Below are 57,671 nucleotides of genomic sequence, written 5' to 3'. Positions count from 1 at the left end.
TCCCAAGCAGTTTGCCATGACTCAATTCGCTCATCCGCCGTTTTGTATGCTGCGGTTAGAACAGGAATACGCCGTGCTGCATCGATCGCCTCCTCCAGGTTTCCTCCCTGAAACGAGTCTTCAGCTAAAGCCAAAAGTGACTGAGAGGCCTGCTCTACCAGGCGATCGCTCTGTGCTGCTAAGGGATGCTCTGACGGCACTAAACGCGCCATTCTAATTGCTTCTGACAGTCCATCAACCGTTTGCTGACCTACACTTTCCTGCGCACAATAGAAACTTACTGCCGCTGCGTCATCCGTCTGGTTTTCTGCTTCTGCTAGTGACTGACACCCAGAAAGGTGTTGAAAGCGCAGCACATTCACTGCCCACCAACCGACTCCAAGCGGTAGAGCCAATAGCAGCAGTCCCAGCGTAACCATACGTATGTACAGTCCTTTCTTCATTGGCTGGAGAATCATTACTTCACCCGATCAATCATGCTTAGCTCGCACCATTTGCTTTCAATCGTCGCACAAGAGCCAGATAGGCCGAATGATAGAGGCAAAAACGATACAAAAGCAACTTGGTATGCCTAGTACCACAGCGGAGAAAAAAGTACCTGATCAAAAAACAAAAGAGCAGACTACGTTTAGCCTGCTCTACCAGTAAAGCCTTTTTTTATAGCAGCTAGAGACAAAATTTTCTCAAAGCATCCAATGATCAAGCCAGAAACAACAGGCGATCTCACGTCTTACCAATCCATCTAAACTCACAGGCACCTATGCTTGCTCAAGCCAATCATAGATTTGATCGAGCTGCTCAAGCGTGACTAAACCATATTGCCAAAGAATCATTGATAACGGTCCTGGATCGAGTTCCCTGTGGCGAAGGGCAATGGCGATCGAGGCAGCCGAAATTGCCAAGTCTTCTTGCAGGAAGCGAATAAAGCGAGAATAGGTTGTCGGTGCCGTCATGGCTCGTCTCCTGATAAGGACACCATTGTGAATGAAGGATCAGTTGACGAATACAGCTAATGGACAGTCTTTAATCTGGCTATATAAATTGTGTTGGACTATGTGGTTTCCGTTAGCTGCATAGCAAGAAAACCAGCCTGCTATTGAGAGTTCGCTAAGGCCTAATAAGCAAGCGCAACTACTACAAGGATCTGCAAAGCTACAGAAACCAGGCACAGCGCTATGCACCACTTCAACTTTTTTACCAAAAACTTAACTAAGACTTTGGGACCTAACCTGAAGGACATTAGCAGGCTGCTTAAAGAGCGTGTAAGAGCGCCAGCACGAAACTTGTAGAAATAACCTTGAAGGAGTAGCGTTGAGAAGCCATTAAGTTTTAGGGCAAGTATCATGCTTATGACGGCTGTACGCCAAGTTGTGATCGAATTTAAAGAAACAGAATCCCCAGCTTTTTGAGGAGTCCAGGGATATAAAACTTCATTGAGTCAATCACATTCAACCAAAATCATACATTCTAGCGGCTAGCACATTTAGAGTTCAGGAGCTAGCACTTAGCGATGGGCATAAAGCCCAGGGGCATAGGCTTCAATCACCCGTCCTGTTTGGGAACACATCACCATCAGATAGTCACAAGTCGAGCATTGGGTCCGGGTTAAGTGTTCTGCCCCAAGGTAATGCCGTTCGGCACGGCTACCACAGTTTGGGCAGTGAATATCCAAAATAGTGTTCATATGAAATGGTTTTAGGTTAAGCGAAGTTTGAATCATTGGCTTGATAGGGCGATCACCACCCTTATATTTTGAATTGTTAACAGCGAACGTATCGAAAACAACTAAAGCGAGCAAAAACGAAGAATGAATGCTGTTGAGCTAATAGTTCTATTATGTCGGTATTCATACTGGCTGACAATCAGACTCTGGTTAGAGAGTTTGATGCTTTGCACGATTACTGGATGGGGATCAGAGTTTTAAGGTTGATTACACACCGGAGCTGCTGAAGCCGCAAGGATTTTCTCTAATGGTAGAAACGATATAAAAGTTCACACTATTTTTCTTTCCTCTAAATTTCACATTTTCATCCTGTTTTTAGTATGCGGCGTTAGAAGTAAACAACATAACAGGAAATACTTACTTCTAGATTGACGTAAAAGTTATTGGCAAAGGTTTTTTGAAGGACTTCTTCTAAAGCTATAGAGTTCTATCCTCTCTAGCCCAAAAGCATTCTAATTTTACAAGGATTGGATTATTAAGATGTTTCTAATCATGCGTCAAACAGAGCTTTAAAAAGTAATACCGCTTTAGTAGGCAATATCGCTACATAACACGTTTGCCAGTTTGAAACGACTTGTCCAGCAAATATGATTCAGAGAAGTCTAGCTTCTTCACCTAATAGCGATTATGAATATCAAAAAAGATTCACTGGCTAACCAGGTTCGAGATACTTATGATCGACTCGAACCAGGTGAAACTGATACTTGGAACCCACTTTTTTCTGAGTTTGAAATCGCCTATCGCTTAAGTCTTTTCTACTGGCTAACACAAGCCTTACTGTTAAGCCCGCTTCCCTTAGAGTCACTCAATGTGCTGGATTTAGGCTGTGGCAATGGGCGCAGTACTCGAATGTATGTTGACTTAGGGCTGCGACCAGAGCAATTGATGGGCGTAGACGTTAGATCTGGCGCGATCGATCTTGCTAGAAAGCTCAATCCTGCAATTCGCTTTGAGACTTATGAAGGCGATCCAACGACCTTTGCTAATCAGGGCTTTAATTGGCTTTCAATAGCAGCCGTTCTGTCAACAATTGAGAGTATGGAAAGGCGTAAACAGTTAGCACAACAGATTTATCAGACGCTTCCACCAGGGGGCTTTTTGTTCTACTTTGACCTCTATCAAAGCTTGAATCTGGTAGGAGGCGAACGTATTCGTCCATTTGAAGTCTTTTCTAACTTCAAAAAACTTTGGTCTAGCCCAGTCAGAAGCTATCAATTTGTGCCCTCCGGGTTTAAAGGGCGGGATTTTATAGAGGCACGGGAGAAGGGAGTTATTAAGCAGGAGTATCGCCTTTCTGTGCTAAATCGTCTTAAGCGAACCATCTTGCCGACACACGAAGTCATTTTGTTTCAACGCTAGGAACGCTTTGACAAACTGAGCCCTCACAACCAAACTGAGTTATGCCTGGACAGAAAGGTATAGATTTGTGTGTCCTGAAAGTCTTTCGTGTGACTAAAACTCTTCGAGCAACCATTCAGAGGCTCGTTCGCCCAGTTCGAGAGGAATGCTGACTGCCTTGCCAAGCCGGGGACGATCGCGCGTCTGCTGAATCAAGGTATGCACTTGCTCCGCGCTACCCCACGCTTGCAGATGGCTTGCGACTTCATCTAAATGTTCTACGTATTCAGTTTCGGTCAAGGGAAAAGAGACCTGCTCCAGATACTTCCACATGACCAAAAAAAAGATCTTGCCTTGAGTACGCCGCAATTGAACGTCATACGAGCGTCCCCACTTGTCGAGCAAGATCTGACGTAAGTCATTTCCGGTCATAGTGCTATTACTAGGTACTTGGACATGAGAAACTACCTTGTGCCACCCCAGCAGTTGCTGTCCCCTTCTATAGAGAAGCTAAGGAGAAGTCTTTAATTGCGTCTGTCTACCGATCGCATAGGCTATCGATCACACAGGCTCATTGCTTGTCTTATTTTTCTTAAGTTTGCAGGCAACTTTAAACACAGCTAACGATGCAAAGGAGTCTTCAGCGCATTGTTAACATTTTGTATAAAACTGACAGCCCCCTACTTAGCTATGATGCTAGCGTCAAGAAATGTAATAATCTTAGTAACTTCCTCAGAAAAGCGACAAGCCTCTCTGTGAGAGGATTATTGCAGTGTTTGGCGAGCGAATGACTGCAAAAGGGGCAGACATCTGAATCCATCGCAGCGTGGAGTGAAGCGGATGGCAACTCTACTAAACGCTCGCCAGCAATTGTCACAGCCCTCCCTTAACAGAACTATACGTAGTCATGACACAAATTTCTGGATCTTCGGATGTGCCCGATCTTGGGCGTCGTCAATTCATGAACCTTTTGACATTTGGTGCGGTGACAGGCACTGCGTTGGGTGCCCTTTATCCAGTAGTAAAATACTTTATCCCTCCATCCAGTGGTGCTGCTGGTGGTGGTGCTACTGCTAAAGATGCACTCGGTAACGATATTTTAGTGAGCGATTTTGTTGCTAGTCATGCGGCTGGAGATCACGTCCTTTCTCAGGGGTTGAAGGGCGATCCAACCTACATTGTGATCAAAGAAGATAAAGCGCTGGCTGACTTTGGCATCAATGCGGTGTGTACGCATCTAGGCTGTGTAGTGCCTTGGAACGCCGCTGAGAACAAGTTTAAGTGCCCTTGCCACGGCTCTCAGTATGACAGCAATGGCAAGGTTGTTCGCGGTCCAGCACCATTGTCGCTACCGTTGGCACATGCAACTGTTGTTGACAACAAAGTAAGTTTTACTCCCTGGACTGAGACTGATTTTCGTACTAGTGAAGACCCTTGGTGGGCTTAAATCTCAATCGTTTGCTGACTGTCCCTTGCTCATGACACGTTCGTTACCAATGAAAAAAAATCCATTAGAGAGATTGATACCTACTGCTGAGCTTTGTCAGTCTGCTGCGCTGACAGTGCTGGCGATCGCAGTGTTTTTGACAGGCAGTTTGATGCTGCCCCAAACTGCGTCAGCCTATCCGATTTTTGCTCAACAGGCGTATGAAAACCCCCGTGAGGCAACTGGGCGCATTGTCTGTGCTAACTGCCATTTAGCAGCAAAGCCAACCGAAGTGGAAGTACCCCAGTCTGTACTGCCCGACTCTGTGTTTGAAGCCGTTGTCAAAATTCCTTATGACATTACGAAGCAGCAGGTTATTGGCGGTGGCGACAAGGGTCCTCTAAACGTAGGCGCGGTGTTGATGCTGCCCGAAGGCTTCAAGATTGCACCGGAAGATCGGATTCCCGAAGAGATGAAGGAGAAGGTGCAAGACCTCTACTTCCAGCCTTACAGCGAAGGGAAAGAGAATATTGTTGTGATTGGTCCGCTGCCCGGTGAGCAGTACCAGGAGATCGTCTTCCCAATCTTGTCTCCTGATCCTAAGACGGATAAATCGCTCCGCTTCGGTAAGTATGCGGTTCACGTAGGCGGTAATCGTGGTCGTGGACAAATTTACCCCAATGGCGAAAAGAGCAACAACGCTGTTTACAATGCGTCTGAAGCGGGCACGATCACCCAGGTGACTAAGCCAGAAGATGGCGGCTATGAGGTCACGATTCAAATGGCGGATGGCAAGACAGTCGTTGACACGATTCCTGCCGGACCAGATCTGGTTGTTTCAGAAGGGCAAGAGGTGAAAGCGGGTGATGCCCTGACTATTAACCCCAATGTAGGCGGCTTTGGTCAAGCAGATACAGAAATCGTGCTGCAAAACCCCGATCGCGTTAAGGGTCTGCTCGCATTCTTCGGTATTGTGGTCCTATCTCAAATCATGCTTGTGCTGAAGAAGAAGCAAGTTGAGCGCGTGCAGGAAGCCGAGATGAACTTCTAACGTTGGCACTGCAATTTCATACCTGAAAGGGACAGGTGATCGCCTGTCCCTTTTTTATGGCTAGTATGCCTCTACAATCGCAACGTCCAAGCATCATGTGTTCGAGTGCGTTAATAGCTCCTCGATCGCACTTGCTGCTTGAAATTGATCCCAGGTCGTGGGAATAAAGGTGATGCGACGAAGGCGCTGACTGACGAGCGGCTGGGCTAGCCTTTCTAACGGCGATAGCTCTAGTTTCTGGTAGCGCTGCTCACTCCTGTCATCTTTAGGCTGATCAGGAAACAGTTCCCAGCGATAAACTTCGTAAATGCGGCGTACTGAGGCATAGTAATTCACACAATATGCCTCAGTGCCAAACACTTTAGTTTGGTAAAACGCTAGCCACTTGGGCGACCAATGACCTTGCTGCTTCAGCTTTTCCGACTGTTCCATCGGAATGCGATACCAATGCTGTTCACGGGCGATCGCTAAATCCGCCTGACTATTTAGCACTGCAATTAGCACTTCACCACGACGAGCCATTCGTTAGGATGAGGAGATACAAGGACGTTAACAGAATTTGGTCAGCCCAATTTTGGCATGATGAAGGCAGGCAAGTTCTAAACCTTGCTACCAGACCTTGATCCGCTATTCCTGAGAGTACGTTAATATTAATTAACATCAAACGAATAGTGCAAAACTCCGCACCCCTATAAAAGGAGGACAAATCCCGGTGAATAAGCGGTGGAGAAATGTTGGACTGTATACGCTGCTCGCGATCGTAGTTGTCTCTTTGGCAACTGCGTTCTTTGACAAGCAGCCCCCTAGCAGGGAAACCTGGCGCTACAGCCAGTTTATTGAAAAGGTGCAAACGGGCAAGATCGAAAAAGTTCGGATTAGCGCCGATCGCAGTATTGCGGTAGTTCAGGATGGCAACAATCGTATCGTAGTCAATTTGCCCAATGATCCTGAGTTGATCAACATTCTGACTTCAAACAAGGTTGATATTTCTGTCTTGCCGCAGAACGATGACGGTTTTTGGCTCAAAGCTTTGAGTAGCCTGTTCTTCCCAGTCTTGTTGCTAGTGGGTCTGTTTTTCTTGCTGCGCCGTGCCCAGAGTGGTCCTGGTAATCAAGCAATGAACTTTGGCAAGTCAAAAGCCAGAGTGCAAATGGAGCCACAAACACAAGTGACGTTTGGCGACGTTGCAGGGATTGATCAGGCGAAGCTGGAACTCAGCGAAGTAGTAGACTTTTTGAAGAACGCCGATCGCTTTACGGCAGTGGGTGCCAAGATTCCTAAAGGTGTTCTGCTAGTGGGTCCTCCCGGAACAGGTAAAACCCTTCTAGCACGTGCTGTCGCGGGTGAAGCAGGCGTACCGTTCTTCTCCATCTCTGGTTCTGAGTTTGTCGAAATGTTTGTGGGTGTGGGTGCGTCTCGCGTCCGTGACCTGTTTGAACAAGCGAAGACTAACGCACCCTGTATCGTCTTTATTGATGAAATTGACGCAGTGGGTCGTCAACGGGGCGCTGGACTAGGTGGTGGTAATGATGAGCGGGAGCAAACCCTTAACCAGTTGCTGACCGAGATGGATGGCTTTGAGGGCAATACCGGCATCATCATCATTGCGGCAACAAACCGTCCTGATGTGCTGGATGCAGCCTTGCTGCGTCCGGGTCGCTTTGACCGTCAAGTTGTGGTTGATCGCCCCGATTATGCAGGTCGCCTCGAAATTCTCAACGTCCATGCACGTGGCAAAACCTTGTCCAAAGATGTGGATCTGGAAAAAATTGCCCGTCGGACTCCTGGTTTTACTGGGGCTGATTTATCGAACTTGCTGAACGAAGCGGCAATTCTGGCAGCTCGTCGCAACTTGACCGAAATTTCGATGGATGAAGTGAACGATGCGATCGATCGCGTCCTTGCTGGTCCAGAGAAGAAGGATCGGGTCATGAGCGAAAAGCGTAAAGAGTTAGTGGCATACCATGAAGCGGGTCATGCGTTAGTTGGCGCACTGATGCCTGACTACGACCCAGTACAAAAAATTAGCATCATCCCACGTGGTCGTGCTGGTGGTCTTACCTGGTTTACGCCTAGCGAAGACCGAATGGATTCAGGGTTGTATTCGCGTTCTTACCTGCAAAACCAGATGGCAGTTGCCCTTGGTGGTCGCCTGGCAGAAGAGCTCATCTATGGCGAAGAAGAAGTAACCACAGGCGCATCGAATGACCTCCAGCAGGTGGCTCGAGTGGCTCGTCAAATGGTTACACGGTTCGGGATGAGCGATCGCCTCGGTCCTGTAGCGCTGGGTCGTCAACAGGGCAATATGTTCCTAGGACGCGACATTGCTGCTGAACGGGACTTCTCAGAAGAGACAGCAGCAGCGATCGACGATGAAGTACGGAACTTGGTCGAGCAGGCATACCGTCGCTGTAAAGCGGTTTTAGTTGCTAATCGCCATGTGCTGGATCAGTTAGCAGCCATGCTGATTGAGAAGGAAACAGTGGATTCTGATGAACTTCAGGAACTACTTGCTAACAGCGATGTAAAAATGGCTTCGATCGCCTAACTAACTGTTACTAGGTCTCTGCACGCTTAATCAACGGGTTTAAGGTGGTTCTAGTTCGCTAGAGCCACCTTAATTTTATGTCTTTGCCTCTAAGAGAGCGGGTCAGATATTAGGACAAGCAACCAGCGCTTTCTAAAAAAGTCTCAGATCTTTAGATTGCGGCAAGACCTTTTACACTCCGCTCTTTGATGTTTGTGCCAGTGGTGCTGGCAACCCATCAATGCTGCTGCTGTTTTTCTGCTGCTGATAGTCTTTCAAACCATCTCTGCCTTTCTTCTCTGCCCATTTCAGTAATGATTGCCGCTGTGCGATCGGTTCATATAACGGTACACCCATACCGCAAGACGTTTGAACGCGATCGATGTCTGCAACGATCAGTTGACGAGTACCCGGAATAGGCGAAAACTTAGCATACAGAAGCTCCCAGTCAGGAGAATTTGGCAAAACAGTACGGCCCTTACCATAGAGCCGCAGAATGACTGGCGGTTCCTGGAACGCACAAAACATTAGCGTAATACGCTCATTCTCTTGTAAATGTGCTGATGTTTCGTTGCCACTTCCAGTTAAATCAAGATAAACAACTTGATTAGGGGAAAGAATCCGAAAGCTGTCTAAACCTTTAGGAGAAACATTGATGTGCCCATCCGCCGCAAGGGGCGCAGTCGCAACAAAAAACATCTGCTGTGCTGCAATGAAGTGCTGAAGATCTTCAGTGATTGAAGCAAAGACTTTAGCCATAAGTACGTGTTAACCATGAGTACAGCAAGCCTAAGCTTGACGAGCCAATGTACCCCTTCCACATCAAGAGCGGTATTGCAGGCACTCCAGGTAAAGGGCGTTGATCTTTTGCTCGCACTGTCATTATGCAATAACGTGATCGCTTACTGTGACGCCATCAGCTCTCGTATGAAATCTATAAGAAAGGGGCGATCGCCCATAAAAGCAATCGCCCCTTTCTATGAGTGTTCGGATTTGGAATGCTGACACCTCAAACCCGATACTTAAATTAGTAGTCGAAGTCGCCGCCGCCCATACCACCAGCGCCGCCAGCAGGAGCGCCATCTTTGGGTTCAGGCTTGTCAACGACAATACATTCGGTAGTCAACACCATGCCTGCGATCGAAGCAGCGTTTTGCAGCGCGGAACGAGTCACTTTAGCAGGGTCAACGATACCTGCTTCAAAGAGGTCAACGAATTCATTTGTCGCGGCGTTGTAGCCCACGTTGAAATCCTTCTCTTTGACGCGCTCAGCAATGACAGCACCATTCTGACCTGCGTTTTCAGCAATCCGCTTCAGGGGAGCCGCCAAAGCACGAGCAACGATCGATGCACCAATCAGCTCTTCGCCCTTAAGGTTGCTGTTTGCCCAGGTTTCCAGTTCAGGAGACAGGTGCGCCAGCGTAGTACCACCACCAGGAACGATGCCTTCTTCAACAGCAGCTTTAGTTGCGTTAATCGCATCTTCCAACCGCAATTTGCGGTCCTTCATTTCAGTTTCAGTTGCTGCACCAACCTTGATGACGGCAACGCCACCAGCCAGTTTTGCCAAGCGCTCTTGTAGCTTCTCTTTGTCGTAGGAGGACTCAGTTTCCTCAATTTGACGACGGATTTGCTCAACACGAGTCTTGACAGCTTTCTCGTTACCTTCAGCGACGATCGTGGTGGTGTCTTTGGTGAGGGTGATGCGACGAGCCTTACCCAACGATTCAAGCTTAGTGGTGTCTAGCTTCAGACCTGCATCTTCAGTGATCATCTGACCACCAGTGAGCACAGCAATGTCTTCTAGCATTGCCTTACGGCGATCGCCAAAGCCAGGAGCCTTGACAGCAGCAACATTCAGTACACCACGTAAACGGTTGACCACCAGGGTTGCCAGCGCTTCTTTCTCAATGTCTTCAGCGATGATGACCAGAGGACGACCAGAACGAGCAACTTGCTCTAGAACGGGCACCAGATCTTGCACCAGCGTGATTTTCTTATCGGTGATCAGGATGAAAGGCTCATCCAGAACAGCTTCCATGCGCTCGGTGTCGGTAGCAAAGTAAGGCGAGATATAGCCTTTGTCAAAGCGCATCCCTTCAGTGACTTCCAGTTCGGTTGTCATGGACTTGCCTTCTTCAAGGGAGATAACACCCTCTTTGCCAACCTTATCCATGGCATCGGCAATCATCCGACCCACTTCATCATCGTTACCAGCAGAAATTGCACCGACTTGAGCGATCGCCTTAGAATCTTCCACAGGACGAGCGTGCTCAGCAATACGATCTACCAGGAAGTTAGTTGCCTTATCGATGCCGCGCTTAAGTGAAATCGCGTTTGCACCCGCTGCCACGTTCCGCAGACCTTCTTTCACAATGGCATGAGCCAATACGGTTGCAGTGGTTGTACCATCACCCGCTGCATCATTGGTCTTGGAAGCTGCCTGACGAATCAACGCAACACCTGTGTTTTCCACATGGTCTTCGAGTTCGATTTCTTTGGCGATCGTGACACCGTCGTTCACAATTTGGGGAGCGCCAAACTTCTTCTCTAGTACAACGTTCCGACCCTTAGGACCGAGGGTGACAGCCACTGCTTCAGCCAAAATGTCCATGCCTTTTTCAAGAGCACGACGAGCATTTTCGTTGTAAATGATGCGCTTAGCCATAGTTTCCAGTAGTTATAAGGGTTGAGTAATGAGTTTTGAGTTGAATCGCTTACCAGCTTTGAATCTCAAGCTTCAAGTTTTGGTTATCACGGTCATGGAATAACTCAAAACTCAAAACTGAGAACTCTTAACTCCTAAGAGACGATCGCCAGAATGTCTTTTTCAGACAACAGGACATATTCCTCAGCGCCAAGCTTGATATCGGTGCCTGCATACTTGGAATAAAGCACCTTGTCGCCGATTTTCACTTCTGGTTCTTGGCGGGCACCATCGTCACTGCGCTTGCCAGGACCAACGGCAACGATTTCGCCAATCTGAGGCTTTTCTTTCGCAGCATCAGGTAGAAGAATTCCACCAGCGGTCTTCTCCTCAGAGGCGCTTACTTTCACAAAAACACGATCACCCAGCGGCTTTACAGTAGAGACGCTCAGAGTTACGGCTGCCATACAAAATTCTCCAAACTAGCAGGTTAAGCTGAACAACAAAATTCAGTTGCGTTAGCACTTAGGGAGGAGTTAGCACTCTCACCCCCTGAGTGCTAATCTACCGAAGGTTAGATACAATTGCAACTTTTTTGTCTGTACGGGTATCCGAACTGAGCGAAGTTTCTCGCTTCTGCTTCTACCAGAGAACGCCTTAAAACAGCTGAGAGAGGCTATCCTCAAGGACAACCTCTCTCAGGGCAAATCGATCTGCCGCACAAAATTTTAATCGTCCTTCTTACCCTTCTTTTTACCTTTGCCTTTATCGTGAGCGTCACTATCGTTAGACAACTGGGTTACACCCAGCTCATTCAGAGTTGGCTGTACTTGAGGAGATGGTGTCACTTGAGCTGGTACTGGCGTTGGACTACTGGCAGGTGGAGCAGGTGCAACAAGGCGCTGTACCACTAGCGGAATGGCTGTAGTGCCAGCCAGGGAAACGGCACCGATCACACCTTGAAGGAGTGTGACTTTAAATCCCGTCTTTGGTGGCTCAGGGGACGATCCAGAATTGGTCATAAGTAACTAGCGTCGCTTTAAACGTTTCCATCTAAGTGAAAATGCATCCCTACGGCAACCGTAACGCTACTTTTTTTATCAATACTTAAAGATACTAAAAGCTAATAACCAGAAAATTGGCTACAGATGGCAGGTATAGCTAAACCGTCTTGTGCTGAGAAAGCCCTTGTCTTGCCTGAAAAAAGCAGGAAGTTACTACTTGCCGACTTCTGGGCAAACTGAGCGGAACCTGCCTGCCAGTATGGCTAGCTCCATCGGTTATTTCTTAAATAAATAGATTGGGGTTCCTAAATTGTTTTGTCACACGGTGCCAAACGAGTTCTACCATCATCTCTCACCACCAACGCTTGTAGAGGGATGTCTACAAACACTACACCTGGAGGCAACGCTTCAGGAATTGCAGCGCTACAGCTTTTACATGGAGTTGGGCTGCTTAGGCATTGAACTGGCTCAGACGTTTGAGCAACATCCATTGTTACCAGGAGCGGTACTGGTGGAGCAGGGGCAGTTTAGGGGCATGATTTCCCGCCATCGCCTGCTGGAGTATTTGATTCGTCCTAGCGGCATTGAACTCTTTCTCAAGAAACCGCTTCGGGTCTTGTACAGCTATGCTCGTAGCGATTTATTACTGCTGTCAGGGACAACACCGATCGTGGTGGCAGCACAGCAGGCATTGCGACGATCGCCAGAGCTACAAGGAGAACCGATCGTCGTCCAGGCAGATCCCCAAACGTATTACTTGCTGGATATTCACACGCTCAATATTGCCTACTGGCAGATCCGTGGCATTGAGACACAGGTGCGGTACGAGCGGACACAAGCGCAAATGATTCAGAGCGACAAGATGGCAAGCCTAGGGAGACTGGTAGATGGCATTGCTCATGAGATTCTTGACCCAGTAAGCTTTATTTGGGGCAATCTCAGCCACGTTTCTACCTACAGTGACAGCCTTTTACAACTGCTGACTGCTTACGAAACAAATCTGGGGCAGTTGCCTACCGCGCTGGCGCAGTTGCGAGACGACTTGGAGCTTGACTACCTTCGACAGGATTTGCCACAGACGATCGCTAGCATTCGTACAGGCGCAGAGCGCTTATCAAAGTTGGCAAGCAGCTTGCAAAACTTTTGCCACATTGATGAGGTTTACCCTAAGCCTGCCAACCTGCATGAACTGCTTGATAGCATTTTGCTGCTGCTCAAAAGCCGCCTCACTAGCGATATTCAAGTCGTCAAGCACTATGGACATTTGCCACCCGTCGTCTGCTTTGCCGGACAGCTTCACCAGGTTTTCATGAATATCCTTAGTAATGCGGTGGATGCACTGATTGATCAAGCAGTGAGCCAGCAGCTAGAGCAAGACTTAAGAGCAAGTCATCAGAGCCTCATACTTCCGCCCACTGCCGTGAAGCCGACGATCACAATCACGACCGAAATTCGATCGCAGGCGATAGTGGGTGCTCCCACATTGCGCTGGGTTGCCATTTGCATTGCAGACAATGGTCCTGGCATCGCGACTGCGGATCAAACGCGTATTTTGGAGTCGTTTTCGGTGAAGAAGCGGGCAGAGAAGGAAACGAGTCTAGCTGTAAGCTACCAAATTATTACAGCTAAGCATGGCGGCAAATTTAACCTGCGATCATGCCCAGCAGCTGACAGAACTGACGCTCATGCTTCAGCGACCTTAACAGAGCAGCCTTTAGCCACCGGAACAGAGTTTGAGCTATTACTGCCCCTGGTTTAATTCACGAAAACAAAAACTGTAGCTTAAGATACTTTTTATTATCTTCATATCTGCTTCAGATTTCTAGGGAATAATACAGATAGATCCAAACGCACTTAAAGCGGAGGCTGACAATGCAAGAACTTCAAGGCACGGTTCCGGTTTTCAAAACATCTCAGGAGATCGATCGGGCGGTGCGTCACTATCAAGCAAGCGATTTGCAAGGTGTTGAGTTGTTTCGTCAGTGGTTGGCAATTCGCAATGCTTCGTTAGAGCAAGAGGGTGCTGAACTGGCAGGCGATCGTGTTCCAGGTGACGCAAGCTACTAGAAACGAGCCGTTAACAACCTGTAAATTCAAATCTCTGTAAGGACAATAGACCTGCGGCATGGCTACGCTAACGCAACGCCATGCCGATAACATGACAAAACTGACTTTACTGAACTGTGTTCCTAAGCGTTAGGCCGCCCGGCGGAACGGCAACGAAATGGTGAAACGAGCACCTTCATTGGGGCTAGATTCTAGCGTGACCGTGCCGCCGTGTAATTCTGCCAGCTTACGTGTAATGACGAGTCCTAAACCACTTCCCTGGTGTTGTCGAGCCAGGGAACTATCAATTTGGGAAAAGGGCAAAAAGAGTTTCTGCTGATTAACGGCATCAATACCAATGCCAGTGTCCCAGACCAAAAAGTGAATCATATCGATGGTTGTATCATCGCTCGACTCGGCTGGCTCAGTTGCTGTCAAAGTATGGGCGCAGTTTGGTAGCGATTGCCGATAGACTTTCAAGCCGACAGTGCCCTCTTGTGTAAACTTGATGGCATTAACCAAGAGGTTCAGCAACATTTGCTTGAGCCGTCTGGGATCAACAACAATCCAGTCAATACTTGGATCAAGATCAATGTCTAGCTTGAGTCCTTGATTCAGCGCACGTTCACGGATCAAGCCCATCAGACCTTCACAGACGTCTGCAACTAGGATGGCTTGCACGTCTAGCTCCAGGCGATCGGCTTCAAGGCGTGATAAATCTAAAATGTCGTTAATCAAATCTAGTAAGTGCTGCCCACTCTCGTGAATGCGCTCCACATAATCCTGTTGTTTTGCGTTGAGCGTCCCAAAAAAGCCTTGCAGTAAGACGTTTGAGAAGCCTAAAACCGCTGTTAGTGGAGTGCGAAGCTCATGGCTAGTGGTGGCAATAAATTCTTGTTTGACGCGTGTGGTTTCGGTTAACTGTTGGTTTTGTTGTTCCAAAAGTTGCCACTGCTGCTTTAGTTCCGTTACGTCACGACTGACCCCCACTACGCGCTGGACTGCTCCTGATGGCGCTGTGATGGGGGTGTAAACGGTTTCAAAGATGCGGCGACCTTGTGGCAAGAGCAGTTCGTAGTCAACAAAGGCTTTTTCGCCTGTCTCAAAGGTGCGCTGAAGGGTGGAGTCAATGAATGCGGCTGCGTCACCAAAGAGCTCCTGATTTGTTTTGCCCACGATCGCCTCGGTCGCCAGCGCAAGCATCGTGCTACCCGCAGGGTTGATCGACAGGCAGCGGAAACTAGCGTCGTACTCTACAAAGACATCGGTTGATGTTGCTAAAAACGAGCGAAAGTAGTCTGCACTAACGCGCAAGTCGTGCTTTTGGTAGTGGAGGTCAGCTTGGCGAAGCGCGATTGCACACTGGCTGGCAACTTGCTCGATCAGCGTAATTTCATCTGGTGTAAACGAGCGATCGGGATGACGACAAACTGTGAGAATGCCGAGTAGCCCCTGGTCATCTCGAATGGGGCTAGTGTATTCCGCCAAGAATCGTGCCGTTAAGGATGATGCCGTTGAGGATGGTGGAGTCACGCGGAATGGTGTTGCAGCCGCTTGCTTAGATCCTGCCGTTGAAGACGCAGTTTCGGTGTCTCTAGCGATCGTCGGGCTGCGATCGGTGGGCGGCTTAAGCGTCTGAGACCATATAGTTGGCAGATATTGCCATGAAAACGATTCCCCTAGCAGGGCTGGTAAGGATGCACCGTTGCCAATACTCTCATAGCGAATAGTCAAGTAAGCCTGGTCAGTACTGATTAAACCAGCCGCACAGCGATCAAGATCGAGTATCTGCGTAAGTCCTTCCACCGCTGCTTGTAGTACCTGGTCAGCGTCGAGATGCTGGCGTAGTGTCTCGGTCAAATGATGCACCAGTTGCTCAAACTTAAGCGCCTGTGCTAGCGATCGCGTCCGTTCGCTCACTCGGTCTTCAAGGTCATGGGCACGCTGCTGAAGCGATTGCAGTAGCTGGTTTTGTTCAGCTGCGATCGCCATCTGAGTCGCTACCACTTGCAGCAATCGTTGTTCCTCAATCGTCCAGAGGCGAGGCGCGCGACAATGTACTGCTAGCAGACCCCAGAGGGTACGCTTTTGAGGCTCTAGTGCTGCATCCATGCTGACGATCGCAGCAACCATCATGCCCCGAACGTGAGCATTTTCTAGCACTTCCTTGTGGCAGTCGGACAGATCTTCGTCGAGGATATCGGTGGCTGCCCACAACCGTCCATCACGGTATGCATCCAGATAAGTCGAGGGCACACAGTCAGCCGCAAACGTTTGTCCCTGCATCAACGGGTAGTGGGGGGCAACCGCTTCTACCAAACAAACGCCGCTCTGGTCAGGAAAAAATTGATACGCAAGAACGCGATCGACCACAAGGGTTTGCCGCAGTCGTTCTACAGCGTCTTGCATCACGTCTTGCAAGCCAGTTGTTGCCCGCAACTGCAACGAGATATCTGCCAGCAGCGCCTCTCGCTCACGATAGCGCCACACCTCTTGCTCTCTCAGGCGACGATCGGTGACGTTGGTAATAAAGCAAAGAATAACTCCTTCGCTTGTTTCATCATTGGGTGTCAAGGAGAGGTTAACTTCAGTCCAAACTATGCTGCCATCACACTGCTGATAGCGTTTTCGAAAAACTTGCTGACGTTGACCGTGCTCAATCATTTGCTGAAGTAACTGTACTTCAGCCACAAAATCGTCAGGGTGAGAAATGGCACGATGATCGAGGCGGCGCAGTTGTGCTTCTGTATAGCCAACTAGCTTACAAAAAGCTGGATTGGCATGGGTAATGCCCCCATCTAAACCAAGCTGAAGTATGCCGATCGGCGCTTGGTGCCATAGAGCTTCAGAGGAGATGGTCTCATGTAACACAGACTAATTGTATTGAGGAGAGTTGAGCCGACGATACGTGTAGCAAAGCCTGTAACGTTGTGATCCGCATTGAGATTGCAATCAGAATACTCTTAGGCTCCGGTGTCACTCTTGTTATTGTTCCCCTAAGAGCGCTTGAGTAGAGGGGACTTCAGATAAAGATTTGTTGTGCTATTTCAAAAGCTAGCGATCAATCAAGTGTTTAAGGGTAAACGCTTAACGTCAACCGCAGCCAGAGCTAGCATTCCAGCTAACACTAGGCAGAGATCGAGCTTTCATCTTGTACGTCGGCTCTTGAACGAGCGTTCTCCAAAGCATTCTCAGGAGCCAAGTAAAAGCACTCGTAAACCTCTCAAGCCATCAGGGTAAGAGCTTTTAGTATGGCGATGCGAAGGCAATACCGAACCCCTGAGTGAAAAATCTGGCTTTGTTTAATCTGTGTTCTTTAAAGCCAGTTTGACAGCAGATTGAAAATGATGCGAAAGAAAGCTGTCACCGCGATCGCACTTAATCCAGCTACCACAGCTATGGCTATAACGGTCGTCAATACACTGCCGCCTAGCAAGACAACCACACGATGCAGTGGCGGCAAAAACAGTACGATCGGGAGCGTGAGACCCACTACAATCAGCAAATCTAGCCGCTCAATAATGCGACGACTTTGCAAAAAGACTAGTCCGGCTAGCAACACTACCCAAAAACCAGCACCGATTAGCACGGTGCCAGAAAGACTCAACAGGGCGATCGCCAGCAGCCCCCCTTCAAAGCCAGTAAAGGCAGCGGCACCCAACAATTCCACCGTTGAGAACGGCGCAATCGCAGCACGTTGGTGCACAGGTTTTGCCGACTGAACAGCGACCGGGGGGGCAGTTTGCCCAGGGGTAGGCTGAGGCGCCTGCGGCGGTGAGACGGGCTGCGGTAGCGTGGTAGCAGGTATCGGTGTTGGTTGAGGTGTCGGTGAGGGCGTTCGCTTTGAGGGCTGCGATCGTACAGTACCCGACGCTGCTTTCAACGCCACTAATACGTCTGCTGCCGACTGAAATCGCTGGCTGGGAGTTTGCAGCAGCATTCGATCGAACACATCAGCTAAAGACGTAGGGACATTAGGCGCATCATTACGCCACTTCCAGGTATTGCTATAGGAATCAAACAGATCATTGGGCTGCTTACCCGTCAACAGCATCAGGCAAGTGATAGCGAGGGCATAGAGGTCGCTAGAGGGATACACTTCACCACCCGACATCTGTTCTGGCGGCGCAAAGCCCAACGAATAAATACCAGTTGACTTAGCCGTTGCTGCGCCTTTGGCAGCCTGCTTCACTGCACCAAAATCCAACAGGTAAAAGCGTCCATTGCGATGACGCATGATGTTGGACGGCTTGATATCACGATGGATAGAGCCGTTTTCGTGGACAAAGGTTAAAACATCAAGCATTTCCTTCAGCATGGCTACCACATCGTCTGTGGAGAGCGTGCCTTTCTGTACAAGTTCCTCTTCCATCGTCTCCCCGTCAATGTATTCCTGTACGAGGTAGAAAAACTTGTCTTGCTTACCGGCTTGAGGGCTGGAAGCCGTCAGCTCAAAAAAGGCAAACAGGTCAGGAATCAGTGGATGCGTGTTGCCTAGCTGCTCCAGCACCTCTGCCTCGCGCTCAAACAACTGTTGCGCGACGACCAGTTGAGCAGGGCTAAGTTGACCAGAGGGCAAAAACTGTTTAACAACGCACTGGCGCATAGCAGGCGTGTAGCGATCGCGCGCTAAAAAAGCTGCCCCAAAGCCACCCTGCCCCAATAATCTCAGCGGCAGATATCGCCCAATAAGAATCAACTCCATGCCGCACGTGGTGCAATATTTTTGCGGCACTGCTTTGAGTGTGACTTGATGATCTAAGTCAGCGAAAGCATTGACGGGACGTGGACAGCCTGGACGAGTGCAGTAAAGATCCATAAGAAATGGGCTGTGAGGCGATCGCTAAGGCTAGCTTAATCAATTTCCGGCACGACTAAACGGCTGCTTGAACTGGAAATGGCAGGCTTTAACAGTTCGGTATGTTCCGGTTGGTAGGGCTGCAAATTGGCATAGCCAGCAAACTTTGGCAAAATCTCCCGGCAGAAGGCTTCGGCTGCCTTCGATCGATAGCGGTTGGGATTAATAATGACCGACAACATCCGTTTCACTACCACATCATCGATTCTGGCACGGTGCAACACACCCATTTGCAGCTCTTTTTCGATCGCCGAAATCGACACAAACGCTGCGCCTAGACCCGATTGCACGGCATTTTTGATTGCCTCGATCGAATTTAACTCCATCTCAATTTTGAGGCGACGCGTTTCAATACCACAGCGAGCTAGTACCTGATCAATAACTTTGCGAATCGTTGACTGTGAATCTAACGCAATGAACTGGAGCTTGTATAAATCGTCTTTTTGAATCGTTCCCGCTTTTGCTAGCGGATGCAAGACGGGCAAAATCAGTGCTAGTTCGTCCTCAGCATAGGGAATAATTTCTAGAGAGTCTTGCAATTCAGGCGAAATTTCGCCACCAATGATCGCAAGATCGATTTGTCCATTCGCCACACTCCAGGAGGTACGACGGGTTGAATGCACATGTAGCTGCACAGCAACATCAGGGTACTGCTGCCGAAAAACGCCAATCATACGAGGTAATAGATACGTGCCAGTCGTTTGACTCGCTCCAATAATCAACGTGCCGCCCTGAAGGTTTTGCAAATCTTCGATCGCGCGACAGGTTTCTTGACAGAGCGTGAGAATCTTTTCGCCATAGCTCAAAAGGAGATGCCCCGCTTCTGTAAGCTGTGCTCGCCTACCACCACGGTCAAATAAGGGCACATCCAACTGGCGCTCTAGGTTTTGGACTTGTAAACTAACGGCAGGCTGAGAGACGTATAAACTATCGGCAGCGCGCTTAAAACTTCCCTCAGCGGCGATCGCTTTGAGAATGCGTAGTTGATCCAGAGTAAATGGAAGGTCAGACATACTGCTAAACCTGAGAGATGGGAGGAGCCGGAGTGTTCATCTACTGGCTAAACAGCCTTTCACTCACCAGAAGCAAGAAGCTGCTAAACCAGAAACCCTAACACAGCCGCCTGCATAGTCCCTAGCAGTACGTTGTGCCATGTATCGTATTGAAACGTAAATTAAAGAACTATGAAACGGGAGGTTATTCAGGACTTTCTGAATTTACCAGGAATTGCAGGCGTTGCCCTAATGGATGGGCGCTCTCGTCCTTATTTCTGCGGAATCGATCAAGCCCTGAACTTTCAACAAAAAGAAGCTCTCGCTCAAGGTATCTTGCAAGTCGTTGAAACCATTCCTGATAGCTTTGACGTGTTTGAGTTTCAATTTGCTGAACATCAGGTGCGGCTTTATAGGCTCGATCGTGGCATGGTGCTGCTGGTGTTAACCCATCAGAGGTTAATCTGTGCAGACTATTTAAGCATGATCACCCAGCTTAAGACTGTGCTGAAGGAAGATATACCAAATGCGATCGCGACCTTTCGGTTGCTTGCAGGTAACGTCACCCTTACAGGTCTGCACTATCGCAGGCAGAGTGCTGCCCCAGCCACAACTCCTAACACAACAACAGCTCTCCAGTCAGAGAAGCCACAGGCAACTAGGGCTACACCGCTTGCAGACATACCACTGGTAGAAGAGACACCACTGGCAAACAGTAGTCCCGCACCGTTTCTGCCAGAACCTAGCCCTCCCAATGCTAAAACATCTGACGCTGCCACGTTGTTTGAGGCGATCGCCGCGCTCAACCACCTCAGCCAATTCACAACCCAATACCTTGGCACACACGTGATTGCAAACTACTGGAAGGCTACGCGTCCATCATCAGATTGGCTAGCCACTGTGCAGGTCGATCGCACTGCCCAGTTTACAGTCACGGGAGCACCACCGCAGGCAACCACTACACCCCTCACTGCACCAGAGCGCCAGTGGCTGCAAGAGTGGGTTACCGCTTTCGTCAAACGTTGTTCTCAAGTAATGCGCGATTTTCCTGCGATCGTTGAACAAAAAGCCCTCAACAACCAGCAAAAAGCACTCCTACTGAAGCCATTTAACGATTCCACAAAAGGGTAAAGAGTGCGGGGACGGCAGCGAGGGGAGCCAAGGGGCAGCAGGCAGCTGCAAGAGGAAAATTTTGAGTGTTGAATTCAGATTTAGTGTTCTTATCCCTTAGCCTTCAACCCCCCAACCTTATCTCTTACCCCCCACGCCTACGCCTCTCTCCCTATACTTCACCTTTTACTTTCTCCTCTAAAAATCATGGCTAAAACTGTCAGACTGGAACCGATCGCGCAGGAAACCTCTGTTGAAACCAACGGCAATCTGCTGTCAGTCCTTTTAAATAAAGATTTGGATGTTTTGAAAGAATGTGGTGGTCGGGGTATGTGCGCCACCTGCCACATCTACGTGCAAGAGGGCATGGAATCTCTGTCGTCGATTAGCCGCCGTGAACAACGTACGCTAGAGGTCATTACAACCTGCAAGCCCAACTCCCGCTTAGCCTGTCAAGCCAGAGTTCTGCAAAATGGTGTTGTAGTTGAACTACCACCCGGTATGTATATCAACTCCATCAAGGATATCGAAGCACTCATTGGCAGACGTGCCGATCAGGATTTGTTGCATCCTCTAACTGGGAAAGTGCTGGTCGAAGCGGGCAAGCTGATTACCCGATCGACGCTGAAGCAAATCGAAGATACTACCAGCTTCAATGTCGGTAGCTATTTCTCGCACACTAGCGATTTTTAGCCCCGTTACTTCGGTAGCGATCGCGCTTTCACTGGCGCAACCATGCAATCTCCGTTGCCATAAATGCAGTCGATCGCAGTCCAGATGTAAAGACGCAAATAAGCTACCGAAGGATGCCAAGTGCAAGCATGAAAACTGTCAGCGTCTTAACAGCAGTGTTTGCCATCAGCATTCTATCCCTGGCAGGCTGCCAAACAATTCGTGAACAGCGCTTGGGAATGACGAAAAAATGTCCCAACTGCAACCTTCGGGGAGCAAATCTAACAGGCTTTGGACTAGAGAACGCCGACTTGAAGGGGGCAGATCTGAGAGAGGCGAATCTGCACGGGGTCGTTTTGGATAATGCTGACCTAAGCGGTGCAAACCTCCAGAGAGCGGATTTAGGCGGTGCCTGGTTGGAGCACGCAAACTTGCAGGGAGCCAACGTGGATGGTGCCAATCTAGAGCAGGCAAAACTTGCGGATGCCAACCTCCAGGGTGCTAGCTTCAGGAATGCCAAACTAACAGGTGCAGTAAGCTCAAGGCAGACGAACTGGTGTCGAGCAATCATGCCAAGTGGAGCGCGATCGACTGAACCATGCGTCACCGCAGCGGCTACCCCACCATCCGTACAGCCATCTAAATTGCCCACACCCGCCAACCTGCCAGCCTGCCAGCTACCGCCAGCACTCACTGCTACTTCGGTGCCTAGTTCTGCCACCCGGACTAGCCCTGCGTTGTGGAGGCAAGCCACGCTCAACCGAACGTTACATCATTTTGATTACAAAACTGACCGAAATGCTAGAGGGGTTGTTGGCTCAGTTATCTCACTTGCTCTTAGCCCCAACGGTAAGCTGCTTGTCAGCAGCAGCGCCGAGCAAATTGACAATGACCCAAGTGCGAACCTGACCAGATTATGGAATTGGCAGACTAAGAAGGTTGTCTGTACGCTCCGAGGCTGGGCGGCGGAGCAGCCCTTTAGTCCAAATGGGCAGACACTGGCGGTTAGACTCAGCGATCCATCGCAAAAGGGTGAACAAATCCAGTTTTGGGATCTCCGCTCTGGACAGTTGCAGCAACGTTTTCCGGGCACCCATCGCCTTAAAGGTATTAGTCCTGATAGCAAGATACTGATCATGCAAGCTGATCGCGTCGGACCGAAGGTGCCAGTGCAACTCTGGGCTTTAGCCTCTGGCACATTGCAGCACACGCTGTTGGCGCATACCCAGGACATTGAAGCGATCGCCTTCACTCCTGATGGTCGAAGCCTTGCCACTGGTAGCTATGACGGTACGATTCGTCTGTGGAACCTCAAAACGGGAGCCGCCATCCGCACGTTTGATGCTCGATCCAAAGTTTGGTCGATCGCCATTAGCCCCGATGGCAAAACGTTAGTCAGCGGTCATGGTGATTTTGCCCGTACTTGGAACTTAAAAACAGGTCAGCTTACACACAGCTTGAAAGGGCAGGCAACTGACTATGTCCGCTCTGTAGCCATTAGCCCAGACAGTCAAACGATCGCTACTGGTACTCACGGAGAAATAAAGCTATGGCGCCTACGGGATGGAGCACTCGTTAACACACTTAACAACACGCCTGCTGAGCGAGGTCGTCTTTGTGCCAGCGAAGTGTGGTCGTTGAAGTTTAGCCCCGATGGGCAAACTCTTGCTAGCAGTAATTGCGAAATGATTAATCTCTGGAACTACAAATAAAGACGCAGTGAGCAGTTTTTTACAGTGTTCAATTAGCTGCAAAAAGCGGTTGATCGCTGCAAGTGTAAAGCGTTATCACTTCTAGGTTGCTTAAACCAGCCTTTCTATGAAGGTGAGGTTAAGTAGGTTGCTTAAAGGGAACACTATTTGTACCGAGATAGTTTAAGAACTTAGATCGCCGACCAATTCAACTTAGAAAGGATGACAATTAATGCCATATTCACTATTGGCTAAACCTTTGAGTAAACGTGCCTTGGCTGCAATCAGTCTCGCTCTCCTAACGGCAATGCCTTCCGCAGCCTATGCGTTTGCGCCAAACCCTCAAGCAAGCACCTTGGGCAAAATGTCTGCGAAGCAAAATGCTGATAGCCAGCAATGGTTAATGGCAGATGGTGACGATGACGACGACGATGATGACGATGACGATGACAAGAAAAATCGCAATCGCAATCGGGGACGCGATCGCGATGACGATGATAAAAAACGTGTCGTTCGGATTGACCTGAATCGGGCAAAAAACCTTGCTCGCCAAGCCGCAGAATCAGCAAACGGTGGCATTCGCTATTACCGTGCTGAAGCCTCCATGCATGGACCCGCTCAAAATTGTCCGTATGTTGATAACGGCGACTCTTGGACTTTTACCTTTACAGGTAATAGTGTTGGTTCACAAACCAAAACAATCCAAAGTGTGGTGACAGTTTACAAAAACACTAGCCGGATTGTGACAGCGTACAACGGTCCCGTTCGCACAGCGACAGTGCAACAAACTCAGGTGACAAACTTTTCATCAAGCCAGCGGACGGTGCTAGTTGATCTGCTGCGCGGAAACTGTACCTGTAACAATCTTTTGACCAGTGCGACCCGAACTGAAATTGTGAGACAATCTCGCTCTCTACCACCTAGTATTCAAAAGCAACTGCTGCGCGGTAAAGGTTTACCTCCCGGTATTGCCAAGAAATTGGTGCGGTTGCCGAAGCAAGTGAACACATACGTCAACTTGCCAGCGAACTATGATCTAGTAGTTATTGGTTCTAATGTGTTGCTGCTTGATCAAGTGAATTACGTTGTCGTAGATTATATCTCTAACGTAATTTTGTAAGTCGATCGCCTTGTTGATGATTCAGTTTCCTGCATGTTTCTCAATCGTTTAAACGCTTACAAGGGGTGCATCTACCCCTCAACATGATCGCCCCTTGCTGTTGATTCGGTTGAGTTAACATCACCTGACAGCAACCACTGGTTTCTAAAAAATAATTGCTGTCTGAAAGCTTCACGCTGTAGGTCTTGCACTTGAAATTAATTGAACGGCTGTAAATGCTCTTTACAGCCGTTTTCGCTTGCATAACTGCATTGACCACCCTATCCAAAGCCATAGCGAACTCAGACGTTTAGGAAGGATTGTTCATTAATAGCCCAGCGCCTATAATTGCGGTTCAGGCGATCGCGGTAGAACTGGTTGAAGTACTTGTGGCAGTGCTGCGGCTCCATCAGATTGGTAACATCGTGACGCGAACGCTTACGCCTGGTTGATCGAGCGATGGCTTTGAGCCAGGAGAATTGACAATGCGCCCACCGCAGCCCTCCCAGCCTTTAACCCAATTATGGCAAGCCTATAGTAATACCACCCTCCTGCATTACTTACTTCTGTTTGGTTGTGGCTGGGCAACTGTTTTACTAATCAATTACTTCTATGGCACGATCGCCCTTTTTACCGCTGCGGGCATCTTTGCTGCACTCTTGAATTATCCAGTGGATTGGCTGTCGCGCTCTATGCCTAGAGGGTTGGCGATTGCCATTACCTTTCTTGGGGCAATCGCTTTACTGCTGGGGTTAATCATGCTAGTCGGGTTGGAAGTGGTGAACCAGGGGCAGGGGTTGCTGACTCAGCTCAAAGATACTTTGAACCAGCCAAACTTCCTGCCATTCCGGGACTTCCTCAACCAACTGGATATCAGCAGGTTCATTGGCACGCTGCAAACAGGTTTAGCCTCCGGACTAGGCGTAGTACAAACCATCTTTTCCAGCGTTTTTACCGGTATTTTTGGGGCAGTGATTAGCCTGTATATGCTGATTCATGGTGAAAAGCTATGGCAACTATTTCTTAGGCTGGCACCTATTGCGTCTCGTGATCGCTTTGCTCAGACGTTCCGACACAGTTTCCTTGGCTTTTTGCGTGGACAACTGCTGCTAATGCTGTTCTTAGCAAGCGCTACTTTTATTCTTTTTTCGCTTTTGGGCATTAACTATGCCCTTATTCTGGCGGTAATCATCGGCATACTAGATGCGATTCCTGGTATTGGAGCCACGCTCGGCGTACTGGTTGTGACCCTGCTAGTCTTCGCCTCTCAAGGAGGCGCGATCGCCCTTAAAGCGGTAATCACCTGCGTCATCCTTCAACAAATTCAGGATAATTTTGTGCATCCCAAAGTGATGGGAGATGCCCTGGAATTAAATCCGGTGCTGCTGTTTTTGGCTCTCTTTGTGGGCGAACGGGTAGCTGGCTTGCTAGGAATTTTTCTTGCCATCCCGATCGCGGGTATGATTGCCGCTTGGATGCGATCGAACAAGGAACCTGCGCTATTGCCAGAAGAAGACCCAGAGGAGTTTCTAGGTCAACTAGACAAGCTTGATTAAGCTGACTTGAATGCGACAGGATGGGCGTGCGATCGTTAATCTTGTGATCCAACGCCACGAAACGTCCTATAGCAGTCCTAATAGTTGTGAGATTGAGAGGCTTTGTGAGAAAGGATTTCAGGGGAATCCTTTCTCACAATTCAAATAGGATCGCTATATCTGGCTAGCTTCTTCAACGGACTCCCAAAGCATGAAGCAGGAACAGCTTAAACTGGCGTAAAGCTAGCGGTGACTGTTTTCAAGCGGTCTAGGGTGAAGTCTCGCTCTAAATAGGACAATAAAGCACCTGCTTTCGGTCCACGTTCTTTGCCCAGAAAAGACAAATAAACAGCTTTAAAGGCAAGGGGTTGCTGCATCTCCAATTCTCTTGCCGTTGCAAATAATGCTGTTTGTAGCGCCTCAGCATCCCAGGCTGGAACATTAGCTAAGGTGTGGATTAGCTGTTTGAGATAAGCCACCTGTTCTTGAGTCAGGTCTTTTACCTTTTCAGGAACCTTGTCAAGATAAATCACCAGTTTTTCTTCTTCATCAGCATAGTCTGCTAACCATTTTTGAGCCACTGCAATTCTTTGATTGGCAATCTGCCAGTCATATTCATTAAGGAGCTGTGTACTACGTGCTGTAATCTCTTTTTGCAGATCAAGGTGCGGCACTTGAAGCAAAGAAATTAGCGTACTTAGCTCGACTGGATGGTAGGGCTGAATGACTCCATCTAACTGAGCATATAACAATGGTTTTAGCTCCTCGGGCAAGGCAGTTGCTTGTTGCAGCTCTGGCGACAAAGCCTGATGTTTCTCAATTAAAGTGTCATAGTCTCGAAAGAGCCGAGTTGTGGTCTCATAATTGGGAGCAAAGTTGATGACCGTTTTCGGCTGCGTTCGCAGTATCAAAAAGCGAAGTAATTCAGGCGGAAGTAAGGCAGCAATTTCTTTAGCACTTGAGCCAACGCCCTTCGATGAACTCATCTTTGTTCCATTGACCAAAATGAATTCGTAGGGTGAATGAAACGGTGGCTGCTTACGTAATACTTTGCGGCAGATTGCATTCGCAACATCTCTAGAGCCGCCCTTTTGGGAGTGGTCTTTTCCAGCAAGCTCAATATTGATGCCTAAAAGATCCCACTTGGCGACCCACTCCACTTTCCAGGGTAATTTGCCATTGCCATCAAACGGAGAAACCCATCCTGAGTGACCACAACCTTTTACCCAATCAGTTGCATCAGGCTTACAGGTATAGAAAACTTCCGAACCGTTGTAATCAGAGACGACAGTTGTTGCAATCTTGCCGCAATTTTCACAAATGGTTTGAAAAGGATACCAGTCGTCCGATCGCCGTGCTTTGCTAACTTCTAGATAAGCTTCTCTTACAAGTTGAGCATTTTTGAGAAAGATATCAATGTAAGTATTTAGGCGACCAGAGCGATACAGATCACGTAAATAGTAAACCTCTGGTTTAACGCCTAAATACTCGAAAACTTCTAGAAACTCACCCATAAAGTATTTCGCGTAATCGCTAGCACTATCCTCTGGTGAGGGCACATTGCAGAGAGGGAAACCCAAATACGGTTCAAATTTTTGGCGATCGAGATAATGAGGCACCGTATCAAGCGCATCATAATCATCCACACCGTAGAGAAACTTAGGCGATTTCCCAGCATATTTTAAGGCTCGGTAAATCACATCATGGATCACAACCCCTCGTAACGATCCAACATGAACCCTTCCAGAGGGAGTTTTTGAATCGTTGACAACCTGGTTTTCTTGTGCATCCGCAGCAATTTTGTCAGCCCAAAACATGAATTAACCTTTGTCTCTACAATCCTTTTACATTTTACGAGAATATCTTGCGTAGTTGATGTAGAAAGCTGCTTGAGGCTCCTTACAAACACACGAAACCCTCCTGCTCAAAATTGCCAGCGTTTAGGCGAGAGTCTTCTAGAGTTTTAAACATCCAAGCAACCACCATCTTCCCTGAACCTCGTATCCTGGTTAAAGATGCATAGCGGTCTGAGATAGCGATGGCAGAGATTAAACCTATTCATGTGATTGGCGGCGGCTTAGCGGGGACTGAAGCCGCGTGGCAAATTGCCCAGGCAGGTATCCCGGTCGTTCTATACGAAATGCGACCACAACGGTTAAGTCCGGCACACCATTCAGAGCATCTGGCAGAACTGGTATGCAGCAACTCCTTTGGGGCACAGTCGAGTGATCGCGCCTCTGGTTTGCTTCATGAGGAACTGCGGCGTTTGGGTTCGATCGTGATTGGTAAAGCCGATGAACACTCAGTGCCAGCAGGTGGTGCGCTGGCGGTCGATCGTGCCATTTTTAGCAAGAATTTGACTGAAACGCTTGCTCAGCATCCTCTAATTGATCTGCGACGTGAAGAAGTGCAGGCAATTCCCACTGAGGGCATTAGCGTCTTGACGACAGGACCTTTAACTAGTCCGGCTCTAACAGGGGATCTACGCCGCTTTACAGGCATGGAGTACATGAGCTTCTTTGATGCCGCTAGCCCGATCGTCGTGGGCGAGTCGATCGATTTTGAGGTGGCGTTCCTTGCGTCTCGGTACGATCGAGGTGAAGCCGCCTATCTCAACTGCCCCATGAACCGTGACCAGTATCTTCACTTTCGGCAAGAGCTCTGTCAGGCAGAGCAGGCAGAGCTAAAAGACTTTGAACAAGAAACAGCGAAGTTTTTTGAAGGCTGTTTGCCGATCGAAGAAATGGCGAGACGTGGCGAAGATACCATGCGCTACGGTCCACTGAAACCTGTGGGCTTGTTTGATGCACGGCAGGGAGACTTTCGGGAGCCTGAAAATAAGACGAAGCGTCCCTATGCAGTCGTCCAACTGCGGCAAGAAGATCGGGCAGGACAACTGTGGAATATGGTGGGCTTTCAGACAAACCTGCGCTGGGGTGAGCAAAAGCGTGTGTTCCAACTGATTCCGGGCTTAGAGAGTGCCGAATTTGTTCGTATGGGTGTGATGCACCGCAATACCTTTGTCAACGCGCCGGAGTTACTTCATGCGACGTTGCAATTTAAGCAGCGCGAAACCTTGCTCGCCGCAGGTCAATTGGTCGGCACTGAAGGTTACACAGCAGCAGCAGCGGGCGGCTGGCTGGCTGGCACGAATGCAGCGCGGGTCGCGTTAGGACAAGCGCCGATCGCCCTACCTGTAACCACCATGATGGGTGCCTTGTTCGACTTCATTAGTTCGGCATCGCCCAAGCATTTTCAACCCATGCCGCCTAACTTTGGGATTCTGCCAGAACTGCCCAAACGCATTCGCAACAAGCAAGAACGGTATGGCATGTACCGCGATCGCTCCTTTAACGATCTTGCTACATGGATGAATCAGCTTCGTGTAGCAGCATAAAGTTGTTGGTTTTTAGTTGTTGGTCGTTAGACAAAATCCAGTCTCAAGCTAACAACTAACAACTAACAACCATTCAGACTTTCGCTTCTAGAGACTTGAGATACTCTGTATTCACACCCGATTCACGCATAAGGGCAATTTTGCCGGTGCGAGCAATTTCGCGAATGCCAAATTTGTTGAGCACCTGGACGATCGCTACCATCTTGCCCGGATCACCGACTACTTCTAGCGTGACAGAATCTTCGGCGACATCAACCACCCGTGCCCGAAAGATCTGCGCCAGTTCGACAATCTCAGAACGATTGGTGCTGGTAGCGTTGACTTTCATCAGCATCAGTTCGCGCTCGACACAGGGCACTTCAGTAATGTCTTGCACTTTCAGCACGCTGATGAGCTTGTAAAGTTGCTTGGTCAACTGCTCAATGCTGTTATCATCGCCAGGAACAACCATCGTAATGCGCGAAACGCCCATTTGCTCAGCAGGTCCGACAGCTAAACTCTCGATATTAAACCCACGACGGGCAAACAAACCAGCAATGCGGGAGAGAACCCCCGCTTCGTCTTCAACTAGAACCGAGAGAGTATGCTTCATGGACTTGAGATTAGCTTAAGAACGGCGAGTGTGGTGGAAGTCTAACAGTGCAGCAGGGGACGATCGTGCTTGAGTCTCCCATTTTATCGTGAGAGTCTGTATTCCTTAACCATCTCTCAATAAAGAATGAGGAAGCCTTGCAGGATTAAGTCATGTCCTGCGAACGATCAAGAGTAAACGAAAGCATGAAAAAGGCAAGCGGCAATGGTTACTTTAAAGTAATGGTTTGTCCTGTTTCAGCCGATCGCCTTGCTGCATCTGCCACTTTTAGCGTGTATAAACTCGCTTCGGGTGTCACGTAGAGCGGACTACCGTCGATTAAGTAATCCAGCACCATTGCCGTATCTTTAGCGAAGAGTCCCTGACGACTGCCTAGTGCGATCGGTTGGCTTCCCTCTGCCTGCACGAGCGTTCCCTGATCCCCATCAAAGATCAGTGCGCCCTTTTCGCCATGCACCTCCATTTTGCGCTCTGGTTGCCACATAGCTTCACCTTTGGCATAAATGACTTCTGCCAATAGACCCGATTGAAACCGTAGCTGGGCAGTGCAATAACAGGTCGCATAATGGGGATCGCTCAACTCGCTGCGATCGCTAAACTGGGTCTGACAGCTTACAGTTGCCACCTTGCCAAAGAGATCGGTGAAACGATGCAGCCGCGACAGGGCACCCATCAGCGGGAACCCAAAGAGTTCAGGCTGATACGTCCAGCGCTGAGGAGCGGGACGCTCTGGTTTGATGGTGGCGTAGCGGGCGTAAAAGGGAGTGTCGATCGCCGACAGTGAGGCTTTCAGCGCCTGGTGCATATTGCCCAATAGCTCGATATGCTCAATGTGCAGCAGTTTGTTTTGAGCTTTCGACAACGCAATCAACTCCATCGCTTCGGCAACATCCAGCGCTAGGGGATACTCCACAATGACGTGCTTCCCTGCTTCCAACGCGGCTCGGACGATCGCTCCATGATCCCGATTTACTGTAGCGATGATGATCAAGTCTAGAGACGATCGCTCTAGCAGTGCTTGCCAGGATGCGATCGCGTCTGCGCCATAGGTTTGGCTAAATGCCTGCGTGGTTTCGAGGATGTGTCCGGCAACGGCGGCTAGTGTGGCACGCGGTTCTGCCTGGAGTGCCTGTGATCGCAGCTTTGCCGCATAGCCCGTACCAACCAGCCCGACCTGGAGAGGGGTCGAAAAAGACGAGGCGTTTTTTGTCATGGGCTGCACTCTTAATGTACCTGTCATCACAAAACCCTAGCACCACAAAAAATAGTTAAGGATAGAAACCGCCTGCTGTCAGTAGCGCTAAGGCATGAGGCTTCGGCTCGGTGGTACTGAAGTTATCGTTCCATCGCTGTTTGCATCATTATGAGATCGGCGTTACAGGTCTTTATATAAGCTAACTAGATAAAATCTGGTACTTTTATTACGAATACCATTCATCCCACTGATGACGTAACGTTTCTAAACCAATGGTTTTCCCGTAGTATCAAGAGTAAAGCTGATTCAGGAAGCAGACTTTATTCAAATAAAGCTACGGAGCCAGCTTCCAATGAGCTTAGAGTACTGTTTCCATTAATTGAGAGGACCACTGCATGGCAACTTTTAAAGTCACGTTAGTCAACGAGGCTGAAGGGCTGAATACAACGATTGAGGTTCCTGAAGACGAGTATATTCTTGATGCTGCCGAAGAACAGGGGATTGATCTACCCTACTCCTGCCGCGCTGGTGCTTGTTCGACTTGTGCTGGCAAGCTAAAGGAAGGCACGGTTGATCAGTCAGACCAATCGTTCTTAGATGATGATCAGATTGAAGCAGGCTACGTGCTGACGTGCGTTGCTTACCCAACCTCTGATGTCACAATCCTGACCCATCAAGAAGAAGAACTGTACTAACGGTTACGCTGTTGCTGTACTGATGTAAAAACAGGCGGTAAGGAGTTTCTATGGCTCTTTACCGCCTGTTTTTGTTTTTATAACCTTAGGCTCTGGGTAAAGATTTTGGCGTGGCTAAACTTACTGAGAGAAGAGCCAAAACACCACTTTTAATGTTGGTAGAGCAACTATTCTCAGGTCAGCAAGGATGAGTGATGGCTCAAAAGAGCTTGACTAGGAGTAGCAGCTAACTGCTTTTTAGCTACCGTTGTTCTGGTCGCCGCGCCAGAACGTAATGGCATCACTGATGGGTCGCAGTTGAGTGCCGGGATAGTAGAAGCTAAGGATGCGATCGCTCGACCAGCCCAGCTTACCGAGATGATAGGTGCCTGTTTGACTTAGCCCAACGCCATGCCCAAAGCCACCACCAACGAAGCTATAGCCTTGTAAGGTCTTGTTTGCGCCATAGAGCGGTTCGACGTAAAACAAGGTGCTGTTCGGCGCGTACAGGGCGACGAGAATGTTGTCTTTCACCAGTTCAAAGGTGCCTCGATCAGTGGTAATGCGTACGTTTAGCACTCGTCCAGCCGGGGATCGCTTGGTTACTTCAAGACGTTGAATGGTTTTAAAGTTGGCTAGCGGATCTTTTGAGGCGACCAGGTAGCGCCGTATGTCTCGATTAAGATCCTCTAAACGGCTCTCAACCCGCCAGCGAAACAGGTTAGCTCCGGCTTCATTGAAGCCTTTGGTCTGGCTGATGAAGCGGCGAAAATTCTTTTCCTCTGCCAGGTTTTGCCGCGCCAAGTCCCACGGCTGACCTACTGAATCGATGACAGCCCGCAAGTAAGGGCGATCGGCACCTGCCCAAATATCGGTAAAGGGTGCAGTAATGCCGCCCGTTGAGGAAGAGTAGACGGCATCGACCAGCTCGTTCTTGTAGGTGAGGACAGTGCCACGAGTGGCAGCGATCGCGCGATCGGTCGCTGGATGAGCGCCTGTAAGACCGTTATAGACCTGACATTGGGTATCGGCACAAAGCTGATAGCCGTCGATCGCAAAGCGTCGCACATTACGCAGGGCATAGGTACGAGCCAGAATTGCCTGCACCTCTAGCACAGGCTGCACTGCCCAAGCACCAATCTCATGCGGCACCACCCCGCGCAAATAGGTTTCAAGTGGTACCTGATTAACCAGCGTATACGTGCCATACGTATTGGGTTGCAGCCGTAAACTACCAGCGTAGAGAGTGCGTTTTTTGTCACCGCTTGTCTGTAGGACTTGAATCGTGCCTTGTGACGACCCAATCTCAACGCGATCGCGGGTATAGCGGTAGCCATTGACCACTAGCGATGCACGCGGCTGTTGCGGCAACACCTGAGTATCAATGTATGCCGTTTGCATACCCTGTGCTTGAAGACTCTGTAACAGCAGACGACGGAGTAAAGGATTGCTATACGTGTCTCGTTTTGCCCAGACCTGCCAACGTTCCGGTTGGGCAACTTCGACCGGGATGCCCTGCGCCAGCCAGCGCTTAGCGCTCGCTTCGGCACTCTCAAAACTGCGGTGAGTGCTAAGAACAACCCGTTCTTGCAGGTTTGGTTCCGGTAGAGTTTGCTGAACGACATCCAGCTTGGCACTTGTAGCGGTAACAGTTTGAGCCTTGCCCTTGGTTTCAAACCGGAAGGTCAGACGATCGCCTGTGGCTGCCTGCAACATCAGTCCATCAGTTGCTTTACTGCCAAAGCGTTGCACCACACCAATCTGTAACTCGACATCCTTACGAGTGGCGGCGGTGCCGGGTGCTGCTAGCCCAAGCCCAAGCCCGAACATAGATGCGATCGCCAACACGACCCCAAGCGATGGCTGACGAAGTAGTGCTTTGACAGCTACCGTCGCTCGCTGCCTGTAAAGCTGATCCTGAGCATTCTGATCTTGAGCAACGCATTCTATCCGCATAACCGACCCAAAAAAGTAGGGATTGATTGAACTCCATCCTAAGATAGTTCTTCTTAACCCCAATCATCTGCTTCTTTGCAATTGCTTAAACGGTGTGCGATCGTTTAACTAACTGGACTAACCTTTGCCCGATAGAGCAGGCGATCGCCCTGACGATAGCCTGTATAACGCACTTTGACGCGATCGCCGGATTGAGCCACACCTGCCATCAATTGATGCTGCTGGGGATCGTAGGACACCTCAGCGCCAACCGTGGCGATCGGCTCGATATCCCATGCTTGCAGCAATTGATCCAGTGGACGCAGCAATGGCAGCATTTTGACAGCCGGGGCTTGTGGATTTTGCTGCGCGGCATAGGCAGCGGTTGGCAGTTGCAGCAGCAGTGATTCCAAAACTTGCACGCTTGACTGCTGAAACTCCTGCCACAAATCCTGGCGTTGCTGCGCAAGCTGTTGCTGTAAGCGATCGTACTCATGCTGCAAGTCCAACAGGCGTTGATGAAGTACAGCGTGGTCAATTTCGAGTTTTGAGTTTCGACTTTTGAGTTCTGAATGCTGACCGCTGACCGCTGACGCCTGATCACTGACCGCTGACGCCTGACCTTTCGCATCAGCCGCTACAGACAGTAATTCGCTTACAGGTACTTGAAGAACATGGCTCAGTTTCAGCAGCGTCTCGACCCGCAGTTGGGTATCGCTACGTCGTAGCCGCAGAATTTGGTTTTCTGACACACCTGCTGCCTGACTCAGCGCCCTAAAACTAGAAAAACCCACCGACTGCATCAACTCGCGCAAACGGTGGGTAAAATCTGGGGACATAGGGAAAGAAATTCTAAGTTTTAAGTTTTGAATTTTAAGTGGTCAATTCCACTCAAAACTCAAAACTCAAAACTCTTAACCTTCTAAGAGACTTCTCAGCATCCAGGCAGTTTTTTCATGCACCTGCATCCGTTGAGTTAGCAGATCAGCCGTTGGCTCGTCGTTCACCTGATCGACAACTGGAAAGATCGATCGCGCCGTACGGACAACCGATTCTTGACCGGCAACCAATTCGCGGATCATGTCTTCTGCTTTGGGCACGCCTAGCGTTTCGGGAATCGAACTCAACTGCGCGAACTCTGAATAGGTAGCAGGTGCAGGAAAGCCAAGTGCCCGAATTCGTTCAGCAATCAAATCAACAGCCGTAGCCAATTCGGTGTACTGCCCCTCAAACATCAGGTGTAACGTTTGAAACATGGGACCAGTCACGTTCCAATGAAAGTTATGGGTTTTGAGATAAAGGGAGTACGTGTCTGCCAGAAAACGAGACAGACCTTCCGCGATTTCGCCTCTCGCTTTTTCGTCAATGCCGATGTTGATGGGCATTGTTTCGGTTGGGATTGCCATAATGTCCTTTAAGTAAAAGAAATCGTTTCGTTGAACGCAGTGAAAACGTTGAAATGAGCGATTTGTGACGAGTTCTAACAGTAGCTTGTTTAGACAGTAGCTTGTTAAGAACGATCGCCGCTAGTCTGCTGTGGCAAAAAAATACTACCCATTCGTGCAAACTACTCGTAAAAGCAGCCTAAGCCAAATGTCGCTGTAGCACCGCACGCGGAGCACGTCGAATGCGGCAAAGAATCGTTTCTTGCCCCAAACGGCTACAAGCTTCATAGCGATGGCAGCCAGAAAAACCGTAATATTCGCCCTCAACTTCAAGGACATCGATCGGCTCTTGCTGCCCAATGTCTTGAATGGATGTCATCAAAGCACTAACTTTCGCCTGATCATTTTGTCGAAACAAGGGGCGACGAATCTTATCAATAGGTATTGCTTCTACTCTGACCATTGCCGTTCTCTCAAGCTCACCTCTAAATCATACTCATTATGACTACGGATTGCAACCTGGATCGGGAAGGAGTGAGGGGAGAGGAGTGAGTTGTAAGCCTAACCTTTTGCCTTTTGCCTTTAGCCCTATTGGCTCAACCAGGCGATCGCCCGTCGAATCCACTCTTCTGCATCCGCAGTTTTCGAGAGGCTGCTGCTTTGTCCTACTGTTTGTAGTGCCTGGGCGATTTCACTATTGGTGTAGCCCAATGCCAGCAAGGTCATCTCCACATCTTCCTGAATTGAAAGAATTGGTCCCGCAGAAGGAGCGGTGATCATGCCTGCTTGCTGTCGCCATTCTGCTAGCTTTGTTTTTAGCTCTAACGCAAGACGTTCGGCGGTTTTGGTGCCTACGCCTGGAGTGCGAGAGAGGGCACGGGTGTTGCCAACGACGATCGCCTGTATCAAGTCTTGCAACCCCATCGTGTCGAGCAGCGCTAGTGCCAACTGCGGACCAATACCACTGACGCTGACCAGTTGCCGAAACAGATCGCGCTCGGCAGCTGAATCAAAGCCAAACAGTACAATCTGATCCTCCCGCACATGGAGATGCGTAAAAATTTGCACCGTCTCCCCCACGCCAGCCAACTGCTGCAACAGACGCGGCACAATTTGGATGTCATAACCAATTTGACCGACTTCTAACGTTAAGGTGACACGGTTGTTCGCTTTCTGGATATATGCAACAGTGCCTTTGAGGTAGCCGATCATGCAGTTGTTGTGTTCCCAGAGTTCTGGGCGAGATGGTAGTGATAGCGTTTCCTAGTCTACCGAAGTAACAGGGCTTTTCATTCTGGTAGTGCCGCCGTTACGAACCCAGCAAAAATTCGTTGATGGTACTCCAGTCGTTGCGTTGGGAGACTTTTTTTCGCATGACGATCGTATCGGCAAGATACGTTGCATCACGTGCGACACCTGAAAACCTGCCAGAACCCCAGGTGTAGAGCCACGGTAGCCCAAGAAAATAGAAGCCTGGTACGTCTGTAACACCGCGATCATGCCCTGGATAGCCTTTGCCATCAAAGACTGGAATTTCGATCCAGCTAAAGTCGGAATGGTAACCTGTAGACCAAACAACTGCGCCAATATTAGCGGCTTCATAGTCAAGGTCGAGGAGCGCTTGCTCAGGTTCCCAGACAGGTTGATAGGGTGGTTCGATCGGGGCTGAGATGTGATTTTTTTCGATGAAGCTATCAATGCCTTTTTTGATATTTTCGGCAACTGCATCAGCTTGATCGAGGTTTTGCTTCAAATTGTCGGCAAATTCGAGTTTGTTGTTGCGAATGGTTTTGAGCCGACCGTGGAGTTGCATCCCTTCAAGTGCAAATTGGCGCAGATCGATTTCGCGTCCGCCACCGCGACCTGTAACGTAGTGATTGGTATTCGTACGTGCTTTCTCTTTTTGAGGATGTTCGTCGATCGACAGGTCGTAGTACCCCATTTGATCGAGCCAATCCACTACATCTTTGCCACGGTAGCGACGGGGCGAGCGAGGCGCACTGCCCACACATAAATGCACCTGCTTGCCTGCAAGGTGAAGATCTTCAGCGATTTGACAGCCAGATTGCCCCGTGCCAACGACCAAAACTGCCTTGCCGTCGGGCAACGATTCTGGGTTGCGGTATTCGGATGAGTGCAGTTGGACGATCGCTTCAGGCAAACGCTCGGCGATCGAGGGCAGTTTGGGTACGTGATAGCCGCCGACCGCAATAATGACCTGATCGGCTGTGTAGTTGCCGATCGTTGTTTCAATCTCAAACACGCCAGCCTCATTGCGTCGCACCTTTGACACAGCAACGCCTTCCTTTAAAGGTGGATCAAACGAGGCAGCGTAGGCTTCGATGTATTGCACAATTTCATCGCGCTGCATAAACCCGTGTGGGTCATCGCCTGGATAATGGAAGCCAGGGAGTTTGCACTGCCAGTTGGGCGTTACCAGGCAAAAGGAATCCCATCGTTTGGCACGCCACGAATAGCCGATCGTGTTTTTCTCACAAACGAGATGGTCAAAGCCTCTTGCTTTCAGGCAATAGCTCATGGCTAAACCAGCTTGACCGCCACCGACAATAACGACAGCATAGTGCGTTTGCATTTGGTTTCTACTCGCTTGCTGGGTCAGATTACTCGCCAGCGTACGTGTTGCTAGAAGGGGTAGTTTGTATCTCCGAATACGGAAGGTTTAAGTCTGACACTCTAGCGAGGGGTGGCGATCGCAGCGTTCCCAGTCGCTTCTAACTGATGACAACACTCTGTTTAAATCGACAGGTCAACATCAAGTTGTAAAGGTCTCATACCAATTCTCTTCTGACACGCAACAAAGCAAGATCCCCCTGCTACGGCTTCCCACTCATAAGAGGGATTAAGGGGGAGCAGTAGGCAGAGGGAATCTGTAGCAAGCATTTGAATTGAGATAATGTTCCTCCAAAGGTTGGCAGGAAAACGTGGCTCAGTAGAGCGAAGCAGCGTTACGCATTGAGATCAAAGGTCATGAGTTTGAGGTGATCAGGATTTGCAAGGATTTCTTTGGCGAGTAAGTACCCGGTAATCGTCCAAGTCTGGTAGCGCCGTGCTTCCTTGCCAATTAAACGACCATCGGGACCATCGTAGTATTCAGGCCATTGATCTTGTACTAGTCGGCGTTCGGCAATGGCGATCGCGTGGTGCGCCAGTTCACCACGGTTCATTTTTTTTGCCGCTGCCACCAGCATCCATAGCAAAACCGGCCAGCTTCCGCCATTGTGGTAAGACCAGGGACGATTTTTGGGGTCAGCGCCAGTGATCGTGCGCCAGTCAACGTCTTCCAACGCCGGATAGCAAAGCTTCATGGGCATATAGCTGATTAAGTCGCTCCAGCGCAGCTCAATTAGATTCAAAATTTTATGGGATTGTAACTCTGTCGTAAGCGACCCGATAATCGCCATCAAGTTACCCAGCGCAAAGAAGCGACAGTCTAGCTGCGAAGGACCTAAATTGCCCGCTAGATAGCCCCCTGCTTCGGGCACCCATTTTGCCAGCCGATAAAACGGGATTGAGTCGGAGTAAATATTGAACTGGTTGAGCGCTTCTTCACCATATTCTTCGACCTGGTAGCGGTAAATGACGTTCAAGCGGTCTGGGTCAAGCCAGTAATCCTCGCGTAGCTGTCGCAGCAGGAGCGGTAGACGACTACACACTGCCTGAATCATAATTTGATTGTCTGTATTAGGCACCAGTAGCTCGAGACTGGCTCGCAGCGCGGTATAAAACAGAGACTGAATATCGAGCGGATGCCCGTAAAGCCCCATCCGTCGATCGATCATGCTGGCTCCATCCGGCACCAATACCATCGGATACATATCGAAGCGTGTGACCAGACAGAGTTCGAGGCTGACGCGAATGCCTTCTTGAAAATCAGCCCGTTGCACTAGCTCAAAGTCTTGCGTTGCAATGAGGTACGCACGCAAGAGAATAATCCACCATAAACAGGCATCGGCGGGAGCCACTCGACCGATCGCGTGATTGCCGAAGTCTGCCTTGATATATTCTTGCCCGTCAACCATCACAATCTTGAAGCTAGCAGGCATCAACCCACGACTAGGCTTGGAGCAATCAAGCTGCCCAGTTTTAGGCTGCAGCTTGAGGGTCGCTTCCAAAAAATTGCGCACAATGGCGGGCTTGCCTTTGATCAAAAACAGCAGCCCCGAGGAAATAAAGTCGCGGATAAAGCACTGGTCGTAGTTCAGCGATGCTACTTCAGGGTCACTGGCTGCGATCGTGCCGATCGGTTGCCCCTCGTAGTAAATGATCGATTTTTCAAGGGCTTCCCACGCTTGTTCAACGATCGATGGTTCACTCAAGCCTTGATCCCTCTGACAACAACTAAGATCAATATAGATGGCATGAAGGGCGATCGCTGCCGATTATGTTGCAATCCTAGCCAAAATTGTGACAGTCCCCTAGACGGCACGTCAGTATTGCTTGATGCAGTAGAACGATAGCTACACAGACACCTTGTAACGTTTAGGTTATTGGTAAGATATGGCAGATTTCATGCCGATTTGTTCTTTCAAAACGGTAAGTGAAATGTCCTATAACTAGGCTCAGTTAAAGGCAATCTATCCTAAAGGACGAGGAGCTAGCTGTCTTTACAACGAAGTCTGTTGATTGTCATTAAGCCTTGCTCTTGCTATCTGTTGCCAGACAGATCAAACACATTGCCCCTCATGATGTTGCACTTCAAAAAGCTGCACAGACTACTAGGCTTCGTCCGTCGCCATCTTCAAGCGCTGTGTAGCCACTCTCTAGATACATCTTCCAGGAACCCTCTTCTATGAAACCTAATGCTTCTGTGCTGGCTGTAGCAGGTGCCATCTCGTTAGCAGCACTTGCCGGACTAACGGTTGCCTGTTCTCAATCTTCGGTAACAGAGCCACCAGAGCCAATCAGTGCGTCTCCGCTGACCGCACCAGCCAGCCCCTCTCCCAGCCTTTCTCCCAGTCCTTCCCCTGCTTCGACTCCAAAAACAATGATACAGAAGCAAACAACCGAGCCAGCAAATCAGACGGCTAGTGACAACCGGACGAGTGCTGCCAACCGCACCGTTGAGTCTTGCGTAGTCAAAATGGCATTGGTTAATGACCCTGAGCCGCCGCTAAACGTTCGTTCGGCACCCACAACCGAGGGCGATAATGTGGTTGGTCAACTGAAGAACGGGACGCTAGTAACGATCGCATCTGACCAAAACGGCTGGCTCCAAATCAAAACACCATTGAAAGGCTGGATTTCCAAGCGGCAGACAACGAATAGCTGCAACGAAAAAGTAGAGCGTATTAGCCTGAGTGATGCCAACGACCCCGTGCAAGTGGCAGATCGCTTCGTCGGTACAGGCAGCCACCGCTACATTTTCCCCGTTGAGCAGGGTCAAACACTGACAATTAACCGCGATCGTGGACCGTTTCCGATGATTACTGCTCCAGACGGTACTATGCTGTTGGGGCATGAGAAAGACGACAGGCGATCCACCTGGAGCGGACCCCTTACACAGACTGGCGACTACGCGATCGAGCTAGAGTCCAACTTTAAGGGTTATCGCTATGCCTTCTCAATGGAAGTAAAGTAATGGTGACGGTAGCAGGAGCAAGAAGCAGAGGGAGCAAAAGGAGCAAAAGAAACTTTATCCCTCATCCTTTATCCTTCACCCCTCATCGCTTACCCCCGATACTGAATCCGATAAATTCGTCCATTCGCTTCTTCAGTGACCAACAAACTTCCATCGGGGAGGGTTAACAATCCCACAGGTCTACCCCAGGTATCGGGACCCATGGGATTGACTAGAAAGCCAGTCAAGAAGTCTTCGTAATAACCTTGTGGTCGTCCTTGGGCATTAAAAGGTACAAAGGCAATTTTGTAGCCAGTGCCTCGATCGCGGTTCCAGGAACCCCGAAAGGCAACAAAGGCTCCGTTACGGTATCTGGCTGGAAAGGTTTGACCGTTGTAAAACTGTACGCCTAAAGCGGCGGAGTGCGCCTGAAACAGTACATCTGGAGTACGAGTTTGAGCGGCTAGGTCAGGACGAACGCTACGCCCATTTTGGACATGATTTGGATCGAGGCGATCGGGCGTAATGTAAGCATAGGGCCAGCCGTAAAACTGCCCTGCCTGAATACGGGTGAAATAGTCAGGCACCAGGTCATCGCCCAGACCATCGCGCTCATTCACAGTGGTATAGAGTTCGCGTGTTGTGGGATGAAACGCTAGCCCAACAGGGTTCCGCAGACCAGAGGCAAACGTTTGGCGATCGGAACCATCCAAATTCATGACCTGCACGGAAGCTCGTGGTGAAGGTTCTTCATCTGCATTCGACTGAGAGCCGATCGAGACATAGAGCTTTGTGCGATCGGGCGAAACGATAACATTCCGCGTCCAGTGTTGGTTATAGCCACCTCCTGGTAAGTCAGTAATCTTTGTACCAGTCCCAGTAAGCTGCTCTTGTCCTTTGGTATAAGGAAAGCGCAGCACAGAGGCAGTGTTTCCTAAGAAAAAGGCATAGTTGCCAAATGACATTCCAAAGGGAATACTCAAGCCGTTTTGTGAGTCAGCAAAGGTTTTCTGCACCTCGGCTACGCCATCTTGATTAGCATCGCGCAAAAGCTGGATGCGGTTCCGACGCGTTTCTGTCACCAGAACGTCACCCGTAGGCGTTAGCGCCAGCCAACGAGGACGGTCTAAACCTTCCGCAAAAACGCTAACCACAAAGCCAGCTGGAACTTTTAGCGTTGGTGTTGACGGAATAGGAATGACGTTGGGCGATTTAGATGCACTGCTGCTAGCGTAGGGTTGCGGCAGGCTGTCAGGGAGAATTTTGATGGGTTGTGGCGACAAAGCCTCTGTCTTAACTAACTTTGCGGCTGGCGTTGATGCTGCTTGTGTCTGGCTAAGTGCCCCAGAGACCTTAGCAGATGCCGCAGGGTCAGCCGTTGGTGCAGCGCGCGAGGTATCGGCAGTACGACAAGCAACCAGGGCAAGACCTAAAACTGCTAAGAAAGACAAACGATACATGGCGGGTTGAAAGACAAAAACTACCTACCACGCTAGCGAATGTTTTTCCCCTTTGGCACAGCACCGTAAGACGGGAACCAGAACACCTGGAGCGAACTAAGCCTGTAAAACTGTGGTGAATTAAAGAGGGCAATGCCAGCGCGAAGGCACTGATACAAATTCAGCCTGTACAAAGATAGCCGTTGTCTTTTAAACAAGTGACCTTACTAGCCCCTATAGCAAAAGGATGAAGGATGAATAGAAGCCCTTGCCTAAAGGAGGTTTCAAGGTTTAGGTCTGTCCTAATGTTCTCTTCGACTGCTATAGCGATCCTATCTAGATTGTGAGAAAGGATTCCACTTGAATCCTTTCTCACAAAGCCTCTCAATCTCACAACTGATTTAAGACTGCTATACAGCTGTTGTGGGAAGCACGTTACATCGCTTGCTCCCTTCACAGGAAGGCGATGGCTGATCCACTTGAAGCGACATTAAACGAACGGAGTGCAAGAGAAACTCCTGCACTCCGTCTTAACAAAGCGGTGCTAGCGGAAGGCTAGTAGAGCTTTACTGCCTATTACCATTATTGCCATCCAACACTTGACGCACGGTTGGACCGGGTGAATAGCCGTAGCCAAAGGTCGCTTGCTGGCTATCATCCAGAACACGCGGCGTAACGATGACAATAACCTCCCGGCGCTGGTTTGTCCGGTTTGTCCGACGGAAAAGGGCACCGAGAATAGGAATGTCGCCTAAAATTGGCACTTTGGTAACATCGGCTCGGTCTTCATCCTGAATAATGCCTGTCAACAGTAGGGTTTGCCCATCGCGTAGGCGTACCTGCCCAGATTCTAGACGACGTTCGTTCAAGAGATTAATCTCATTAACGCTCCCCTGGAGGTTGACGGCGATAGTTTCACCAATCCGCGAGACCGACGGTGCAATGGAGAGAGAAACAAAGCCATTGTCATCAATACGATCAACCTTGATGGGCAAGATTAGACCTGCACGACCTTTTTCAACGGTAAGATTGGTTTGAGTCGAGTTTTCAGTGGCAGTAGTTTGCTGGGTAATGTTAGTGACCACTTCCTGAGTGACATTGACTGTTGCCGTCTGACCTTCTTGTACTAACAATGTTGGGTCAGTCAGAATCTTGGCATTGCCACTGGAAATTGATGCCTGTAGCTGGAGAAGGAAGTTGCGTGCGAAGTTGAAGGGACTGGCAATACCAGCACCGACTGCCGAGCCGAGTTGAGCTATACCAGTACCAGTATTAAGCCCTGTACCAGCAGGTGCAGTCCGACCGAAGTTAATGACAGCGGTACCTGCATCCAGTACCGCACGCGTGTTATCAATAATTCCGAAGGACGAATTGGCAGAGAACTGGTCGGTGCTGAGTAAATCGACATCCACAACGCGAACGTTAACCGTCACCTGACGACGACGGATATCGAGTTGAGCGAGTTGGGCGATCGCAATGCCAACTTTTTTCGGTTCACCGACTAGCGTGACCTGGTTCGTCCGCTCATCGCCAGAAATTTGCAAGCCGCGCAGCAGTGGTGTGGAATCTTGATATTCCACCCGTTGGTTCTCAATACGAGACTCGGTGGCAGTCTGCGTCTGTGTGATTGCCGAACCACCAGCACCACCTGCCAGGGTGCCAACGGGTGTTGCTACCGCGTTGGTCACCAGGCGATCGCGGCTAACCGCACTTTCAGCACCCAACGTTACCAGAAAATTGATTGCAGTTGTAATAGATGCCTGGTTGAGGCGCACACTCCGTACAACAAGATTACGCGCCGTATTTGGCAGCTTCGGTCCAACAAAAACCGTCCGTCCAACGCGATTTGCTTCCAAGCCGGTAATTTGCAACACGTAGTTAAACACGTTTTGCACTGGCTCATTTTCAACATCTAGCGTTATTCTCGGTCCCTCGCTGGCACCTGCGCCTGCCTGCCCGGCTGCTGCGGGTGCTGGCTGTCCTGCCTGACCCTGGGTTAACAAATCACCCACGAAGGCAAGGTTCAGCCCTGCTGCCCGTGCCAATAACCCCAGCACTTCTCGCGCCGGAGCATCTCGCAAGACAAGACGAGGGACTCGTTCCGCAGACCCTAAATCGATCGTTGTCCCAGACGCATCAACCTGAGCAGTCGCAATATCCCCTGCTGGCGGCGGTACTGCACGTGGGGCAACGCCTACAACACCAGGAGGTACCAATGCCCCAGACGCATCCCGAACTTGAATCTCTGGATTGGGCAACAGCGGAGCCGTTCGGTTGGTAGGAACGGCTGTGGGGCTTGCCGGAATGGGCGCGGGGGCAACAGGCGCTGGAGTAATAGGCGCGGGGGCAACAGGCGCTGGAGTAACAGGTGCCTGACTAATCACAGTTGGCGAGCTTATAGGCACACGATTAGTGGGCGCGGGAGCCAATGCTGCAGGTTTTTCTGGTAAGGGGACAGCGATCGGGGCTGTTGTAGGCGCTAGACCAGCTGCAGACGCTGGTGGCTGCGCGATTACTGAGTACGAGCGAGCAGACGCTGCTGCTGCCCCTGCCCCTGCCGCAATCGGTGTAGGCGCTGCCGCTTGCTGCGTACCAAACGGACTTACACTTAATAAGACACCACCCTTGTCGGGTCGCACTACCTGTCCTACCGGCGCACCTGACTTGCCAACAACAGTAACGCGGACACTAGTGGCACTTAAAGGCGCAACGGTTACAGACGCAATGCCTGGAGCTGGGTTATCCTGACGAAAATTCTTGCCGCTTGTTAGACGGAGCTGACTACTTGGCAGATCTGCCGTCCAGCTATTGCCACGATTCACTGCAAAAACCTGGGGACGGCTACCTGACTGAGTTTGCAGCGTCACATTAACACCAGATGCCGTTCGATTAAGCTGCACACCTGTTACTTGTACCGGTGCGGCTAGTGCGGGCTGAATGGCTATCAGTGCGGCTGCCCCACCCAGCGCAATGCTATTAAATCCTAGAGACTGTTTCACGGTTCCTTCCTCACTCAAATCGTTAGATTGCTTGCACAGATGCTGGGCTTGGGCTGTTGATACTAAAAATGAACTGTCACGAAATCAACTTGGTAACGTGCTGCCTTATTACACTTTTTTCATCAGACTATGACTTTTGTCAGACTATGACGTTCATCACGCTACGGCGAGGGAGCAGGCGCAGGCGCAGCTTTTGGTTTTTCTGCCGCTGTTAAGGGCGACAGAGCTTCTAGCGTGAAGGTTGTGGTCAACTTTGGTTCAGGCTGGCAGTTCGGCAAAAATTGCACTGTGTTACCCCGAACCTCAAACAGTCGATTCACGGTGGTAGGGGCTTGTGTCCCGTCACCCACGACAATCTTCACGTCTTTGAAGACAAGAAACGGCTGTAATCGCTCAATATTGCGGAAAATGGCTTGCGTTTGGTTAACATTGCCTTCAAAGACGACATTTGCAACCTGACGCTTGAGCTTATTGTTTACAAGTGAACCGTAAGCACTGTCAGTAATAACCCCTGACGCTTTTGCATTAGGTGTAAATTCTCTCAATGAAGCTTTCCGTGCCACTTCTACACCACTCCTTCGCAATTCATCAACGTTGTTACGCACCCATGCCGGACAAGCTGCTAATCGATCGCGCTCTAGTCTGGCTACACCAGCGTTCCGCGTTTCAATTTGACGGTTTAAGTCAAGTAGCAGTGTGTTAAGGGTGGCTTCATTAGAGAACAACGTTAAAACATCAGCACCCTGTTTTTTAGCAGCTTCGAGGTTAGCTCTTGCTTCAGCATCTTGCTTAGCGATCGCGGCTGCCTGCTGTACTTGCGCTTCCTGATCCTGCACCTTCTGCTTTAAGACGTTGTATTGTTCCAGCGCAGGCTGCACAAAATTCAAGAACAGATAAGCTGCCAGTGCAAGACCACCGACTGCCAGCAATGTGCCGATGATAACGGGTGTCAGTGCGATGCCAAAAATAACTGGATAACTGGGTTCAGTATCAAGATTTGGATCGTTGGGGATAAAATCACCGCCAGCGGTCATGGTTTAATCACTCCCTTACGTTGCAAATTCTCAATACGGGTCACTAAACCAACTGCGCCTTTACGGTCAAGTTCGCGCAACAAATCAGAGGCAGGTACATCGCTTAAAGCTGTTTCAATCTGAAATGCCACCTGTCTAGGCAATAGCGGCAGTTGTTCGGTTCGCAATTGCTGCTGTTGAGAGTTTTGCAGCCTGGCTGGTTCAACTCTAGTAGCCTCTTTCTGCAGCTCCGCTTTCACAAGTTTTGTATTCTCGGCTTTCAAAAAGTTTGATTTTTGCAGCACCAGCAAAAAGTCGTTGACATCATTGAATGAATTAGCAATCCCCGCTATCTGAAGCACTGACCCAGGAGGACTGACAACTGCGGGAGCCGCGCCTGGGCTTGGTGCTGCCTGGGGCGTTGCTGAAGCCGTGGGTACTGATTGGGTAATACTTAAAAGCTGTACACCAGGAGGGATACGATCGCGCATCTCCTGCGTCATAGCAGACCAAGGCTTGACCAGATTAAACACACCTGCCAGCGCAGCCGTTTCAGCTTTGATTTCTTGCGTTTGGGCGTTGATGGCAGCGATCTGCTTTTGTTTAGCCTCTAAGTCGCCGAGCTGGCTGGCTAACTCAGACTGCCGTTGCTCAAGGGTTGCGTTTTGCGCCTGCAAGAAGAGCAGAGAGCCACCGACTGCTGCTAGCAGAGCGACCGCTACCGCCGCACCAACAAAGATCGGTCGCTTACTATCGGTTGAGACTGCCTTTGTTTTCTGACGTGCGCCTTCCGGTTTATATTCCGGTCGATCGTTGAGAAAGTTAATGTCTAGACTGTACATCCTACTTAGCCTCCCGTAAACCTAAGCCCAGTACTACTCCTAGCCCTGGACGTTGGGCTAGAGGTACATCTTGAGCAACTTCTAAACCCAGCGCGGCAATCGGATCAATTTGACTACTTGGCAAACTTAATCGTTGCGTGAAAAATTCGTCGAGCTGACCGATCGAGCCACCAGGTCCAGCTAGCAGCAATTGGGCTACTTCCAGGTTATCGCCCTGATTCAAGTAGAAGTCGATCGATCGCCGCAACTCATCTGCCAGTTCACCAATAATCCGCAGCATAGCGGCTGCACCTGGATTACCGCCTCCCATCTTGCCAGGATTACCCATCCCATCTGCCGGGTTCACGGGAATAGTCATGCTCTGGAGTAACTCAGTACTTCTCGACGGAGGCAGGTTCATAGCCCGCGACAAAGCGCTTTGAATTTGGTAAGTGCCGATCGGTACAGTACGAGAAAACTGAGGTACGCCATCCACCGCGATCGAGATTTCGGTGCTCTCAAACTCAATATCTACAATCGCTACTGCTTCTTGGGGTGAAAACTGCCGTAGCTGCTCACGAATGGTGCGAATTAGTGAAAAGCTGCTGATTTCCAGCACATCAATCTGCAAGCCAGCCTGCTGAAAGGTGCGAACATAAGAATCTGTAATTTCTTTGCGTGTCGCTACCAGCAAAACCTGAAATTTTTCAATGCCGTCTTCGTCAACAAACAGCCCTAGTTTTTGATAGTCAACGTCTGCTTCTTCACGTGGAAAGGGTAAATAAAGCCCCGCTTCTTGATTAAGAACCATTTCCCGCAGTTCCTGATCATTCAGCTCTGCTGGAATTGGAATAATGCGGGTAACAGTATCGCGCCCCCCTGGCACTGCTGTAGCAACCCGCTTAATTTTGAGTTTATTTTCTGCAAGCGTTGACTGAATAAGTTCAGCCATGCCCGCAGCATCAACAATTTGACCTTCTTGAAACAGTCCCTCTGGCATAGGAACCGTTGCCAAAGCCTCTAGTTTAAACGTCTGACCTTGCTTGCGTAGCTGAGCCACGCTAATCCGATCGGGAGACAGCTCAATACCAATGCCCTTAGGCTTTCCAGGAAGCAGATTTCTCAGAGAGTTAACCACAATGCTGTCTACTCACTTAAACAGTTAAAGGCGAGTTTATGAAAACGAATCAAGCAGAATCTAGTGTTAGGTATGATACCCAATCTAGTTCAGATCGACCACTTTAGAAACAAAGAGATAAACCTTAAAAAGATTCACCAATTTAGCAGCTTTTCAACAAAGAAAAACGATCCAAAGTCTGCGCTGGGTAAGGAGGCTTGAAAGCAAAAACCTTTTTGTCTTAAGCAACCATCATTAAAGCCATCAATCGCAGTCTTGACCCTACGTTTGAAAGCAATCATACATTGCCCTTACTACAATAATGAAGGGTGCGATCGTCAGAAAAAAGACTTTCCCTCTCTAGCGCTCTTACTTACTCACCAGCGATGTTACACATATTTTGGAGAGTTGATCAAAAAATTTTGGAAAATAGGTAAAGAAAGAAGCGGAGCGAGGCGCAAGGAGTGCGCAACCAGCAGCTAGAAGGGAGCAGGGAAGGCAGAGGAAGCAATGCAGAACACTCTTCGAGGAGAATAGAACCCTCAAAACTCAATTTTTCACCTGTTGCCGACTACCCTCACTCCGCCACAAAGCGATAATAAGTGACACCATCACTTACAACTCAAAACTTCTCCTAACGCCCGTTCAGTTGAGCGCCCTTCGGCTTGAGCGCAGGTTGAAAGCTCAAGCCGAAGCCCATTCTCTATGCTCCCCTACGCCTTTCCCCCATGCTTGACCTCACAAAGCTTGCCCAACAAATGCAGGGCATCAGTCAGCAGCTAACGCTTGAAGCAACGGCAACCAAACAGCGGCTAGAACGAGCGCAAACGCTGTTAGGACAGGCACATCGACACCAGGATGTGTTAGTTGAGCAGCAACAGACCTGGCGCGATCGCCTGAGCTTTACCGCTGCCGCACCAGTCGAGTCGCTCAACCTGCGCGGCAGTATTTCCGTTCCACCGGCGGCTCACACTGTTTTGGCAACTGATGGGTCTCAAATCGCCCCCAGCCACCACGAAATTGCCTATTGCTACCTCATCAACGTTGGGCGGATTGTGCTGCATTACGGTCAAAACCGTCTTCCCCTGCTCGATAGCTTGCCCGAAGTGTTTTACCGTCCTGAAGATCTTTACGTCTCACGCCAGTGGGGCATCCGCACCGAAGAATGGATGGGCTATCGGCGCACCGTGTCGGAGGCGATCGTGCTAGCAGAGTTAGGAGAAGAGATTAGAAGGCAGGAGGCAGAAGGCAGAAGGCAGAAGGCGGAAGCAGCAGGGGAGGTAAGAGAGGACACGGAAACGTGGAGATGTGGAGATACGGAGGCAAAAACATTTCAAAACTCAAAACTCAGAACCTCTCAACTCCCGACTCCCGACTCCCGACTCCCGACTCCCCCATCCCTCGCAATGGTCGATGGCTCTCTCATTTACTGGTTTCTCGACTCGTTGCCAGGGGAGGCACGCGATCGCATCTTGCCGCCTATTCTAGATGCCTGGGAGAAACTTCGCACTCTGGGGATTCCACTCGTTGGCTACATCAGCGCCTCGCGGAGTGGGGAAGCGCTCAACTTTCTGCGGTTGCAAGCCTGCCCCTACGATACGCCTGATTGCCCCACGCACTGTAGTGGGTTGGGCGATCGTGAAGGCTTTCCACTGGCTCATGCGCCCTGTCAGGTATTAGAGCCACTGAAGGATGCAGCCCTGTGGGCAATGGAGCTAAAACCTGGACAGCGCAGCCCTCTCTGGCGGAGTTCTGCCCGCATTCTAGAGCTTTACGGAAACCATCACATCTACTTCTGCTATGTCCATGTCGGTACAGAGATCGCCCGCATTGAGTTCCCTGCCTGGGTTGCAGAAGATGCTAATTTGCTAGATACAGCGCTTAGTCTAACGTTGGCACAGGTGCAGAAAGGGTATGGCTATCCAGTGGCATTGGCAGAGGCACACAATCAGGCAGTTGTAAGGGGGGGCGATCGCAGCCGTTTCTTCGCCCTTCTGGAACAACAAATGATTCGCGCTGGCTTGAAAAACGTTGGCACTTCCTACAAGGAAGCTAGAAAACGCGGCAGCATTGCATAGGAGGATGAGAGGCAGAGGAGGCAAGGGAAGTTCTGGGTAGCGCTTTACGCCTTCTTGCCGGAGCGTTATCAGTTATGTCCTCTGCTCCCCCTGCTCCCGCCCTACTCTTCTACCTTTGCTATTCTCTCCTCACCCCTCTTAAGTTTCCACGAAACCAGCCAGTCTAAAATCGCTTCGTTCACTTGTTCGGGGCATTCATCGTGGGGGCAATGTCCCGCATTTTCGAGTTCAATCAGTTTGAGGTTGGGATTGTACTCACCGTACTGACTTGGACGGGCAAACTGTTTGGGAATCATGCGGTCTTGCTGTCCCCAGAGCAACAGCATTGGCACTGTCAGCGTCGGTAAGACGGTTCTAATGTGAGGACTATAGCGCGCATCGGTAACGGCTCTAAAAATGGCGGCAAAGGCTTGAGCCGAACCCCGGTCTTGAGGCGGTCCTGCAAGGATGTCGATCAGTTCGTCAGTGATAGCGGTTGGCTGAGCGTAGGCGATCGATGCCCAAGTACGCACAAACTTTGGTCGTCGCACTAGGGGGAACAACGCTCTAAGCAAAAGTGGCGAGAGGATCAAGCGTTTGACACTGGCGACGAAAGGACGCAATGGTTTCGGCAGTGCTTCTTCCTCCATCGACAGATCGGGCAGGCTGATCATCACCACGCCTGCAACCATATCGGGATGAGCAGCAGCAGCAGCCATACAGATTAGCGAGCCGATCGAGTTTCCCACCAGCACTACAGGAGTTTGGATAAAAGTTTGCCAAAAGTCGTAAACCTGCTCGACCCACAGATCGGTTTTATAGGATGCACAGGCTTTCTCAGAGGCGCCAAAACCCAACATATCCAGTGCATAAACGGTGTGATGCTCTGCCAATGCATCCAGGTTGTTGCGCCAATGCCCGATCGACGCACCAAACCCATGCAGCAAAATGAGCGGCGTTGTACTCCCCGGTTTCGCGGCTCGAAGGTAGGTGTAGCGAGTCTGCCAGCCGCGCCAAACCCAATCGCGCTGATTGCCTACCCGATGTCGCCAATGCAGGGAAGTTGTCATCGCTTCTGTTCACAAGAACTTTTCTTTATTCTAGTAGTTGAGCACGATCGACAATAAGGGCAAGGATTTAACTATACTCAACACGATCGACAGTGAGAGGCGATCGCGCTTTTTTCGCTGCTTACGGTAGTCCTGTTTGGCTAGCGGCTCTTTAGCCTATCCAAAGTTGTGCTTAAGTCTCGGGTATTCTTCTGAACGGCAATTGCTGCAAACAAGCTGAGCAGAAAAGCCATGCCATAAAACCCCTTTTCGCTCAATGCCCAACTGGCATTCCATAAACTAACAGAGAGTAACCCGACACAGAGAATGATGGAGCACCAACAAATCCCGTAGTAAAAACTGGTAACTGGAATGCCTTCACTGCGATCGCGAACACTCTTTTGTAGCGAGACTGCAGAAAAGAGGGCGTACATTAAAAGCGTAAAGTACAACCCCTTTTCATCCAAAAGCATTGAAGAGTTCCAAAGCCCCATGAGGAAGGCAACCATCCCCACTGCTAGAGCGAAATATGATGCCGCGACGAATGCGGGTGTAGGTCTTGTGTTCATGCAGAATGCTCCTACTGTATGAGTAAGTGAGAGTCAGGCTAGTACAAAAAATATTCAACTATCTACGCTGCCAGGTGGGGCGCTTTTGTGAAAGACAGAGAAAAAGCTTGATTGGGAGGGCTTTCTCTGGCAGAACTCCTAAAAGTGGCAATTATTCTCTAGTGCTGGACAAAACTATCTGATGTCAATATACCCATCCAAACCAGGGCTTTGATCAAATAAAAGCAAAACATCGCGATCGCCGATATTATCGGTTAGGTTAATGCAGGGAAACCTAGCCTCTTCATCTAATTCTTGCCTGTGCCAGGTGGCTTAGCTGCTTCTGCTTCGGTTGGTCGAGGCCTGCCGCTAGTGATCCAGCCATTAAACTGTTGCACTTCTGGTACGGTGCAAATTGGTGATTAAGTGAGTTAGTTGTTCTGGTATGTCGTTCGTTACTAAAAAGCTGAAAAGTATGAGAATTTCGAGAGTTTATTGTTCGCTTTTCCTAACAGCAACCGTTGTTGTTCTCGCCACTGCTGCTCAAGCTGAGGATTGGTTCTTTGTCGCAGAGAGTGATGCAGGAAACAAGTTTTTTCTTGATCGAAGCTCTATCAAACGCAAAGGGAATGTTTCCGAGATCAAAACGTTTGAAATCGGGCAGAAGCCAGAAGAAGATGGCACTGTTGCTACTATTGTGACGCGGGAATATACCTGTAAAGAAAAGAAGTCTAGAGTGAAACAGCTCATTGCTCTTTTTGATGATCAGTCGATGAGAGTCTTTAAAGAAACTACAGCCTGGGAAGCAGTCAAAGTTGATACTATAGATGCTTCTATCTTGCAAAAAGCTTGTGGCTCTTAGCTGTACAGATTCTCGACACCCAATCTGTAAAAAATAAGTAGGAGGGCTAAATTAAGCACTACTGAGAGATCGGGTTTCGACTGCGCTCAACCCACCGACACGCAGAACTGAGGGCGTTTCGACTTCGCTCAATGCATCTTACAAATAATTATGAGCCACTTAATTCATAGTTAGCTTTGACAAGCTACTTGGAGATGCTTATAAAGGAAACCAAGCGCATTTTGCTGTCAACTTTTTTGTTGCAGTTACCGAATCTGCAACGATCGCGCCCTTCCATCCCGAACGTGGCATTGTTGAGAGGTAAAGAGCTTCATGCAGCGTTTGGTCAGGAGTGGAAAGATGGGTCATCGTAAGTTACGGCGGACAGGGGTAGTGGCGATCGGCAGTTTCCTACTGCTGGGCTTGATGGGGTGTTTGCACGGGACGAATGTAAATTCGGCAACTGCCCCGCAGCCGACCCAACCACCGCAGCCGGTAGCGATGCAAAAGCCCTCAGCCGTTGATCCGAAGCTCGTCAGTGCAAATACCAAGTTTGGCTTCAAGCTGTTTTCAGAGGTGCTGAAGCAGGACGACAAGAAAAATGTGTTTGTGTCGCCGTCGAGCGTGGCGATCGCCCTTGCCATGACCTACAACGGTGCCAGCGGAGCGACCCAACAGCAAATGGCAAAAACCCTGGAGCTTCAGGGCATGAGCTTGAGCCAGCTTAACCGAGCCAACGCTGACCTAAAGAAAATGCTAGAAAGCCCTGATAGTGGCGTGCAGCTTACGATCGCCAACTCACTCTGGGCACGGCAGGGCACCCCCTTCAAGCCAGCTTTTATCCAACGCAATCGAGACTTTTACGGCGCACAGATTACAGAGCTAGACTTTGCAGCCCCCGAGTCTACAGCAACGATTAACAACTGGGTGAAAGAAAACACTCGTGGCAAGATCAGTCAAATTGTGGACGGTCTGAAGCCCGATGACGTCATGTTTTTGGTTAACGCCATCTACTTCAAAGGCAACTGGACAAAAGCGTTTGACAAGAGTGAAACTGCTAACAAGCCTTTTTACCTGTCGAACGGTCGCTCGAAAAGTCACCCCACGATGGCGCAGACTGGCAGCTACAAGTATTACGAAACGAACCAGTTTCAGGCAGTAAGCCTCCCCTACGGCAACGAGCGCGTCAGTATGTATCTCTTTCTGCCCAAGAAAGCATCCAACCTGTCTCGCTTTACCAAAATCCTGACGGCTGAGAACTGGCAGCAATGGATGGGTCGCTTTCGCACGCAACCAGGCTCAGTACAAGTACCCCGCTTCAAGCTGGAATATGATGTGGCATTGAAAAAAGCGCTGTCTACGTTGGGAATGTCGATCGCCTTTGATGCCAATAAAGCTACCTTTGATGAGCTGAGTACTGCGTCCACCAAAATTGACCAGGTAAAGCACAAAACCTTTGTCGAGGTAAACGAAGAAGGCACCGAAGCGGCAGCAGCGACGTCGATCGGAATTGTCACAACCTCCATGCCCACAAGTCAACCGTTTCAAATGAACGTCGATCGCCCTTTCTTCTGTGCCATCCGCGATAACAAAACTGGGACGGTGTTGTTTATGGGCGCGATCGTCGATCCAAAATGATCGCTCTGAAAGTTAGCTGTTCAGATCCCCGACTTCTTGAAGAAGTCGGGGATCTCGCGTTCACGTATGACTTCGGTGCCTAAGATAGTTGAAGGAACCGCAGAGACACAGAGAGCGCAGAGATTTTGGATATCGACTCAACACTCCAACAATTTGCCCGTTTTGGTGTGAGGTTAGGGCTTGAATCGATTCAAGCGCTTTTAGCAGCGCTTGGCAATCCCCAGAAGCAAGTGCCGATCGTCCATGTAGCAGGGAGCAACGGCAAAGGCTCCGTTTGCGCCTACCTCTCGGCTGTGTTGACGGAAGCAGGCTATCGTGTGGGACGCTACACCTCCCCCCATCTGATTAGATGGCAAGAACGCATTTGTCTCAACGAACAACCGATCGCTACCAGCGATCTAGAACACGTCCTTCAGCAGGTGATTGCAGCCGCTCAGCCGTTGGAGCCATCTCCCACTCAGTTTGAGGTCTTTACTGCCGCTGCATGGCTTTACTTTGCGCAACAGAACGTCGATATTGCGGTGATGGAGGTTGGGCTGGGCGGGCGGCTGGATGCAACGAATGTGTGCGATCGCCCCCTCGTCAGTGTCATCACCTCCCTTAGCCGCGAACACTGGCAACGGCTGGGTCCCACGCTGGCAGACATTGCCTGGGAAAAAGCAGGCATCCTTAAGCAGGGCGGGGTTGCAGTGATTGGGCAACTGCCGCCAGAAGCTGCTGCTGTCGTTCATCGTCGCACTGCCGAGCTAGAGTGTCTGACGGTTTATCCCCAGCCTGCAAAGGACTTAGGCGATGGTTGGGCAGAGTATCAGGGCATCGAAGAGTACGACATACAGCCAGAGTCGCCGGATAGCGAGGCAGAGGGCATGATTGTCCTCAAGACTCTCAAGTATCGATCGCCCCTCCTGGGTGATATCCAGCGCCATAACGCAGCACTCGCGATCGCTACGCTGCAAATGCTTCGACAGCAAGGATGGCAGTTTTCAGACGAAACGATCGTCAACGGCATTGCCAAAACGAAGTGGGCGGGACGGTTGCAATGGTTCACTTGGCAGGGGCACAACATTCTCATCGACGGTGCTCACAATCCCGCCAGTGCTGAAGTGTTGCGACAGTTTGTAGATAGCCCTGCGATCGCCATGAATCGCAGCGCATCAATTCATTGGGTGATGGGAATGCTCTCCACCAAAGATCATGCCGAGGTCTTTGAGGCGCTCTTGCGGGGGGGCGATCGACTTTACCTGGTGCCCGTTCCCGACCATAGCACTGCCGACCCCAAAGAACTGGCTACTTTAGCGCACGAAATCTGCCCCGATTTAGCAGCGTGCCAAACCTACGCTGATGTACTGTCTGCTTTAGAAGCTGCAACTTACAACAGTTCGCTCGACCAAGCGGGGACAACACAGCCCCAAACAGACACGCCTCTCACCGTTTTGTGCGGGTCACTTTACCTGATTGGGCACTTCTTTCACATAATTGAGCGGCAGGGGATGGAGCAGGACAGTGATGCTTCGATCAGTAAGCCGTAGTTTCTTGTGAAGGAGTGAGGGGGTGAGAGGGTGAAGGAGTGAAAGAGTGAAGGGATAAAGAGTGTGACTTATTAATTGGAGATTACTGGAGCCGGCTGTAAAGCACTTGTAATTCCCCCTGATAGACTCAACTCTTTAAACTCAAGCAGGTCTTACTAAAGGTTTGGACTACTTCGGCAAATTGTTGGTTGCGTTCCATTAATACCATGTGCCCTCCCGGAGCCAAGACTGTTAGTTCTGCTTGCGGTATGTCTGTACTGATGCGTTTGCTAGCAAAGGGTCGGGTTGCAATGTCAGACTTACCAACGACCACCAGCGTAGGAACGGAGATTTTTGGTAATGTTGCTGTTTCGTCGAACTTGAACATTGCCAAGACGCCTCGCGCAAGTATTCCCGGTGATGCCTTAATGCCAATCAAACTGGAAAAATTAAGCTGCCCCCGTGTTTCTCTGCCCGTGAAGCCAGAAATTTCTGTCGTTAACAGCGTCGTGCCATTGAAATAGCTGAGCCAACTGATGAGCCAGAGTAAGGGAGCGATCGCGATCGACAGGTAAAGCAATGGTTCTAGCAATGGCTTCTGCAATGTCAGCAACAGCTTGCTGAGAATGGTAGTTTTCAGCGGATTGATATATGTGCCATCGACCAAAATCAAGCCAGCCACCCGTTGCCCTAGATGTTGTGGAAACAAGCGGCAGAAGGTCAGCAGGATCATTGCGCCGATGCTATGCCCCAACAAAATGACGGGTTGATCGCCTGCCAGCGTTAAGACTGCTTCCAGGTCACAAGCAAATTTTTCTAGTGAGAAATCTCGATTTTTTGGTTTTTTGGACTTACCTAAACCAGGTAGATCCCAAACGATAATGCGAAAGTGCTCGGTGAGTTGCTGCTTAGGGTAATACCAGACAGTGCTATCAGGTCCCCAGCCATGCGTCAGGATAAGGGTAGGAGCACGATCGGGTCCATAGATTTCGACGTGAATTTCGCTGCCATCGGGTCGGGGTAAACGTTCAGTGCGGTTGCTACGGATTACTCTCGGTTCATCGCTGCCGGGACGACGCAGCAGCAAAATGGGCAGAAAGCCCAAAAATGACCACAGCAGCAACCCTACCCCTAGATATAACCAGCGATCGCTCACCAGGTCGCCTTCATACCATTCGTAAAGAACGTAAGCGCCACCGCCAAGAATAGCAACGGTAAATAAATTGGTTAACCACTGCAACAGAAAACCGAAGGGCATGAACATGGCAAGTCAAACGTCCGTACTAAGGATTAAGGTGCATTGAGTTTAAGGGGATGCTTGAACCTGGAGAACCCCCGGAAGTTAGAAAAAGCAGCGTTTAAGCCAGATAGGGTCGAAGTTGCTGCGCCAGGGTTTGCACATGCGGTTGTTTCAGCAAAGAGAGATGGTTTCCCGGCACCGGATGCAGTTGCACATCCGTCGTTAAAGTGCTCCAGCCTAACGTTGAGTCCTGCCCCATGACATCGGCTTGTTCAGTGGCTTTAAAGAGCGTGATGCGATCGGGGTAAGGCTGCGGCACATAGCGGTACGCTGCTTGAGCGTTGGCATAGACAATACGCAGCAGGGGTGCGATCGCCGATTCATCCAAAAGCTGTAAGCGGGATTCTTCAGGCAACCGACGGATCAGCGCAGACCACTGCCAGCGAGATACCCAGGTCAAGGAGCGCAATCGATTTGCCGCGATCGCACCATAGTCCAGCACAAACGGTAGCGTAGACCAGAGAGCCGTTCCCAGAAGAAACTTGAGGCTTTGACCCAACGACGGTTGGTGGTTGGTCGGTGCAGGCGTATCAAGCATTGCCAGGAGACCCACCTTCTGCCCTGCCTGCGTGAGCTGTTGCGCCATCTCGAAGGCAACCAGCCCACCAAATGACCATCCGCCTAAAAAATAGGGACCGTGTGGCTGAAGGGTTTGCATTGCTTGAACGTAGTAAGCGGCGATCGCTTCAATCTTAGTTAGGGGCGCATGTTTGCCGTCCAATCCCAGCGGTTGCAGCCCATAAAAACTGCGATCGCTGCCTAGCTGCTGCGCCAGTTCTAGATAGGGAAACACAACTCCAAACATGGGATGCACGCAGAAGAACGGTTGCTTGCTTCCACCCAGCGTTAAGGGCACTAGCGGCGAT

Annotated in this window: 51 protein-coding genes (2 of these 51 running past the window's edge); 20 read left to right on the top strand and 31 right to left on the bottom strand. The window is 49.8% G+C overall.

The genetic code is table 11. From position 1 onward, the window contains the following. The 3 genes from H6F76_RS08315 to H6F76_RS08305 all read right to left on the bottom strand — a co-directional run. A protein-coding gene (locus H6F76_RS08315) for a hypothetical protein (RefSeq protein ID WP_190507361.1) crosses the window boundary here: on the bottom strand, window positions 1-419 show its start. It extends 691 nt beyond the left edge of the window; 419 of the gene's 1,110 nt are visible here — the first part of the coding sequence; the start codon lies at window positions 417-419; the stop codon falls past the left edge of the window. Window positions 420-758: 339 nt separating this feature from the next. Then, window positions 759-953 (bottom strand): DUF2949 domain-containing protein, encoded by a 195-nt coding sequence (locus H6F76_RS08310; protein ID WP_190507359.1) that lies wholly within the window; start codon window positions 951-953, stop codon window positions 759-761. A gap of 551 nt (window positions 954-1,504) precedes the next feature. Then, window positions 1,505-1,684 (bottom strand): replication restart DNA helicase PriA, encoded by a 180-nt coding sequence (locus tag H6F76_RS08305; protein ID WP_190451455.1) that lies wholly within the window; start codon window positions 1,682-1,684, stop codon window positions 1,505-1,507. Window positions 1,685-2,350: 666 nt separating this feature from the next. On the opposite strand from H6F76_RS08305, the gene H6F76_RS08300 reads away from it, so the two are divergent. Next, window positions 2,351-3,082, top strand: coding sequence for a class I SAM-dependent methyltransferase (locus tag H6F76_RS08300; protein WP_190507357.1), 732 nt, complete (start codon window positions 2,351-2,353; stop codon window positions 3,080-3,082). 93 nt (window positions 3,083-3,175) lie between these two features. Here the strand turns inward: H6F76_RS08300 and H6F76_RS08295 are convergent, their stop codons facing one another. After that, window positions 3,176-3,493: a DUF3067 family protein gene (locus tag H6F76_RS08295; protein WP_190451459.1), complete on the bottom strand. Its 318-nt coding sequence runs from the start codon at window positions 3,491-3,493 to the stop codon at window positions 3,176-3,178. Between the two features lie 475 nt (window positions 3,494-3,968). Between H6F76_RS08295 and petC the strand changes: the two genes are divergently transcribed. Together petC and petA are read left to right on the top strand one after the other, a co-directional pair. Next, on the top strand, window positions 3,969-4,508 hold the full coding sequence (gene petC / locus H6F76_RS08290; RefSeq protein ID WP_190507356.1) for a cytochrome b6-f complex iron-sulfur subunit: 540 nt from the start codon (window positions 3,969-3,971) through the stop codon (window positions 4,506-4,508). A 49-nt stretch (window positions 4,509-4,557) separates the two neighbouring features. Continuing rightward, on the top strand, window positions 4,558-5,538 hold the full coding sequence (gene petA, locus H6F76_RS08285) for a cytochrome f (protein WP_190507355.1): 981 nt from the start codon (window positions 4,558-4,560) through the stop codon (window positions 5,536-5,538). 93 nt (window positions 5,539-5,631) lie between these two features. Here petA and H6F76_RS08280 read toward each other — a convergent pair whose 3' ends face one another. Continuing rightward, window positions 5,632-6,060, bottom strand: coding sequence for a hypothetical protein (locus tag H6F76_RS08280; RefSeq protein ID WP_190507354.1), 429 nt, complete (start codon window positions 6,058-6,060; stop codon window positions 5,632-5,634). 190 nt (window positions 6,061-6,250) lie between these two features. Here H6F76_RS08280 and ftsH3 point away from each other — a divergent pair, with 190 nt between their 5' ends. After that, window positions 6,251-8,086: an ATP-dependent zinc metalloprotease FtsH3 gene (gene ftsH3, locus H6F76_RS08275; RefSeq protein ID WP_190507353.1), complete on the top strand. Its 1,836-nt coding sequence runs from the start codon at window positions 6,251-6,253 to the stop codon at window positions 8,084-8,086. Window positions 8,087-8,257: 171 nt separating this feature from the next. On the opposite strand, the gene H6F76_RS08270 is transcribed toward ftsH3, so the two are convergent. The 4 genes from H6F76_RS08270 to H6F76_RS08255 form a co-directional block, all read right to left on the bottom strand. Next, window positions 8,258-8,824, bottom strand: coding sequence for a pyridoxamine 5'-phosphate oxidase family protein (locus H6F76_RS08270; protein WP_190507352.1), 567 nt, complete (start codon window positions 8,822-8,824; stop codon window positions 8,258-8,260). Between the two features lie 268 nt (window positions 8,825-9,092). Then, complete coding sequence (gene groL, locus H6F76_RS08265; RefSeq protein WP_190451470.1) at window positions 9,093-10,733, bottom strand: chaperonin GroEL; 1,641 nt, start codon at window positions 10,731-10,733, stop codon at window positions 9,093-9,095. Between the two features lie 134 nt (window positions 10,734-10,867). Beyond that, complete coding sequence (gene groES, locus H6F76_RS08260) at window positions 10,868-11,179, bottom strand: co-chaperone GroES (protein ID WP_190451471.1); 312 nt, start codon at window positions 11,177-11,179, stop codon at window positions 10,868-10,870. Between the two features lie 261 nt (window positions 11,180-11,440). After that, complete coding sequence (locus H6F76_RS08255; RefSeq protein WP_190507351.1) at window positions 11,441-11,734, bottom strand: hypothetical protein; 294 nt, start codon at window positions 11,732-11,734, stop codon at window positions 11,441-11,443. A gap of 307 nt (window positions 11,735-12,041) precedes the next feature. Between H6F76_RS08255 and H6F76_RS31400 the strand changes: the two genes are divergently transcribed. Continuing rightward, window positions 12,042-13,475, top strand: coding sequence for an ATP-binding protein (locus tag H6F76_RS31400; RefSeq protein ID WP_199321991.1), 1,434 nt, complete (start codon window positions 12,042-12,044; stop codon window positions 13,473-13,475). Between the two features lie 113 nt (window positions 13,476-13,588). Then, the gene (locus H6F76_RS08245; protein WP_190507349.1) at window positions 13,589-13,783 is read left to right on the top strand and encodes a hypothetical protein; all 195 of its coding nucleotides are present in this window, start codon (window positions 13,589-13,591) and stop codon (window positions 13,781-13,783) included. Window positions 13,784-13,912: 129 nt separating this feature from the next. Here H6F76_RS08245 and H6F76_RS08240 read toward each other — a convergent pair whose 3' ends face one another. From H6F76_RS08240 to H6F76_RS08230, 3 genes are all read right to left on the bottom strand, one after another. Continuing rightward, window positions 13,913-16,633 (bottom strand): GAF domain-containing protein, encoded by a 2,721-nt coding sequence (locus tag H6F76_RS08240; protein ID WP_190507347.1) that lies wholly within the window; start codon window positions 16,631-16,633, stop codon window positions 13,913-13,915. Between the two features lie 445 nt (window positions 16,634-17,078). Continuing rightward, window positions 17,079-18,581: a serine/threonine-protein kinase gene (locus tag H6F76_RS08235; RefSeq protein ID WP_190507345.1), complete on the bottom strand. Its 1,503-nt coding sequence runs from the start codon at window positions 18,579-18,581 to the stop codon at window positions 17,079-17,081. A gap of 35 nt (window positions 18,582-18,616) precedes the next feature. Then, the gene (locus H6F76_RS08230; protein ID WP_190451480.1) at window positions 18,617-19,633 is read right to left on the bottom strand and encodes a LysR family transcriptional regulator; all 1,017 of its coding nucleotides are present in this window, start codon (window positions 19,631-19,633) and stop codon (window positions 18,617-18,619) included. A gap of 171 nt (window positions 19,634-19,804) precedes the next feature. Between H6F76_RS08230 and H6F76_RS08225 the strand changes: the two genes are divergently transcribed. The 6 genes from H6F76_RS08225 (at window position 19,805) to H6F76_RS08205 (ending at window position 25,740) form a co-directional block, all read left to right on the top strand. Then, window positions 19,805-20,743 carry a hypothetical protein gene (locus tag H6F76_RS08225; RefSeq protein WP_190507343.1) on the top strand — a complete coding sequence of 313 codons (939 nt, stop codon included), beginning with the start codon at window positions 19,805-19,807 and terminating at the stop codon, window positions 20,741-20,743. 186 nt (window positions 20,744-20,929) lie between these two features. Beyond that, entirely contained in the window at window positions 20,930-21,415 is a 486-nt protein-coding gene (locus H6F76_RS08220; RefSeq protein ID WP_190507341.1) for a 2Fe-2S iron-sulfur cluster-binding protein, read from the top strand. Between the two features lie 128 nt (window positions 21,416-21,543). Further along, a complete protein-coding gene (locus H6F76_RS08215) occupies window positions 21,544-23,106 on the top strand; it encodes a pentapeptide repeat-containing protein (protein WP_190507339.1) in 1,563 nt (520 codons plus the stop codon). 253 nt (window positions 23,107-23,359) lie between these two features. Then, window positions 23,360-24,205: a hypothetical protein gene (locus tag H6F76_RS08210; protein WP_206754343.1), complete on the top strand. Its 846-nt coding sequence runs from the start codon at window positions 23,360-23,362 to the stop codon at window positions 24,203-24,205. 299 nt (window positions 24,206-24,504) lie between these two features. Then, on the top strand, window positions 24,505-24,636 hold the full coding sequence (locus tag H6F76_RS30955; protein WP_277881198.1) for a hypothetical protein: 132 nt from the start codon (window positions 24,505-24,507) through the stop codon (window positions 24,634-24,636). Between the two features lie 33 nt (window positions 24,637-24,669). Beyond that, on the top strand, window positions 24,670-25,740 hold the full coding sequence (locus H6F76_RS08205; RefSeq protein WP_190451490.1) for an AI-2E family transporter: 1,071 nt from the start codon (window positions 24,670-24,672) through the stop codon (window positions 25,738-25,740). 206 nt (window positions 25,741-25,946) lie between these two features. Here H6F76_RS08205 and lysS read toward each other — a convergent pair whose 3' ends face one another. After that, entirely contained in the window at window positions 25,947-27,536 is a 1,590-nt protein-coding gene (gene lysS, locus H6F76_RS08200; RefSeq protein ID WP_190507336.1) for a lysine--tRNA ligase, read from the bottom strand. A 221-nt stretch (window positions 27,537-27,757) separates the two neighbouring features. Here lysS and trmFO point away from each other — a divergent pair, with 221 nt between their 5' ends. Then, window positions 27,758-29,116, top strand: coding sequence for an FADH(2)-oxidizing methylenetetrahydrofolate--tRNA-(uracil(54)-C(5))-methyltransferase TrmFO (trmFO, locus tag H6F76_RS08195; RefSeq protein WP_190507334.1), 1,359 nt, complete (start codon window positions 27,758-27,760; stop codon window positions 29,114-29,116). Window positions 29,117-29,189: 73 nt separating this feature from the next. On the opposite strand, the gene ilvN is transcribed toward trmFO, so the two are convergent. After that, window positions 29,190-29,708, bottom strand: coding sequence for an acetolactate synthase small subunit (gene ilvN, locus H6F76_RS08190; RefSeq protein WP_190451502.1), 519 nt, complete (start codon window positions 29,706-29,708; stop codon window positions 29,190-29,192). Window positions 29,709-29,916: 208 nt separating this feature from the next. Continuing rightward, complete coding sequence (locus tag H6F76_RS08185) at window positions 29,917-30,921, bottom strand: Gfo/Idh/MocA family oxidoreductase (RefSeq protein ID WP_199321990.1); 1,005 nt, start codon at window positions 30,919-30,921, stop codon at window positions 29,917-29,919. Between the two features lie 377 nt (window positions 30,922-31,298). Here H6F76_RS08185 and H6F76_RS08180 point away from each other — a divergent pair, with 377 nt between their 5' ends. Then, window positions 31,299-31,598, top strand: coding sequence for a ferredoxin (locus H6F76_RS08180; protein WP_190451506.1), 300 nt, complete (start codon window positions 31,299-31,301; stop codon window positions 31,596-31,598). A gap of 237 nt (window positions 31,599-31,835) precedes the next feature. Here H6F76_RS08180 and H6F76_RS08175 read toward each other — a convergent pair whose 3' ends face one another. The 7 genes from H6F76_RS08175 to H6F76_RS08145 form a co-directional block, all read right to left on the bottom strand. Beyond that, complete coding sequence (locus tag H6F76_RS08175) at window positions 31,836-33,533, bottom strand: SpoIID/LytB domain-containing protein (protein ID WP_242036570.1); 1,698 nt, start codon at window positions 33,531-33,533, stop codon at window positions 31,836-31,838. A gap of 104 nt (window positions 33,534-33,637) precedes the next feature. Continuing rightward, complete coding sequence (gene grpE, locus H6F76_RS08170; protein WP_190507330.1) at window positions 33,638-34,351, bottom strand: nucleotide exchange factor GrpE; 714 nt, start codon at window positions 34,349-34,351, stop codon at window positions 33,638-33,640. A gap of 75 nt (window positions 34,352-34,426) precedes the next feature. Further along, complete coding sequence (locus H6F76_RS08165) at window positions 34,427-34,918, bottom strand: Dps family protein (RefSeq protein ID WP_190451510.1); 492 nt, start codon at window positions 34,916-34,918, stop codon at window positions 34,427-34,429. A 178-nt stretch (window positions 34,919-35,096) separates the two neighbouring features. Then, window positions 35,097-35,360, bottom strand: a complete 264-nt coding sequence (locus H6F76_RS08160) for a sulfiredoxin (RefSeq protein ID WP_190507328.1) — start codon at window positions 35,358-35,360, stop codon at window positions 35,097-35,099. Window positions 35,361-35,485: 125 nt separating this feature from the next. After that, window positions 35,486-36,109 carry a Holliday junction branch migration protein RuvA gene (ruvA, locus tag H6F76_RS08155; RefSeq protein ID WP_190451513.1) on the bottom strand — a complete coding sequence of 208 codons (624 nt, stop codon included), beginning with the start codon at window positions 36,107-36,109 and terminating at the stop codon, window positions 35,486-35,488. A gap of 97 nt (window positions 36,110-36,206) precedes the next feature. Further along, on the bottom strand, window positions 36,207-37,490 hold the full coding sequence (locus tag H6F76_RS08150; RefSeq protein ID WP_190507326.1) for an MSMEG_0569 family flavin-dependent oxidoreductase: 1,284 nt from the start codon (window positions 37,488-37,490) through the stop codon (window positions 36,207-36,209). Between the two features lie 373 nt (window positions 37,491-37,863). Next, window positions 37,864-39,234 carry a glycoside hydrolase 100 family protein gene (locus tag H6F76_RS08145; RefSeq protein WP_190507324.1) on the bottom strand — a complete coding sequence of 457 codons (1,371 nt, stop codon included), beginning with the start codon at window positions 39,232-39,234 and terminating at the stop codon, window positions 37,864-37,866. A gap of 473 nt (window positions 39,235-39,707) precedes the next feature. Between H6F76_RS08145 and H6F76_RS08140 the strand changes: the two genes are divergently transcribed. Beyond that, window positions 39,708-40,496, top strand: a complete 789-nt coding sequence (locus H6F76_RS08140) for an SH3 domain-containing protein (RefSeq protein ID WP_190507322.1) — start codon at window positions 39,708-39,710, stop codon at window positions 40,494-40,496. Between the two features lie 89 nt (window positions 40,497-40,585). On the opposite strand, the gene H6F76_RS08135 is transcribed toward H6F76_RS08140, so the two are convergent. From H6F76_RS08135 to pilM, 5 genes are all read right to left on the bottom strand, one after another. After that, entirely contained in the window at window positions 40,586-41,935 is a 1,350-nt protein-coding gene (locus H6F76_RS08135) for a sorbosone dehydrogenase family protein (RefSeq protein WP_190507320.1), read from the bottom strand. Between the two features lie 545 nt (window positions 41,936-42,480). Next, window positions 42,481-44,913, bottom strand: coding sequence for an AMIN domain-containing protein (locus H6F76_RS08130; RefSeq protein WP_347275992.1), 2,433 nt, complete (start codon window positions 44,911-44,913; stop codon window positions 42,481-42,483). 161 nt (window positions 44,914-45,074) lie between these two features. After that, window positions 45,075-45,947 carry a hypothetical protein gene (locus tag H6F76_RS08125; RefSeq protein WP_190507318.1) on the bottom strand — a complete coding sequence of 291 codons (873 nt, stop codon included), beginning with the start codon at window positions 45,945-45,947 and terminating at the stop codon, window positions 45,075-45,077. Next, complete coding sequence (locus H6F76_RS08120) at window positions 45,944-46,768, bottom strand: PilN domain-containing protein (RefSeq protein ID WP_190507316.1); 825 nt, start codon at window positions 46,766-46,768, stop codon at window positions 45,944-45,946. Before H6F76_RS08120 ends, H6F76_RS08125 begins: the two co-directional genes overlap by 4 nt. A 1-nt stretch (window position 46,769) precedes the next feature. Then, window positions 46,770-47,885, bottom strand: a complete 1,116-nt coding sequence (gene pilM, locus H6F76_RS08115) for a type IV pilus assembly protein PilM (RefSeq protein ID WP_190451530.1) — start codon at window positions 47,883-47,885, stop codon at window positions 46,770-46,772. A 707-nt stretch (window positions 47,886-48,592) separates the two neighbouring features. Here pilM and H6F76_RS08110 point away from each other — a divergent pair. Beyond that, a complete protein-coding gene (locus H6F76_RS08110) occupies window positions 48,593-49,942 on the top strand; it encodes a DNA double-strand break repair nuclease NurA (RefSeq protein WP_190507315.1) in 1,350 nt (449 codons plus the stop codon). A 101-nt stretch (window positions 49,943-50,043) separates the two neighbouring features. Here H6F76_RS08110 and H6F76_RS08105 read toward each other — a convergent pair whose 3' ends face one another. Further along, complete coding sequence (locus H6F76_RS08105) at window positions 50,044-50,991, bottom strand: alpha/beta fold hydrolase (protein ID WP_190507313.1); 948 nt, start codon at window positions 50,989-50,991, stop codon at window positions 50,044-50,046. A gap of 140 nt (window positions 50,992-51,131) precedes the next feature. Then, entirely contained in the window at window positions 51,132-51,539 is a 408-nt protein-coding gene (yiaA, locus tag H6F76_RS08100; protein ID WP_190507311.1) for an inner membrane protein YiaA, read from the bottom strand. Window positions 51,540-51,963: 424 nt separating this feature from the next. Between yiaA and H6F76_RS08095 the strand changes: the two genes are divergently transcribed. The 4 genes from H6F76_RS08095 to H6F76_RS08080 all read left to right on the top strand — a co-directional run bounded on the left by H6F76_RS08095 (window position 51,964) and on the right by H6F76_RS08080 (window position 55,526). Continuing rightward, a complete protein-coding gene (locus H6F76_RS08095; RefSeq protein ID WP_190451537.1) occupies window positions 51,964-52,380 on the top strand; it encodes a surface-adhesin E family protein in 417 nt (138 codons plus the stop codon). Between the two features lie 194 nt (window positions 52,381-52,574). Next, window positions 52,575-52,733 (top strand): hypothetical protein, encoded by a 159-nt coding sequence (locus H6F76_RS08090; RefSeq protein ID WP_190507398.1) that lies wholly within the window; start codon window positions 52,575-52,577, stop codon window positions 52,731-52,733. Then, window positions 52,720-53,997, top strand: a complete 1,278-nt coding sequence (locus H6F76_RS08085; protein WP_206754341.1) for a serpin family protein — start codon at window positions 52,720-52,722, stop codon at window positions 53,995-53,997. The genes H6F76_RS08090 and H6F76_RS08085 overlap by 14 nt, the downstream gene beginning before the upstream one ends. 125 nt (window positions 53,998-54,122) lie before the next feature. After that, on the top strand, window positions 54,123-55,526 hold the full coding sequence (locus tag H6F76_RS08080) for a folylpolyglutamate synthase/dihydrofolate synthase family protein (RefSeq protein WP_190507307.1): 1,404 nt from the start codon (window positions 54,123-54,125) through the stop codon (window positions 55,524-55,526). 127 nt (window positions 55,527-55,653) lie between these two features. On the opposite strand, the gene H6F76_RS08075 is transcribed toward H6F76_RS08080, so the two are convergent. Together H6F76_RS08075 and H6F76_RS08070 are read right to left on the bottom strand one after the other, a co-directional pair. Continuing rightward, window positions 55,654-56,763 carry an alpha/beta hydrolase gene (locus H6F76_RS08075; protein ID WP_190507387.1) on the bottom strand — a complete coding sequence of 370 codons (1,110 nt, stop codon included), beginning with the start codon at window positions 56,761-56,763 and terminating at the stop codon, window positions 55,654-55,656. Window positions 56,764-56,863: 100 nt separating this feature from the next. Beyond that, on the bottom strand, window positions 56,864-57,671 hold the 3' end of the coding sequence (locus H6F76_RS08070) for a non-ribosomal peptide synthetase (protein ID WP_190507305.1). 5,048 nt of this gene lie beyond the right edge of the window; 808 of the gene's 5,856 nt are visible here — the last part of the coding sequence; its start codon lies beyond the right edge, outside the window — the gene reads right to left on this strand; it ends in the stop codon at window positions 56,864-56,866.

It is taken from the genome of Leptolyngbya sp. FACHB-321, from assembly GCF_014695975.1.
GTDB lineage: Bacteria > Cyanobacteriota > Cyanobacteriia > Leptolyngbyales > Leptolyngbyaceae > Stenomitos.
Note: the sequence above shows the minus strand (reverse complement) of the source record. Positions and strands in the feature narration are given on the sequence as shown.

What these genes read in the sequence shown, in the direction of transcription:
- H6F76_RS08095 (WP_190451537.1), top strand. Translation starts at nt 51,964, where the DNA reads ATGTCGTTCGTTACTAAAAAGCTGAAAAGTATGAGAATTTCGAGAGTT.
- groES (WP_190451471.1), bottom strand. Translation starts at nt 11,179, where the DNA reads ATGGCAGCCGTAACTCTGAGCGTCTCTACTGTAAAGCCGCTGGGTGAT.
- H6F76_RS08160 (WP_190507328.1), bottom strand. Translation starts at nt 35,360, where the DNA reads ATGGTCAGAGTAGAAGCAATACCTATTGATAAGATTCGTCGCCCCTTG.
- H6F76_RS08310 (WP_190507359.1), bottom strand. Translation starts at nt 953, where the DNA reads ATGACGGCACCGACAACCTATTCTCGCTTTATTCGCTTCCTGCAAGAA.
- H6F76_RS08220 (WP_190507341.1), top strand. Translation starts at nt 20,930, where the DNA reads ATGGCTAAAACTGTCAGACTGGAACCGATCGCGCAGGAAACCTCTGTT.
- lysS (WP_190507336.1), bottom strand. Translation starts at nt 27,536, where the DNA reads ATGTTTTGGGCTGACAAAATTGCTGCGGATGCACAAGAAAACCAGGTT.
- H6F76_RS08165 (WP_190451510.1), bottom strand. Translation starts at nt 34,918, where the DNA reads ATGGCAATCCCAACCGAAACAATGCCCATCAACATCGGCATTGACGAA.
- ilvN (WP_190451502.1), bottom strand. Translation starts at nt 29,708, where the DNA reads ATGAAGCATACTCTCTCGGTTCTAGTTGAAGACGAAGCGGGGGTTCTC.
- H6F76_RS08135 (WP_190507320.1), bottom strand. Translation starts at nt 41,935, where the DNA reads ATGTATCGTTTGTCTTTCTTAGCAGTTTTAGGTCTTGCCCTGGTTGCT.
- petA (WP_190507355.1), top strand. Translation starts at nt 4,558, where the DNA reads ATGAAAAAAAATCCATTAGAGAGATTGATACCTACTGCTGAGCTTTGT.
- groL (WP_190451470.1), bottom strand. Translation starts at nt 10,733, where the DNA reads ATGGCTAAGCGCATCATTTACAACGAAAATGCTCGTCGTGCTCTTGAA.
- H6F76_RS08270 (WP_190507352.1), bottom strand. Translation starts at nt 8,824, where the DNA reads ATGGCTAAAGTCTTTGCTTCAATCACTGAAGATCTTCAGCACTTCATT.
- H6F76_RS08225 (WP_190507343.1), top strand. Translation starts at nt 19,805, where the DNA reads ATGAAACGGGAGGTTATTCAGGACTTTCTGAATTTACCAGGAATTGCA.
- H6F76_RS08120 (WP_190507316.1), bottom strand. Translation starts at nt 46,768, where the DNA reads ATGTACAGTCTAGACATTAACTTTCTCAACGATCGACCGGAATATAAA.
- ruvA (WP_190451513.1), bottom strand. Translation starts at nt 36,109, where the DNA reads ATGATCGGCTACCTCAAAGGCACTGTTGCATATATCCAGAAAGCGAAC.
- H6F76_RS08235 (WP_190507345.1), bottom strand. Translation starts at nt 18,581, where the DNA reads ATGGATCTTTACTGCACTCGTCCAGGCTGTCCACGTCCCGTCAATGCT.
- petC (WP_190507356.1), top strand. Translation starts at nt 3,969, where the DNA reads ATGACACAAATTTCTGGATCTTCGGATGTGCCCGATCTTGGGCGTCGT.
- H6F76_RS08295 (WP_190451459.1), bottom strand. Translation starts at nt 3,493, where the DNA reads ATGACCGGAAATGACTTACGTCAGATCTTGCTCGACAAGTGGGGACGC.
- H6F76_RS08110 (WP_190507315.1), top strand. Translation starts at nt 48,593, where the DNA reads ATGCTTGACCTCACAAAGCTTGCCCAACAAATGCAGGGCATCAGTCAG.
- H6F76_RS08305 (WP_190451455.1), bottom strand. Translation starts at nt 1,684, where the DNA reads ATGAACACTATTTTGGATATTCACTGCCCAAACTGTGGTAGCCGTGCC.
- H6F76_RS08075 (WP_190507387.1), bottom strand. Translation starts at nt 56,763, where the DNA reads ATGCCCTTCGGTTTTCTGTTGCAGTGGTTAACCAATTTATTTACCGTT.
- grpE (WP_190507330.1), bottom strand. Translation starts at nt 34,351, where the DNA reads ATGTCCCCAGATTTTACCCACCGTTTGCGCGAGTTGATGCAGTCGGTG.
- H6F76_RS08085 (WP_206754341.1), top strand. Translation starts at nt 52,720, where the DNA reads ATGGGTCATCGTAAGTTACGGCGGACAGGGGTAGTGGCGATCGGCAGT.
- H6F76_RS08230 (WP_190451480.1), bottom strand. Translation starts at nt 19,633, where the DNA reads ATGTCTGACCTTCCATTTACTCTGGATCAACTACGCATTCTCAAAGCG.
- H6F76_RS08125 (WP_190507318.1), bottom strand. Translation starts at nt 45,947, where the DNA reads ATGACCGCTGGCGGTGATTTTATCCCCAACGATCCAAATCTTGATACT.
- H6F76_RS08175 (WP_242036570.1), bottom strand. Translation starts at nt 33,533, where the DNA reads ATGCGGATAGAATGCGTTGCTCAAGATCAGAATGCTCAGGATCAGCTT.
- H6F76_RS08185 (WP_199321990.1), bottom strand. Translation starts at nt 30,921, where the DNA reads ATGACAAAAAACGCCTCGTCTTTTTCGACCCCTCTCCAGGTCGGGCTG.
- H6F76_RS08255 (WP_190507351.1), bottom strand. Translation starts at nt 11,734, where the DNA reads ATGACCAATTCTGGATCGTCCCCTGAGCCACCAAAGACGGGATTTAAA.
- H6F76_RS08205 (WP_190451490.1), top strand. Translation starts at nt 24,670, where the DNA reads ATGCGCCCACCGCAGCCCTCCCAGCCTTTAACCCAATTATGGCAAGCC.
- H6F76_RS08105 (WP_190507313.1), bottom strand. Translation starts at nt 50,991, where the DNA reads ATGACAACTTCCCTGCATTGGCGACATCGGGTAGGCAATCAGCGCGAT.
- H6F76_RS08280 (WP_190507354.1), bottom strand. Translation starts at nt 6,060, where the DNA reads ATGGCTCGTCGTGGTGAAGTGCTAATTGCAGTGCTAAATAGTCAGGCG.
- H6F76_RS08215 (WP_190507339.1), top strand. Translation starts at nt 21,544, where the DNA reads ATGAAAACTGTCAGCGTCTTAACAGCAGTGTTTGCCATCAGCATTCTA.
- H6F76_RS08150 (WP_190507326.1), bottom strand. Translation starts at nt 37,490, where the DNA reads ATGCAAACGCACTATGCTGTCGTTATTGTCGGTGGCGGTCAAGCTGGT.
- H6F76_RS08245 (WP_190507349.1), top strand. Translation starts at nt 13,589, where the DNA reads ATGCAAGAACTTCAAGGCACGGTTCCGGTTTTCAAAACATCTCAGGAG.
- trmFO (WP_190507334.1), top strand. Translation starts at nt 27,758, where the DNA reads ATGGCAGAGATTAAACCTATTCATGTGATTGGCGGCGGCTTAGCGGGG.
- H6F76_RS08180 (WP_190451506.1), top strand. Translation starts at nt 31,299, where the DNA reads ATGGCAACTTTTAAAGTCACGTTAGTCAACGAGGCTGAAGGGCTGAAT.
- H6F76_RS08090 (WP_190507398.1), top strand. Translation starts at nt 52,575, where the DNA reads ATGCTTATAAAGGAAACCAAGCGCATTTTGCTGTCAACTTTTTTGTTG.
- H6F76_RS08300 (WP_190507357.1), top strand. Translation starts at nt 2,351, where the DNA reads ATGAATATCAAAAAAGATTCACTGGCTAACCAGGTTCGAGATACTTAT.
- H6F76_RS08140 (WP_190507322.1), top strand. Translation starts at nt 39,708, where the DNA reads ATGAAACCTAATGCTTCTGTGCTGGCTGTAGCAGGTGCCATCTCGTTA.
- yiaA (WP_190507311.1), bottom strand. Translation starts at nt 51,539, where the DNA reads ATGAACACAAGACCTACACCCGCATTCGTCGCGGCATCATATTTCGCT.